This window comes from Micromonospora sp. NPDC049275 (assembly GCF_043197115.1).
Lineage (GTDB): Bacteria > Actinomycetota > Actinomycetes > Mycobacteriales > Micromonosporaceae > Micromonospora.
This window is the reverse complement of sequence record NZ_JBICSN010000001.1, coordinates 868,205-924,945: the sequence shown is the minus strand read 5'-3', so window position 1 is coordinate 924,945 and position 56,741 is coordinate 868,205. Positions and strand designations below refer to the sequence as shown.

Below are 56,741 nucleotides of genomic sequence, written 5' to 3'. Positions count from 1 at the left end.
GAGATGCCGGGCTGGTCGTCCTTCACGCCGATGACGAGCTGCTGCTTGCCCTTGAGGCCGGCGTCCTCCAGCAGTTCGTCGCGGGTCGGCGGGCCCATCGCGAGGACGATCGGGACGAGGGCGGCGGCCAGGACGGCCAGCGCGACGACGAGCCCCACGAGCCGGATCTGACGGGTCCGTGGGTTGCGCGGCGATGTGGGCACCGCCGGGGCCGGCCCGGCGGGGCTCGGCTCGCTTGCCTGACTCAACTGGGCCCTCCCCACAGCGCGGTCCGGTGACCGGCCCCCATTGTGGGGCCTGAATGCGAGCCACGACACTCCGCCGCCAGCCGGATAGCCGACTGATGCCGGGGTGATCCACACGAGTTCACCGGAACCGCGGTGTCCGAGGCGAAGTGATACCGCGCTTTCGGCGATCTCGTGTCGATCAAGTGCGATCCGCCACGTCGGTGGATCGGGGCGCCGTCCGGCGTACCTCCGGTGGAAGACTGGTCGCCGCAGGCAACGGGTGAGGGGGGCGCGGGGTGCGCTGGCGCAGTTTTGTCGCGGTCGGGGACAGCTTCACCGAGGGTATGGACGACGCGTACCCGGACGGCACCTACCGGGGCTGGGCGGATCTGGTGGCGACCCGCCTCGCCGCCGAGGCCGGCCCCGACTTCCGGTACGCGAACCTGGCCATCCGGGGGCGGCTCTTCCCCAGCGTGGTGGCCGAGCAGGTGCCCTTCGCGGTGGCCATGCGGCCCGATCTGATCAGCTTCGCGGCCGGCGGCAACGACGTGCTGCGGCGCAGTTTCGACCCGGACACGTTGGTCTCCCGCTTCGACGAGGTCGTCCGGCAGCTGCGCTCGGGTGGCGCGGACGTGCTGCTGTTCCGATTCGCGGACGTGATGGCACGACTGCCCGGTCAACGTCTCGTGGCTCCCCGGGTGGAACTGCTCAACCAGGCGGTCGGTGAGACCGCCGAGCGGCACGGCGCGATCCTGGTCGACCTGTACGCCGACGACACCTTCCTCAACCCGATGCTCTGGAGCACCGACCGGCTGCACCTCTCCCCGGCCGGGCACCGGCGGGTCGCCGGGCAGGTGCTGAACGCGCTCGGCGTGGGCTGCGACGAGGAGTGGCTGATGGTCCCGCCGCATCCGGCGCCGTCACCGTGGCTCGCCGCCCGCGCGTCCGACCTGCGCTGGGCCGGCCAGCACCTGGCCCCCTGGATCAGGCGGCGGCTCACCGGTCGGTCGTCCGGTGACACGGTGACCGCGAAGCGCCCGCTGCTCGGGCCGATCACCGACTGAGCGTGCTCACCCTGCACAGCGCGCCGCTGCTCCGGCGTACCCCCGACGGCGAACCGGTGCCGGGCCAGGCTGTGCTGGTCGGCGGCGACCGGGTCGAGGCGGTGGGCCCGCTGGCCGAGCTGAGCGAGACGTACGCGGGGGTGCGGGTACGCCGATGGCAGGGCGTGCTGGGTCCGGGCCTGCTGCACGACGGCCCGCTGCCGACGGCGCCCACCCCGCGCGAGCGGGTGCACGCGTTGCTGCGGCACGGGGTGACGGCGGTGCTGGCCGAGCACCTGGCCGACCCGTCGCTGCGGGCCGCCGTCGACCGGAGCGACCTGCTGGTGCTGCCCACCGCCGTGGCGCCGACGCTGCGTCCGGACGGGCGGGCCGACCTCGCGGTGCACGACGTCGAAGGCGCCTGCCTGGTGACCGTGGTAGCCGGGCGGATCGTCCACCGCCGCACCTGAACAGGTCGGGCCAGCTCCACGGTGGACCGTTTCGTCTAATCGGGGTCGCCCGATGTCGGCCGGCCCCGATAGCATCCGCTGCCCCCGCTGATCGGAAGGCGGGGACATCGGGGAAAGGTGGATGGGGGATGACCCTCATGCCCAGCACGACGACATCCGCAAGACCGGTCCGAGCGCTGCTGGCCACAGCGCTGTCCATGACTGTTGCCGGCGGGATGCTCACGCTCACGGCCACGCCGGCAGCGGCCTACGACATGCGGTACGAGAAGAACAACTCGTGGGCCTACACGGACGCGCACCGGCCCACGAAGATCACCATCGACCAGGCCGGCGACGTGCCGGTCGGGTCCTGGAAGGACGACCGGGGGCGCAAGCACACCGCCCGCGCCTACTTCACGTTCGACATCTCCCGCTACCGGGGAGCGGAGATCGAGTCGGCCGTCTTCTCCGTCAAGGAGACCTCGGTCGTCGACTGCACCAAGTGGCCGGGGGTGGAGCTGTGGCGCACCGCGGCCTACAGCGCCACGTCGAGTTGGGCGAAGCCGCCGGCGGAGGTGGCGAAGCTGGACACGGCCACGCTGCCGGCCGGCGCCGGCTGCCCCGCGCCGTACGTGGAGTGGAACGCGGTCGAAGGGCTGCGGCAGGCGGTTGCCGAGGGCGCCTCGACGCTCACCCTGGCGCTCCGGTTGCCGGCCGGGGCGGAGGCCGATCCCACGTTGGGTCGCCGCTACGCCAGTGCGGCGGGCATCTCCATCGACTACAACCACCGGCCGGGCGTGCCGACCGAGCAGCAGACCTCCGGGACGCCGTGCACGACGGCGGAGCCGTACCAGTTCGAGCGGGGCGGTGACCTGGCGCTCTCCGCGATCCTGCACGACCAGGACGAGAACAGCGGTGGTGGCACCGACCTGCTGACGACCACCTTCGCGCTCTGGCCCGTCGACGAGCCGTCGGCCCGGGTCGAGCGGACCGGAAACGGTAGGGACGGCGAGCGGGCCAGCGTCATCTTCAACCGCGACACCCTCACGCACGACCGCGTGTACGCCTGGCAGGTGCGGGCGGCGGACAGCCGGGCCACCGGCGGGTGGAGCGGCCTCTGCTACTTCCGTACCGACTTCCAGGGCCCGGCGACCGCGCCGATCGTCTCCTCCACCGACTTCCCCGCCGACGGGACCTGGCATCCGGCGCTGCCCGGCCAGTTCACCTTCGACGCCGGTGCGGCGGCGGACGCGATCGCCTTCCGGTACCGGCTCGACGGAGGACTCGAGACGACGGTGTCGGCGGACCGGCCCGGCGGCACGGCCACTGTCACCATCACCCCGAACGCCGGGCCCAGGAGCCTCACCGTGGTGAGCGTGGACGCGGCCGGAAACCGGTCACCTGAGGCACGGTACGAATTCCGGGCCAGCGACGTCGCGCCGATCGTCACCGGCAGACTCACCGAGGTCGGCGTACCGACCACGTTCACAGTCGCGCCGCAGATGCCCGGGGTGGTCCGCTACCGCTTCAGCCTGGACGGCGACCCGGAGCAGACGGTGCAGGCCGAGGCCGACGGCACCGCCACGTTCACCGTCACCGCTACCCGGGCCGGCAGCCGCACCCTCTCGGTTACCAGCGTGACCGCCGACGGTGTGACCGCGACGGCGACGCGCAACTTCCAACTGACCACGGCACCGAAGATCTCGGCGACGGTCTACCAGCAGGGTGCCACCAGTGGCGGCCAGGGCGTTCCCGGGGTCTTCACCTTCACTCCGCGCCAGTCCGACGTGGTCAGCTACCGCTACCGCTTCGGCACGGTGACCAGCACCGTGGCTGCGGCGGCCGACGGCACCGCCTCGGTGACGTGGGCGCCGACGAAGGCGGGTTTGACTCCGCTCACCGTCTGGAGTGTCGACCGGGACGGCACCCAGTCGGACTCGGCGAACTTCACCTTCGTCGTCCGTGACCTGCTGCCGAGCGTCCAGGGGCTGCTCTACGGCCCGAGCGAGCCGGTGGGCGGCCCGGGCCAGGCCGGCGACTTCCTGATCAGCTCGAAGGTGCCCGGTACGACGGAGTTCCGGTACCGCTTCGACGACGGCCCGGAGCAGGTGATCGGTGCCGACATCAACGGCGGTGCAGTCGTCACCTGGACCCCGGAGCAGGCCGGCACGCACACCCTGATGGTCCGCACCGTCCTCGCGGACGGGACGGTGTCGCAGGAGCGCGCGTACACCTTCCTCGTCGCCGAAGCCGCCGAGGCCGAGTCGGCGAGGTAACCGAACGACGTCCACGGTCCGGCCCACCATCCCGTGCGGGTGGTGGGCCGGGCCTGTTACAGCGGTCGCGGGCGGCGATCCGGCGTACCTTGGGGATCATGTCTGTGCCGAACGATCCTGATCCCCGCCTCCAGGCGTACGCCGACCCGCAGCGCTTGGTCACCACCGAGTGGTTGGCCCAGCACCTGGGCGACGAGGGCCTCGTCGTGGTCGAGTCCGACGAGGACGTCCTGCTCTACGAATCCGGTCACATCCCCGGCGCCGTCAAGGTCGACTGGCACCTCGATCTGAACGACCAGGTCACCCGGGACTACCTCGACGCGACGAGCTTCGCCGAGATGTGCGCCGCGAAGGGCATCGGTCGGGGCGACACGGTGGTCTTCTACGGCGACAACTTCAACTGGTGGGCCGCGTACGCCCTCTGGGTGTTCTCGCTCTTCGGCCACGCGGACGTGCGGCTGCTCGACGGCGGCCGGCAGAAGTGGATCGCCGAGGGGCGCGAGGTGACCCGCGACAAGCCGGCCCGGCCCCGCGCGGACTACCCGGTGCCGCTGCGCGACGACGCGCCGCTGCGGGCGTTCCGCGAGCAGGTGATGGCGCACATCGCCGTCGGACGGCCGCTCGTCGACGTCCGGTCCCCGGGTGAGTACACGGGGGAGATGCTGCACATGCCCGACTACCCGCAGGAGGGCGCGCTGCGCGGCGGGCACATCCCGGGTGCGGTCAGCAAGCCGTGGAAGTCCGCCGCGAACGAGGACGGCACGTTCAAGTCCGCCGACGAGCTGAAGGCCATCTACGCCGACCAGCTAGGGCTGAGCCCGGACGACGACGTGATCGCGTACTGCCGGATCGGTGAGCGGTCCAGCCACACCTGGTTCGTGCTGCGGCACCTGCTGGGCTACCCGCAGGTGCGCAACTACGACGGCTCGTGGACGGAGTGGGGCAACCTGGTCCGGGCACCCGTGGTCAAGGGTGACCAGCCCGGCGGCATCGCCGCCTGACCGGTCTCCGGAAGCTGGCCGGCTGAGGGTTCGACACCCTCAGCCGGCCAGCACCAGCACGCCGCGCAGATCACGGATGACTCCGGTGATCTCGCCGGTCTCCGGATCCCAGCGGGCCAGGGCTGCCGGCTCCAGGCGGAGCAGCACGTTGCCCTTGTTGTCCCAGCCCAACACCGGGCAGCAGCCCTTGGCGCGGTCTCGGCCCAGGTCGAGCAGGTGGGTCACTGCGCCGGTACGGGAGTCCAGCACGGCCGCCCCCTCGGCGCCGTCGATCTCCTTGTTGGTGATCATGGCGGCCGTCGCCAGTCGGCCGCCGTGCAGCCAGCCCCGGCCGTAGAACTCGTTGACCGCGTAGGGCGGGGGCAGCACGTCGTCGGTGATCCGTTGTTCGGAGCGGACCGCTGCGTCGTTGGCGTCCCGGCTGCGCAGCATCAGGCTGCCCCGTTGGCCGATCATCTCGATCAGCGCCGCCTCGCGGCCGGCCTCCGGATCGGGGGTGACCACGTTGCCGGCCGACACGTCGATGGTGCCCGCCGCCTCGGTGTCGCGCTCCACGGCGTAGGTCCGGTTGCTGCCGCCGACCAGCACCCGGTCGTGCGCCCACACCACCAACTCCAGGTAGCCGGCGAGCGGAACCCGGCGTACGCCCGCCGTGGTGAGGTCGATCATGATCAGCTCGTTGGTCTGCGCGAAGGCCGCCCAGCGGCCATCCGGGGACAACACCCCCGGCTGTACGGCGGTCGCCTCGTTGCCGTCGGCGTCCCGAGTGGGCGCCAGCGTCACCACGTCGAGACTGCGGACGACTCCGTCGTCGCCGAGGATCCGGACCGGCCCGTCCGCGTGGTACTCCTCGTCCACCGGCTGGAACAGCGCCAGCGCCCGCTGGACCGGCTGCTTGGACAGTCGCACGGTCGCCGGGCCGGTCAGCCGATTCAGCGGGTCGGGGGGAAAGGTCAGCTCGGCGGGCGGGCGCTGCACCGGGCCGGCGTGGGTGGGGACTACTGTCGGCGCCACCGTGTGGTTCAGGGGCGGACTGGGCGAAGGCCGGCGGACGGCCACCGTGGCGCCGCCGACCAGCACCACGGCCAGGGCGGCCGCGCCTATCGCGCGCCGGGTCCGACGGGTGCGCCGCGCCCGGTCCCAACCGGCTGTCGCGGGCCTGCTGGGCAGCACGTCCTCCACACTGACGGCGAAGAGGTGGCGTAGGTCCTGCTCGTTCACCGGTTCACCTCCAGGCCGGTGGTCGGGTCGCCGGAGGGGGTCGGTGGGCCGTCGCCGGTGAGATCGGGGGCCACCTCGCGGAGCCGGCGCAGCGCCATGTGGCACTGGCTCTTCACGGTGCCGACGGTCACCCCGAGCGCCTCCGCCGTGGCGACCTCGGTCAGGTCCTCGTAGTAGCGCAGCACCAGGACGGCCCGCTGCCGGGGCGGCAGCAGCCCCAACGCGTCGTGCAGCGTCAGCCGCAGGGCGCCGTCACGGTCGGGGGCCACCTGCTCCGGCGGCGCGGCGCTGAGCCACTCCCGTCGTCGCCGACGCCACCACGACACCGCGTCCCGATAGAGGATGGTCCGTACGTAGGCGGCGGGATCGCCGTCGCGGACGGAGGTCCAGCGCAGCGCCAACTTCAGCAGGGCGTCCTGGAGGAGGTCCTCGGCCTGGTGCCGGTTGCCGCAGATCAGGAAGGCCGCGCGCAGGAGCCGGTGCTGGTTGCTCTCCACGAAGGCGAGGTAGCCGTCGCGGCCTTCGTTCGCCGTCGATCCCATCCGCACCCCTTCCGGCCGTCGCGGTGCGCGTCACCCGACAGACGCACGGGCAGGGGTAAAAGGTTGGGTCAGGTCTGCGGCAGCCCGGTCAGGTAGCGCTGGAGGGTCGGTGCGGTCCAGGAGACCAGCTCCTCCGGGGTCATGTCCACCATCGGTGGGAGCCGGACGATGTAGCGGGTGAGGGCGAGGCCCAGGATCTGGCTGGCCACCAGGCCGGCACGTCGGGCGGTCAGCGCAGGGTCGGTGCCGAACGTGGCCACGGCCGCGGTGAGCTGGTCGGCGAAGATGCCGCGCATGCGCTCGGCGGCGCCCGGGTTGGTGCTGGCGGCCCTTAGCAGCGCCACGAGCGTCTCGTCGCCCTCCCACCGGGCGAGGAAGTGCCGGACCAGCACCTCGCCGAGCTGCTCGGACGGCACGGCGGTCAGGTCGGGCAGGCGGAGGTCGAACTCGGCCGTCGCCGCGAACAGGCCCTCCTTGCTGCCGTAGTACCGCATGACCATCGACGGGTCGATCCGGGCGTCGGCGGCGATGGCCCGGATCGTGGCGCGCTCGTAGCCGTCGGCGGCGAACCGCTCGCGGGCGGCGCGCAGGATCGCCGCGCGGGTGGCGTCCGAGCGGCGGGGGTGGGCCGGGTGGGTGGACGCGGTCATGTCAACGACCGTATGCCAACGACTGTTGACACACAACGACCGCGGTCCTAGCGTTGCCAACGAGCGTTTGCCAACACGTGTTGGCAACAGTCGTTCCGGAGGTGGCCGTGCTGCCCACGAATACCGACGTCCTGGTGGTGGGCGCCGGCCCGACCGGCCTCGCCACCGCACTGACGCTGGCCCGTCGCGGGGTCGACGTGACAGTGCTGGACCAGCAGGCCGAACCGCCGCAGACGTCCCGCGCGGCAGTCGTGCACGCGTACACCCTGGAGGTGCTGGACCGGATCGGCGTCGCGGCGCCGCTGGTGGCCCAGGGGGTGCGTGCGCCGCGTTTCACCGTCCGCGACCGGGACCGGACGCTGCTGTCGGTCCCGTTCCACCGACTGCCGTCCCGGTTCCCCTACGCGCTGCTGGTCTCCCAGGCGGTCACCGAGGCCGTGCTCGTCGCCCGGTTGGCCGACCTCGGCGTCCGGGTGCGGCGGCCGTGCCGGCTTACCGACCTGACCCCGACCGGCGACGGAGTGCTCGCGCGGGTCGACGGTGCGGAGCTGCGCGCCCGGTACGTGGTGGGCGCGGACGGCCTGCACAGCACGGTCCGGCGGGCGGCAGGCATCGGCTTCGCCGGTCCCGGCGACGAGGAGTCCTTCGTGCTCGCCGACGTGCGGGTGGAAAGCGTGCTGCCCCGCGACGAGGCGGCGCTGTTCCTCGCCCGCCCCGGGCCCCTGGTCTGGGCACCACTGCCGGACGGGGTGGTCCGGCTGGTCGCCGCCGTGCCGACTGCGCCGCGCGAGCCGGACGCGGCGTACCTCCAGGCGCTCCTCGACGAGCGCGGCCCGGCGCGGCGACCCGACCGGGTGACCGACGTGCTCTGGGGTTCCCGGTTCCTGGTGCGGCACCGGATCGCCGACACCTTCCGGTCCGGTCCGGTGCTGCTGGCCGGCGACGCCGGGCACGTGCACAGCCCCGCCGGTGGGCAGGGCATGAACCTCGGCATCTGCGATGCAGTGGCCGTCGGTACGGCCCTTGCCGACGTGCTCGGCGGTGGCCCGGAGACGCTGCTCGACGACTACAGCGCCCGGCACCGCCCGATGGCCGAGGACGTGCTGAGCTTCGCCGCCGGGCTGACCCGGATGGCCACCGCCTCCCCGGCCCGCCGCCCGCTCCGCGACGGGCTGCTGCGGCTGGTCGGCGCCGTCCCACCGGCCCGTCGGCGGGTCGCGCTGCGCCTGTCCGGGTTGTCCCACCGGGAACCGAGCTGAGTCGTTCACCGCGACGAGTGCCGGGCCACTGCCCCTTCGCTGGTCGGCACAGCGGCCGTCGGCACCGACGCGACCGGCCGAAGCGTCCGCCAGGCCGCCAGTGTGACAAGCGCGAACGTGCCGGCCGCCGCGATCGTCACCGGCACCGTCCCGTACGCGGCGGCGGCCAGCCCGGCGAGCGCCGCGCCGATCGGGGCGGTGAGCAACCCGACCATCCGCTGTGCGGCACCCACCCGACCGAGCAACCCGCCCGGCACGTGCCGCTGCCCGTACGACGCCGACAGGCTGTTCCACACCACGGTGCCGGCGGCGAAGACGGCCAGCGCGATCCCGCCGGGCACCGGTTGCCGGGCCAGCGCGAACCCGACGAGCGCGACGGTCTGCGCCGCGAGCACCGCCCGCAGCGCGGGCACCGTGCCCAGCCGGGCGGCGAGTCGGCCCGCCCCGAGCGCCCCGCCCACGCCGCCGAGAATGGCGCCCGCCGCGAACAGTCCGTATCCGGCCGGGGGCACCCGCAGCACGTCCAGGGCGTAGAGCACGAGCACCGCCATGAGACCGCTGATCGCCAGGTTGCACGCGGCGGCCAGCAGGGTGACCCGCCACAGTGTCCGGTGCCCGCGCAGCCAGCGCATCCCCTCGACGATCTCGCTCCACACCGACCCGCAGGGGATCGCCGGCCCGGTGCCCACGGCGGCAGGCGGAGTGAGGGCCAGCACGAGCAGGGCCGCTACCGCGAACGTGACGGCGTCCAGAGCGAACGGCAGGGCGGGAGCGGTGGCGAAGAGGACACCGGCGGCCGGCGCACCGAGGAAACCGCCTGCCACCGCGCTTCCCGCCTGGAGCCGCCCGTTCGCCCTCGGCAGCGCGGCCGGCGGCACGACGGTGGGCAGCAGCGCGAACGAGGCCGAGTCGAAGAGTGTGCCCAGCGCGGCGAGGAGGAACGCGGCAGCCAGGAGCGTCACCACGGCGGCCCGGTCGAGGACGACCGTCACGGCCAGCGCCGCGACCACCGCCGCGCGTACCCCGTCGACCACTGCCATCGTCCGCCGCCGGTCCCAGCGGTCCGCGTAAACGCCGCCGAGCAGGCCGAAGAGCAGCGGGGGCAACTGCCCGGCCACGGTGACCGCCGCGATGATCCGGGGATCGCGGGTCACCGTCGCGGCCAGCAGGGCCAGAGCCGGCGTACGCAGCGCATCCCCGAACCGGGACGAGACGGCGGCGGTCCAGAGCAGCCGGAAGTCCCGGCCCAGAGCGGAGGAGGTCATGGCGCCGACCGTGCCGGTTCGACCGGGTCGAGGGTCAAGCCGCCGGGCGAAAGGGGGACGCGGGCAGTCGGTGATCATCGGTACGGTGGGCGCCGGCATCGGGACCGGGGAGAACTCAGGCGTGGACCACACCTTCCAGGTCGACCTGCGTGGCGTGGTCGACCTGCTCAGTCATCACCTCTACGGCAGCCCACGGGTGTACGTCCGTGAGCTGCTCCAGAACGCGGTGGACGCGATCACCGCCCGGCGTGCGACCGAGCCGGACGCGCCGGCGCTGGTTCGCATCGAGCCACCGGAGCTCACCGGCGACGGCACCCTGCGCGTGCACGACACCGGCGTCGGCCTGACCGAGGCGCAGGTGCACGAGCTGTTGGCCACCATCGGGCGCAGCTCCAAGCGCGACGAGCTGGGCTTCTCCCGGCACGAGTTCCTCGGCCAGTTCGGCATCGGCCTGCTCTCCTGCTTCCTGGTGGCCGACGAGATCCAGGTGCTCACCCGCAACGGCGACAACCCCACGGTCCGGTGGACCGGGTACGCCGACGGTCGCTACGCGGTGACAGTGGCACCGCCGGAGGCCGCCCGCTCCGAGCCGGGCACCACTGTCACGCTCGTGCCCCGCCGCGACGCCGATCAGTGGTTCGCCACCCCGACCGTCACCGACCTGGCGCGGCTCTTCGGCTCGCTGCTGCCGGTCACCGTCCGGGTCGGTGACACGGTCACCACCACCGGCGAACCGCCGTGGTCGACCGCGCCGGGGGCACCGCTCGACCGGGCGGCGCTGATCCGGTACGCCCGGGAGACGCTCGGCGTGGAACCGTTCGACGTGCTGCCCCTGGCCGTGCCGGAGGCCGGGCTCACCGGCGTCGCCGTCATCCTGCCCACGCCGGTGAACCCGGCGGCCCGGGCCGGGCACCGCGTCTACCTCAAGCGGATGCTGCTCACCGAGAACGCCGACGGTCTGCTGCCGGACTGGGCGTTCTTCGCGCACTGCGTGGTCGACGCGACCGAGCTGCGCCCGACGGCCAGCCGCGAGGCCCTCTACGAGGACACCCTGCTGACCGCGACCCGGGAGGCGCTCGGCGACCAGGTACGCGGCTGGCTGGTCCGGCTGGCGCGGCACGACCCGCACCGGCTGGCCGAGTTCCTCCAGGTGCACCACCTCGGCGTGAAGGCGTTGGCGCTGCACGACGACGAGATGCTCCGGCTGGTCGACAGGTGGTGGCCGATGGACACGAACGTCGGCACGCTCACCCTCGCCGAGTTCCGGGAACGCCACGGGGTGCTCCGCTACGCGGCCAGCCTCGACGAGTTCCGCCAACTCGCCGCGGTGGCCGCCGCCCAGGACCTGGCGGTGGTGAACGCCGGCTACACGTACGACACCGAGCTGATCGAGCGGCTGCCGGCGGTGGACCGGTCGGTGCTCATCGAGCGGCTGGAGCCGAGCGATCTCACCACCCGGTTCGAGGCCCTCGACCCGCAGGTGGAGCTGGCGCTTCGGCCGTTCCTCACCGCCGCGCAGCGGGCCGTCGAACGCTCCGGCTGCGAGGTGGTCATCCGGGCGTACGACCCGGTCTCGCTGCCCGCGCTCTATCTGGTCAGCCGGTCGGCGGCGTTCAACGACCAGCTCGCCGCCAGCCGCGACCGGGCCGACGAGCTGTGGGGCGGAGTGCTCGACGCGCTCGCCGCCACCGCCCCACCGGACCGCCCGCAACTGGTGCTCAACCATCGCAACCCACTGGTACGGCGGGTCACGTCGCTCGGCGACCCGGAGCTGGTCGGGCTCGCCATCGAGGCGCTGTACGGGCAGGCGCTGCTGCTCGGCCACCATCCGATCCGCGCTGCCGACGCCGCGCTGCTGAACGATTCCTTCCTCGGCCTGCTCGGCCGGGCCGTGCCGGGACGGGAGTGACAATGAGCGACGAGGACCTGTGGCGGGTGCTGCGTGGCATCGCCGACATGCCGTACGGGGCGGGGCAGATCGCGGCGCTGGAGCAACTGCTGCGCCGGGTGGACGCCGCCGACGACAGGCACCTCGCCTTCGTCACCCGGATGCAGGCCACCACCGGGTACGTCTACGGCGGTGAGCCGGCGAAGTCGTTCGTGACCTTCTCCTGGTGCCTGTCCGAGTTCGACCGCGACCCGCAGCCCTACCACCAGCGCCACCTGCACCAGTTGCTGTGGCACTTCAAGTACATGGTGTCGGGCCTGCTGAAGTTCCCCGAGGTGCCACTGGACCGCACGTACGCGGTGCTCGACGACATGGAGCGGCGTTACCGGGCCGGCGGGCACAGCCTGCAGACCGTCCACAAGCACCGCTTCCGGGTCGCCGACCACGTGGGCGACGCCGACGCCGCCGCGCACTGGTACCGGCTGTGGCAGACCACGCCCCGCGACGAGTTGTCCGACTGCGCCGGCTGTGACCCGACGAGCCAGGTGGGCTACCTCGCCGACACCGGGCGGGACGCCGAGGCGGTGGCGCTCGCCGAGCCGGTGCTCGCCGGCAGGCTCACCTGCACCGAGCAGCCGCAGGCGATCCTCACGGCGCTCCTGCTGCCCTATCTGCGTACCGGTCGGGGTTCCTCGGCGCGCGACGCGCATCGGGAGGCGTACCGCAAGCTGCGCGGCAACCTCGCCGACCTGTGGGACATCGGTGACCACGTCGAGTTCTGCACGCTTACCGGCAACGAGGCGCGGGCGGTCGAGCTGGTGGAGCGGCACCTGGACTGGCTGGACCGGCCGCCGTCGCCGGCCGCCGCCATGCACTTCGCGGCGACGGCCGCCGCGGCGCTGCGGCAGGCGGGTGCGGCGACCGTGTACCGCCGGGCCGCCGAGGGCCGACCGGCCGCCGAGGTGCCCGCGCCGACCCTGGCCGACGAGTTGGCAGCCACCGCGACCGCGCTGGCCGCCCGCTTCGACGCCCGCAACGGCACCGCCCACCAGTCCGAGTGGATCGCCCGCCGGCTCGCCGTCCAGCCCAGTGGCGAGCACCTGCCACTCTCCGCGAGCGTCCGCCGCCGTCCGGCCCGGCCGACCGGGGACGAGCCGACAGTTCCGCTGCCCGTGGGCACACCAGCGTCCGCCGACCGGCCGGGCCGGGAGCGGGCCGAGGCGCCCACCGTGACAGTGCCCGCCGACGCGGACGCGGACGAGTTGCTGACCCTCGCCGAGGAGAGCTGGGGCCGACACGACCGGGCCACGTTCCAGGCGATGCTGGCCGCGTGCGACGAACGGTTCGGCACCGCCGACCTGCCGACGCGGACGGTCGCGCACCGGCTGGCGCTGCGGGCCGCCGAGCGCGGCGACGAGGACGACATCGAGGGCGCGGTCGAGCTGAACCGGGCGGCGCTGGACCTGTACCGCTCGACGGGCGAGGAGGTGCCCACCCAGGTGATCGCCGGGCGGCTCGGTGTGCTGCTGACCCGGGCCGACGAGCACGCCGAGGAGGGGCTCACGCTGGTCCGGGAGGCCGCCGAGGTGCTGGAGCGGCTCGGGGACGCCCGCCAGCGGGCCGCGGCGCACGACCGGTTGGCGTTGGCGCTGCTGCACCGGCAACGGTGGTCGGACGCACTCGCGGCGCTGGACCGGACGCCGGCCGACGCGGGCGGCGACAGGCACCTGGCGGCTCGGATCGCCCTGCACCGGGCACACCTTCTCGAGCAGTCCGACCGCGTCGACGAGGCCCGCGCCGCCGCCGAGGAGGCTCGCCGGATCGGCCGCGAGCTGGGCATCGACGAGTTGGTCACCGCGGCCTGCCTGGCCCACGCGCGAACGGTCGACGACCCGGCGGAGGCGGTGGCCGCCTGTGACGAGGCGCTGCGGGTCGCACCGGCGGACGCGGAGCTGCCGGTCCGGGTCGCGCGCGCCCGAGCGCTGCTCTCCGCCGGCCGAGCCGCCGACGCGGTCGACGACTTCGTCGAGGCGGTGACGCTGTGCGTGGAGCGCGGCGCCGAGGGGGACGCTTTCCTGCGCTGGGAGCTGGCGAACGCGTACCGGGTGGTGGGTCGCCTCGCCGAGGCGGCCGAGGTCGCCGAGGAGGCCGTGCTCGGCCTGGACCGGCTGGGCGCCCAGGCGGAGGCCGACCGCTGCCGGCACCTGCTGGCCGGTGTGTACGCCGGACTCGGCGAGATCGATCCGGCGCTGGCCCTGCTGGAGCAGTTGGCCACCAACCTGGACGGCCCGGACAACCTCCCGCACCGGGCCCAGGTGTTGGAGGAGGCCGGCGGGATCCTGTACGACGCCGACCGGGACGCCGTCGCCGCCGAGCGCTTCGCCGCCGCCGCCACGGCGTACCGGCTCGCCGACCTGCCGTTGGACGAACTGCGTGCCCGCCGGCGGGAGGCGTACGCCTGGTTCTGGGCCGACGACCGGCCGGCGGCGGTACGTGCCGTCGAGTTGCTGGACGGGCTGGCGACGACGTTCGCCGGGCAGCCGGAGCCGGAGCCGCCTGTGACGTACGAGCTGGCGATGGCGTCCGAGGCCGGTGCGCGGGTGTTGGTCGGGGAGGAACGGCCGGACGAGGCGCTGGACCGGCTCGCCGGGGTGCCGGACCGGCTGCGGTCGATCGAGGCGTTCGGTGAGGCGGCCCAGGTCGAGATCCTCGTCGGTGAGCTGCTGCTGCGCCTGGATCGGCCGGCCGAGGCGGAGCCGCTGCTGCGCCGCGTACTCGGAGGGCTCCCGGCGGGTTCGCGGCCGGTCCGTCAGACGGCCTGGCTGTTGGCTCGCGCCCTGGACCTGCTGGATCGACACACGGAGTCCGCCGCGCTGCGCGCGGAGCACGACCTCGATCCGGACGAGTGACCTCTCCGCCGTCCGGTCGGCTCCGCCCGGGAGGGTGCCGGCCGGCGGCGTGGTGTGCGCGACCGAGCGGTAACCGCCGCCCCACCGCGGTCTGCTCGCGGTCTACGCTTGCCCGGTGACGGTGGAGCAGCAGGCACGGGGTGCGGCGGGTGCGGGCCGGCGCCGGTCCCGTAAGGACGAGATCCTGGAGATCGCGGTCGGTCTGTTCGCCGCCCGTGGCTACCACGGCGTGTCGATGGACGACATCGGTGCGGCGGCCGGGGTGACCGGCCCGGCGCTCTACCACCACTTCGCCGGCAAGGAGGCGATGCTGGCTGCCGCGCTGATCCCGGTCAGCGAGGGGCTGTTGGCCGGTGGGCGGGAACGTGCCGCTGGGCATCCGGACGACCCGCGCGGCGTGCTGGAGTCGCTGATCGACTTCCACGTCGAGTTCGCGCTGGCCAACCCGGCGGTGATCGCACTGCACCTGCACGAGCTGGACCGCCTGCCGGAGGAGCCACGACGACGGATCCGCCGCCTGCAGCGGATGTACGTCGAGGAGTGGGTGACGGTGCTCACCGCGCTGCACCCGGGCATGCCCGACGGCGAGGCGCGGGTGCTGGCGCACGCCGCGTTCGGCCTGATGAACTCGACACCGTTCCTCGGCGGCGAGGTGGACCGTCGCCGTCGCGCCGAGCTGCTGCGCGGCGCGACCCTGGCCGCGCTGCTCGCCTGAGCCCCGGCCGCGCCGCTCGCCTGAGCCCCGGCCGCGCTGCTCGCCTGAGCCCCGGCTCGTCAGGGGTGGGCCGGTCATGGTTCCCTGGCATCGTCCCAACATCCGGACGCCAGGAGGAAACATGATCGAGTCACTGCTGGTCGCCAATCGCGGCGAGATCGCCCGCCGGGTCATCCGGACCGCCAAGCGGCTCGGCATCCGCGCGATCGCGGTGTACTCGGAGGCCGACGCCGACCTGCCCTTCGTCACCGAGGCGGACGAGGCAGTCCTCATCGGTCCTCCGAACCCGGCGCAGAGTTACCGCAACGTCGAGGCGATCCTCGCCGCCGCGAAGTCGACGGGCGCGCAGGCCATCCACCCCGGCTACGGCTTCCTGTCGGAGAACGCCGATTTCGCCCGTACCGTCGAGGCGAGCGGGCTGATCTGGGTCGGGCCCGGCGCGGACGCGATCACCGCGATGGGCGACAAGATCAATGCCCGGAACCTGATGGCCGCGGCCGGGGTCCCTGTCGCGCCCGGCACGACCGACCCGGCCGCCGACCTGGACGCGGCGGTCGCCGCCGCCGCGGAGATCGGTTACCCGGTGATGGTCAAGGCCGCCGCCGGTGGCGGCGGCATGGGCATGGGCGTGGCCGTCGACGACGCCGCGCTGCGCATCGAGTACGACAAGGTGCGCGCGTTCGCCGAGCGGATGTTCGGCGACGGTTCGGTGTTGATCGAGCGGTACTTCCCCCGGGTACGCCACGTCGAGGTGCAGATCCTCGGCCTGGCCGACGGCCGGGTGGTGGCGCTCGGCGAGCGGGAGTGCTCGGTGCAGCGACGCAACCAGAAGCTGGTCGAGGAGTCGCCGTCCCCGGCGGTCTCGCCGGAGCTGCGCGCTCGCCTCCTGGCGGCGGCCGTGCGGGCCGGCGAGGCGGTCGGCTATCGCAACGCGGGCACTGTGGAGTGCCTGCTCAACCCTGAGACGAACGAGTTCTTCTTCCTGGAGATGAACACGCGGCTTCAGGTGGAGCACCCGGTGACCGAGTACGTCTACGGCATCGACCTGGTGGAGGAGCAGTTGCGGGTGGCCGTCGGCCTGGCCCCGACGTTCGACCCGGACGCGCTCGCGCCGAGCGGGCACGCCATCGAGCTGCGGATCAACGCCGAGGACCCGAAGCGCTTCCTGCCCGGTCCCGGCGTGGTCAGGACCTGGGTGGAGCCGACCGGTGCGGGCGTCCGGGTGGACTCCGGCTACACGGAGGGCAACACCGTCACCCCGTTCTACGACAGCCTGCTGGCCAAGCTGATCCTCAGCGGCGACACCCGCGACGAGGCGATCGGACGCGCGAAGGCCGCTGTCGCCGAGTTCCAGATCGAGGGCCCGAAGAACAACCTGCCCTTCTTCGCCGAGCTGCTGGAGAACGACGAGTTCCTCGACGGCACCTACGACACCGGCATCGTCTCCCGCATGCGCTGACCCGACCCCCCACCCGGTGATCAAGAGGTTTGCGTCGGCGGGATTCTGCTCCCGGATGACGCAAACCTCTCGATCGCCGTTGCCGGCGGCCGGCCTGGTGCCGCTCGTCAGAGGTGGTCGCGCAGGTTGCTCGGTGCGCCGCCATCCGGTTGCCGGCCGTGCCTGCTCGGCCCGACCCAGTAGTGCGACTCGCCCCTGCTCTGCCCGGGCAGCCCGAAGGTGACGGTGTCCAGCCGCGGTGCCCGGTACTGACTCTCCACCGAACCGCCGCCTCGGGCCTGGGCCGTCGGGAAGTGTCTGGTGTTGGAGGTCCGGGCCGGCGAACCGCTCAACGGTTCGCGTTGTCGAGGCAGGTCGTCGGACGTCGGGCCGCGGCCGAGTGACGTCAACGCCTTGTCGGCTCGAAGCTTGCTGACCTCCACCATGCAGTCCGCCAGCTGCTGCTTCAACTCGTGATTCTCCCGACGCAGATCCCGTTCGACGGCCGAGGCGGCAAACGCCCCGGTCGCATCCTCGGCCCGTCCCGGGTGGTCACCGGTCGGCGGCTCCTCGCCCCGGGCCTGCTCGTACAACGCGGCCAACTGGGCCTGTTTCTCCGGCCGGAGCTCTGCCGGCAGCGCGTGCTTCAGCACCAGCACCACCGTTTGCCAGGGCGGACCCTTGCTCTCGGCCGTGAAGTGCCGGGAGAGCTTCTTGCGCAGGAGAGTCTGCTTCCTGATCCGGGCGGGCCGGTCGGGATCGGACTGGGGCGTGTAGATCCGGTCCGCCAGCCTCTGCCAGGTGTCGATCGGCCCGATCTCGGGGCAGGTCTCCACGATGTCGCGGACCGCCAGCGCGTACGCCGCCACGGCGGGGTTGTGATAGCGCCGACGGTATTGCGCTTCGAGCGTCGATCGCGGGACCAGTCGGTGTCGTTGGGTGCGTTCTGCTGAGAGCGGCACAGGAGCCTCGGCGTTCACATCGTTCCTTTCAATCCAGTGGTCATGGCGTCCCCGCAAACCGCGCCACGCGGTCCTTCCAAGCTCACCTGGCGTCGGATCAACATTTGTACCGCCTCAGATCAAGTAACCGCGTATCCGAGGCTGTGTCGCCAGTCAGATTCTGGCCGGGTGGCTGGCCGGGTCGTCACGTTGAACCTGCGTTCAGCCCTTACACCAGACCAATGTGGCCGGGTCGTGATGACTGTGCCGCCATCTCTCGTGTTGGCCGGGTAGTCCTGCGGCAACCCGGTCACAAGATCGTCGTGCTCATCGGGTCGGGTCGTTGTCAGGGAGATGGAAACGTCCGACGCCGATCCGGATTGGTTGTCGATCATGGCAGCGGTCGTGGAACTTCCATCGACGTTAACCGCGCCGCAATTGCGGACCGATTGCCGGAGGAAGAGGGATGAACGGTAATGGTTTGTGGCCGCCGAACACACGACGACGAGGGGTCCGCATTCTGCGGAAGGTGTCTCTCGGCACCGATGGCGCCGTGGTGATGGCTCTGGTCGTGGGTCGGGAGGACGCCGCCGCATGCGCCGGCGCCCTCTCGACCGCACTCCGATGCGCTGCGGAGCTCTTGGAAGGACCGTCGCAGCGCTGACCACCGGAGGCGTCCTGACGGCGGGGTCGAGCCGTTGGCCGGCCCCGTCCGTCACGCCGGCACCAACGTAGCCACCCTGCCGCCCGCAGTTCCATGGCACTGCCGGTGATGACATCCGTCTGGCCTGATTCATCCCCCGAAGGGTGGTCGGGTGTTACCCGGAAGGGCCACCTGAACGGGTGGCCGTCGCACCGCCTGTCCGTGCCGACAGTGGCGCTGGCAGCTACGCGGACCGATGTCGCTACCGTTGCCCCAGCAGAGCAGACAGTGAGGTGACCCATGACGGACCTGCCGAACTCCGTGTCGATCCGCGAGGTCGGGCCGCGGGACGGGCTGCAGAACGAGGAGCCGATTCCCGTCGACGCCAAGGTGCGGCTGCTCGACGCGCTCTCCGGCACCGGTGTACGCCGGATCGAAGCGGTGTCCTTCGTGCACCCCAGGGCGATCCCGCAGATGGCCGACGCCGACGAGGTGTGGCAGCGGGCCAGGAAGGCCGACGGGGTGCGCTACTCGGCGCTGGTGCCGAACACCCGGGGCGCGCAGCGGGCGCTGGCCGCCGGGTTCACCGAGATCGAGGTGGTGGTGTCGGCCAGCGACACGCACAACCGGCGCAACGTCAACCGTTCCACCGACGAGTCGCTGGACGACATCGCGGAGCTGATCGACCTCCTGCACGGTGCCTCGGCGCGGGTCGAGGTGATCGTGGCGACCAGCTTCGGCTGCCCGTACGAGGGGGACATCGACCCGAAGCGGGTCGCCGGCATCGTCGACCGCGTGGTCCGCGACGGCGCGGACCGGGTCGCGTTCGGCGACACGACAGGCATGGCGACGCCGCGTCGGGTCCGTGAGCTGCTGACCGCGGTACGCGACCGCAACGCGCACGTGCCGGTGCTGCTGCACTTCCACAACACCCGGGGTACGGCGCTGGCCAACCTGCTGACCGCGCTGGAGCTCGGGGTGACCGAGTTCGACGCCAGCGTCGGCGGCCTGGGCGGCTGCCCGTACGCCCCGGGGGCCAGCGGCAACCTCGCCACCGAGGAGGCCGTGCACATGCTGCACGACATGGGCATCGACACCGGCATCGACCTGGATGCCCTGATCGAGGTGGCCGAGCTGGCCGAGGAGCTGCTCGGCAAGAAGCTGCCGTCCGGGGTGCTGCGGGCGGGTCCGCGTACCCGCCTCACGCCGCTGCCGAGCTGAGGACGCGGCGAAGGGGCCGGCGAACACGCCGGCCCCTTCCCGGTGTCAGGTCGGTCAGCTCACCGGGGTGAGCATGCTCGGCCAGCTGTCGCGGAAGATGTCCGCGCTGCGGGCGGAGCTGCGCTCGGTGGCGCTGAGCGTGCCGGCGAAGAGGTTGCTCACCCGGTTCGCCTCGGCGGTGCTCGGGTACGGGTTGGTGCAGCTGGTGCCGGCGCTGCCGCCGGACATCAGCAGTGAGCAGTTCCCGTTGTAGTTGTCCGGCAGGCCGAGGATGTGCCCGATCTCGTGGGTCACGATCCGCAGCGGGCTGTACTGCGCCGCCTGCTGGGTGTCGATGTAGACCCGGCCGTTGCCGAGGCTGGTCCGTACGGCGTAGGAGCCGCCGCCGGTGATCTGGTAGATCCGCAGGTTGGAGCCGCAGTTCGCGGAGAGCGTCAGGTTGACTGTGGCGTTGTTCCAGATCGAGGCGGACTGGTTGGCGGTGCCGGCGTAGGCGCCTGCCTGGCTGGTGTTGTAGCAGATGGTCATCGCGGCGGACGCGGGCGCGGGGTTGGCGACCGTGACGCCGAGCGTGGCACCTGCCGTCGCGACAAGCGCGACGGTGAGCCGACCGAGTCGTGAGGTCATCGCTGACTCCTATCCGGGAGGGGGTGCCAGGAGCCTATCCACAGAGATTAATAGATTTCAATGTTTACTTTGCGGAAGCGTCGGTCGGTCGCGGGTCGCCGGGAGGCGCGCGAATGCGATAGCCTAACGATCGTTCAGGTCAGTACGGGCGAGGGAGTCGGCGTGACGCTCGACGGTGAGGCGCTGGAGCAACTGCGCAAGCGGGCCCGGTCCGGCGGCGCGGACAAGTACCACGCGGCCAACGAGGCCAAGGGCAAGCTCTTCGCACGCGAACGCGTCGCGCTGCTTGTCGACGAGGGTTCGTTCGTCGAGGACGGCCTCTACGCCAACGCGCTCGCCGACGGGCTGCCCGCCGACGGCGTGGTCACCGGCACCGCCACGATCGACGGCCGGCAGATCTGCCTGATGGCCAACGACTCCACAGTCAAGGCCGGCAGTTGGGGCGCCCGGACCGTCGAGAAGATCATCCGGATCATCGAGCGGGCGTACGGCGCCGGCGTGCCGATGGTCTACCTGGTCGACTCCGCCGGTGCCCGGATCACCGACCAGGTCGACCTCTTCCCCGGCCGGCGGGGCGCCGGCAAGATCTTCTGGAACCAGGTCCGCGCCTCCGGCTCGATCCCGCAGGTCTGCGCGCTGTTCGGCCCGAGCGCCGCCGGTGGGGCGTACATTCCGGCGTTCTGCGACGTGGTGGCCCTGGTCGACGGCAACGCCAGCATGTACCTCGGCTCCGACCGCATGGTCGAGATGGTCACCGGCGAGAAGACGACCCTGGAGGCGATGGGCGGGGCCAAGGTGCACACCGCCGAGTCCGGTGTCGGGCACTTCCTCTGCAAGACCGAGGCCGACGCGCTCGACGTGGTGAAGACCTACCTGTCGTACCTGCCGGCGAACTGGACCCAGGCGCCGCCGGCCGCGCCGGCGGTCCCCGCGCCCGCGAAGGCCGATCTGGCCGCGCTCGTGCCGGCCAGCGAGCGGCAGGCGTTCGACATGCGGCGGTACGTCAAGGGTCTGCTCGACGAGGGTTCCTTCTTCGAGATCCAGGCGCTGTGGGCCAAGGAGCTGACCATCGGGTTCGGTCGTCTCGACGGCCAGGTCGTCGGCGTGCTCGGCAACAACTCGATGTTCAAGGGCGGTGTGCTCTTCGTCGACTCGGCCGACAAGGCGACCCGGTTCGTGCAGCTCTGCGACGCGTTCAACGTGCCGCTGCTCTTCCTCAGCGACGTACCCGGCTTCATGGTGGGCAGCGCGGTGGAGAAGCAGGGCATCATCCGGCACGGCGCAAAGATGATCACCGCGATCTCGGAGGCGACAGTCCCGAAGATCTGCGTGGTGGTCCGCAAGGCGTACGGCGCCGGCCTCTACGCGATGGCCGGCCCCGGCTTCGAGCCGGACGCCACCATCGCGCTGCCGACCGCGAAGATCGCCGTGATGGGCGCCGAGGCCGCCGTGAACGCCGTCTACGCCAACAAGATCGCCGCCATCGCCGACGCGGACGAGCGGGCCGCCTTCGTCGCCGCCAAGCGCGCCGAGTACGAGCAGGACATCGACGTCGTCCGGCTGGCCAGCGAACTGGTGGTGGACGCCATCGTCGAGCCGCACGACCTGCGCACCGAGTTGGTCCGTCGCTTCGCCGCCGCCCGTACCAAGGATCGGCACTTCTCCCGACGCCGGCACGGCGTCACCCCCGTCTGACCGTCGCCCCACCCCCCACAGCGATCCACCCGCGGCGTCACGAGCGCCCGGGCGGCCGTCCACACAGGAGGATGAGATGGACTTCCGGCTCACCGAGGACCAAACGGCGCTGCGGGAGAGCGTGCGGGACTTCGCCCGCGAGGTGGTCGCCCCGGTCATCGCCGAGCACTACGAGCAGCACACCTTCCCGTACGAGGTGATCCGGCAGATGGGCAAGATGGGCCTGTTCGGCCTGCCCTTCGGCGAGGAGCACGGCGGGATGGGCGGCGACTACTTCGCGCTGTGCCTGGCCCTGGAGGAGCTGGCCCGGGTCGACTCCAGCGTCGCGATCACGCTGGAGGCGGCGGTCTCACTCGGCGCGATGCCGATCTACCGCTTCGGCACCGAGGAGCAGAAGGCCACGTGGCTGCCGAAGCTGCTCAGCGGGGAGGCCCTGGCCGGCTTCGGGCTCACCGAGCCGGGCACCGGCTCGGACGCCGCCGGCACCCAGACTCGCGCCGTGCTGGACGGCGACGAATGGGTGATCAACGGGTCCAAGGCGTTCATCACCAACTCGGGGACCGACATCACCGCCATGGTCACGGTCACCGCCGTGACCGGCACGAACGCGGACGGGTCCAAGGAGCTTTCGACGATCATCGTGCCCACCGGCACGCCCGGGTTCACCGTGGCTCCCGGCTACTCCAAGGTCGGGTGGACCGCCTCGGACACCCACGAGCTGACCTTCGACGACTGTCGGGTGCCCGCCGCCAACCTCCTCGGCGCCCGAGGTCGGGGCTTCGCGCAGTTCCTGCGGATCCTCGACGAGGGCCGGATCGCGATCGCCGCACTGGCCGTCGGCCTCGCCCAGGGCTGCGTCGACGAGTCGATCAAGTACGCGCGGGAGCGGCACGCCTTCGGTCGGCCGATCGGCACCAACCAGGCGATCCAGTTCAAGATCGCCGACATGGAGCTGAAGGCGCACACCGCCCGGCTGGCCTACTACGACGCCGCCGCCCGGATGCTCGCCGGTGAGCCGTTCAAGCGGCAGGCCGCCATCGCGAAGCTGCACGCCAGCACGATCGCCGTGGACAACGCCCGGGAGGCGACCCAGATCCACGGCGGCTACGGCTTCATGAACGAGTACCCGGTCGCCCGCTTCTGGCGGGACTCCAAGATCCTGGAGATCGGCGAGGGCACCAGCGAGGTTCAGCGCATGATCATCGCGCGCGACCTCGGCCTCTGACCCACCCACACCCCCGTCTCGGCATCCACGGAGGTAAGCCCTCGCAATCTTGGACACTTTCCGTTAGCAGATAACGGAAACTGTCCAAGATCTCGTCGAGCGGTCGTGCTGAGGGCTGCGCGGGCCGGTCAGGCGACCAGCCGGCCAGCGGTTCGGCTGTCGGATATCGGCGAGCGGGCGTCGGCAGGACGACGTTCGACTGCCGATGGTCGGAGTCGATCCGTACTCTTCGTGCCCATGACTCCGGATCATGATCGGTCGCGGAGCCCGGCCGGTCGTACCGGGCTGCCGGAGCTGCTCCGCGCCCACCGGCGCGCGGCCGGCCTGACCCAGGCGGAGCTGGCGTCCCGTGCCAGGGTCGGCGTGCGGACGGTGCGGGACCTGGAGCGCGGCCGCTCGGTTCGACCGCAGCGTACGACAGTCGAGTTGCTCGCCACGGCGTTGGAGTTGGACGCCGCCAACCGGGCGGCGTTCCTGGCCGCGGCCCGCGGCGCCGCCGGCGGTGAGCCGCCCCGAACGGACGTCATCTCGGGCACGCCCGGTGTCACGTCGACGCCCGAAGCCGCCCGGGCCGCCGCTCCGGTCGCACTCCCACCACCGGTCGCCCTGATCGGCCGCGACCGCGACGTCAGCGAGCTGGCCGGAATGCTGACCGCGGAGCGCAGCCCCCGACTGGTGAGTCTGGTCGGGCTGGCCGGGGTCGGCAAGACCGCGCTCGCGCTCGCCGTTGCCCACGCGGTGGCCCGCGCACATCCGGGCGGTGTGGCAGGCGTGCTGGTGGGCGAGGGTTCGGACGGGCCGGACGTGCTCGCCGCCACGATGACCGTCCTCGGCGCGGCCCGGCTGCCGGAACTCGTCGCCCGGCTCGCCGGCCGGCCGGCGCTGCTGGTCATGGACGCGGTCGAGCGCGCCCCCGGCCCGGTGGCCGAGACACTGCACCGGCTGGGCACTGTTTTGCCGTCGCTGCGGGTGCTGGTCACCGGACGGCACCCGGTCGGGCTGCGCGGCGAACGCGTCTGGCCGGTCGCCCCGCTCGAGGTGCCGCCGCCGGACGCCGAGCACGCCGGGCCGGCCACGCTCGGCTCGTGGCCGGCGGTCGCGCTGTTCACCGCACGGCTCGCCCAGGTCCGTCGGGATCCGCCGACCCCCGACGAGTTGCCGGCGTTGGCCGCCCTGGTCCGTCGGCTGGGCGGCCTGCCGCTGGCCATCGAGCTGATGGCCGCCCGGGGCCGGCTGCTCGACCTCACCGAACTGCTCGACAGGTACGGCGACCGCGTGCTCGACCTGACCACCTCGGCCGACCCGGCGGCCCATACCCGCTGGGACGGCCCGGAGGCGGCCACCCGCCGCCCGCCTGCCACCGATGCCACCCGGGCAGCGGTGGCGGTGACCCTGCGAGACGCGGTGGCGACCAGCTACCGCCTGCTCGCGCCGGATGAGCGCGACGCGCTGCGGCGGCTCGCCATGTTCGGCAACCGGTGGTCGGTGGAGATGGCCGAGGAGATGCTCGCCGACGAGGCCGACCGCGACGGCACTGTCGCGATCGATCCGGTCCCGCTGCTGGACCGCCTCGTCGAGCTCGGCCTGTTGAGCGTGCGCGGCACCGGGCCGTTCCGGTTCCGCCTGCTCGACGCGGTCCGTGACTTCGCCATCGAGCAGGCCGTTGGTGGTGGCGAGCTGACCTGCGTACGGCGTCGGCATGCGGAGGTGGTCGCCCGCCTCGTGGCGCGGACCGCCTCCGACCTGGCCGGCCCCCGGATGCTCGACGCGGTGCACCGGCTCGACGAGGTGAGCAGCGACATCAGTACGGCCCTGGCCCACGCGGCTACCGACGACCCGCTGACCGCGCTCCGCCTGGCGGCCTGCCTACCCCGCTGGTGGCGTTTCCGGGGGCGCGACGTGGCCGGGCGGCAGTGGCTGCGGCGGTTGTTGGCCGACCCCCGAACCGCCGACGCGGATCCGATCCTGCGCGGCTGGGCCAGCCTCGGAGTGGCCCGGCTCGCCGCCGAGCACGGCGCGGAGGCCGACGAGTTGTCGACGGCGCGGGCCGCGCTGGAGACGTTCCGACAGGCGGGCGACGTGACCGGCGAGCTGGAGGCGCGGAGTGTGCTCGGTGCGCTGCTGACCACCGTCGGCGGGCACGACGAGGCTCGGGAGCAGGCCGAGGCCGTGCTCCGGCTCGCTGCCCGCAACGGACGGACCCGGGATCTGGCGGTGGCGCAGAACAGCCTCGCCTGGCACGAGATCCGGGTCGGTGATCTGGGCGCGGCACGCCGTCGGCTGGCAGCCGTTGACCGGCTCGCCGCCGAGGGTGGTGAGCAGCGGTTGCGGGTGCTGGCCTGGGCCAACCGGGCCGAGGTGTCCCGCCTGGAGGGCCGGTACGCCGACGCGGTCGACCAGGGCCGGCGCGCGGCGGCGGCGCTGTTCGAGCTGGGTGACCCGGGGCATCGACGGCGGGTGCTCGGGACGGTCGGTCTGGCGCTGGCGCAGGACGGGCGTGCCGCGGAGGCGACCGAGGTGCTCAGTGAACTCCGCGCGGGGTCCGCCGAGGCGACAGTTGTCGTACCCGGGCAGCAGTGGGTGGAGCGGGTCGGGCTCCCGCGACCACGCTCGGACGACACGGTGTTGTCCTGGGGCGGGCCGGAGGCGGGAATCTGCGCGCTGATCGAGGGGAACCTGGCACTGCACCGGGGTGACCGGGAGTTGGCGGCGGAGTGGTTCGCCGCTGCCGCCGAGGCCGGTCACGATCGGCGGGACGTGGTGGAGGCGCTGGTGGGCCTCGCCGCGAGCACGTCGGACCCGAGCGTCCTCGATCGCCTCGATCGGGCCTGCGAGGAGAGCGGCATTCTGTTGCTGCCGCAGGAGTCCGGATTGCTCTATGCGCTGATGGCCGCGCGGGGTGGGCCCGCCGAGCGGTAGTCGAGCACCAGTGGGTGGCAGGTCGGACGGGGAGTGGCGCGAGCGAAGAGCCCCCTTGGTGCTACCCCTCGCTGTTCGCCCGCGCCGTCACCCCCCGGTGATTCCCCGGTGGACGAAAGCCTGCCACCGCCGCTCGGGCAGAAGGTGCTCTTCAAGAGGTTTGTCCGGTCTGCAAAGTCAGTTCTGCCGGTCTTTCTGCCGGTGCTCCGGCCCCTACGGTCAGGCCGGGTCGCAGTCGTCGGCGTCAGCCGTCTCCTGATCGGTGCTGCCGGCGGTGGCACCGGGATGGACAGCGTCCCGCACCCGGCGCAGGCCGTCGAGCAGTGCCGCCAGGGCCGCAGGGTCGAGCTGGCCGGTGAACCACTGCTCGATGATCCGCAGGTGGCCGGGCAGCGTCTCGTCGAGCCGCTGCATGCCGGCCTTTGTGACCACCGCGTACGAGCTGCGGCGATCGTTCGGGCAGGCCCGGCGGGTCAGCAGCCCGTCGCGTTCCATCCGGTCCACCACGCGCGTCACCCCGCTTGTGGACAGGGAGGTCTGCGCGGCGAGGTCGGTCATCCGCAGCTGGTTGCCCGGCGAGCGGGCCAGCCGGGTGATCACTTCGAACTCGACCGAGGAGAGGCCGTGCTCCTCGAGTTGGGCGGCGAACCGGGCCGAAAGCCCGGCGTGGACCTCGTAGAGGAGGCCAACCGCGGTGATCCGGGGGTCGTCGAACACGTTTGTCACTCGTTAACCCTACCAGTCCTTGACACGGGGAATGTTGTTGCGGTTATATTTGCTCAAGCAGTCGTTGGGCTACTAAACAATCTTCTGGAGGACACCAGCATGACCAGCAGCATCGATGCGGTTACCCGCGACTGGGACGGTCTCACCATCCCGGCGGCCGGCACCTACATGCTGGACGTGGCGCACAAGCGGGTCGGCTTCGTCGCCCGGCACATGATGGTGAGCAAGGTCCGCGGTGAGTTCAAGGAGGCGACCGCCACCGTCACCGTCGCCGAGGACCCGCTGCAGTCCTCGGTCGTCGCGACCATCCAGGCTGCCAGCATCGACACCACCCAGGGCGACCGGGACGCGCACCTGCGCAGCCCCGAGTTCCTGGACGCCGAGAAGTACCCGACCCTGGAGTTCCGCAGCACCGGCGTCAAGTCCCGCAGCGGCAACGAGTTCGTGCTCACCGGTGAGCTGACCATCAAGGACGTCACCCGTCCGGTGGAGCTGGAGGTCGAGTTCGAGGGCGTGGGTCGCAGCCCGTTCGGCCAGGACATCTTCGGGTTCTCCGCGAGCACCGAGATCGACCGCGAGGAGTTCGGCCTGACCTGGAACGTCACCCTGGAGACCGGTGGCGTGCTGGTCGGCAAGAAGATCAAGATCGAGATCGAGGGCGAGGCCGTCCGCCAGGCCTGATCCCACGGATCACCGGTACGCCGGGCCCGCGCCGCACGTCGGCGCGGGCCCGTCGTCGTCGGTGCCGTACGCGTGGGATTTGTCACGACTTGTTCCCACCCGGACGGGATCCGGCGCGTCAGGTACCGGGTAGAGATGGCGCCACGAGCGCATCCACCCCGGCCGGGGCGGATCACAGTCGTCGGCCTCTGGCCCTGGCCAGGCGAGCGCTCTTACCGTTAATGGTTCACAATGCGCTTTCCGGGACGGCAGGATCCCGACCGCGCCGGCGCTCGGGAGGACACATGGGCAGGGACGTCTCGCAGGGCGCCTTCACCCGGGAGGACCGCGTCCGCTACCGGCAGAAGGTTCGGCGGTGCCTGGACGTCTTCGCCCTGATGCTCGACGACTTCGGGTTCGACGCCGACCGGCCGATGACCGGCCTGGAGATCGAGCTGAACCTGGTCGACTCGGAGGCCGAGCCGGCGATGCGCAACGAGGAGATCCTCGCCGAGATCGCCGATCCGCTGTTCCAGACCGAGCTGGGTCAGTTCAACCTGGAGTTGAACGCGGAGCCTCGACTGATCGAGGGCACCGGTTTCGCCGACTACGAACACGACCTGCGCAGCAGTCTGAGCCGGGCCGACGAGCGCGCGGCCAAGTCGGACGCGAAGATCGTCCTGGTCGGCATCCTGCCCACCCTCACCGAGGGGCACCTGGTCGAGGACAATCTCTCCACCAACGAGCGCTACCGGGTGCTCAACGACCAGATCGTCGGCGCCCGGGGTGAGGCCATCGAACTCGACATCCGTGGCGTCGAGCAGTTGCGCACGCACACCGATTCGATCGCCCCCGAGGCGGCCTGCACCAGCCTCCAGTTCCATCTCCAGGTCGCGCCGGACAGCTTCGCCGACTACTGGAACGCCTCCCAGGCCATCGCCGGGGTGCAGGTGGCGGTCGGGGCGAACTCGCCCTTCCTGTACGGCCGCCAACTCTGGGCCGAGACCCGGATCGCCCTGTTCAAGCAGGCGACCGACACCCGCCCGGAAGAGCTCAAGGCTCAGGGCGTACGCCCCCGGGTCTGGTTCGGTGAGCGGTGGATCACCTCGATCTTCGACCTGTTCGAGGAGAACGTCCGGTACTTCCCGCCGCTGCTGCCGATCTGCGAGGACGAGGACCCGGTGGAGGTGCTGCACGCCGGTGGGGTGCCCCAACTGGGCGAGCTGCGGCTGCACAACGGCACCGTCTACCGCTGGAACCGCCCGGTCTACGACATCATGAACGACCGCCCGCACCTGCGGGTGGAAAATCGCGTACTGCCCGCCGGGCCGACGGTGGTGGACATGCTGGCCAACGCCGCCTTCTACTTCGGGCTGGTCCGTGGCCTGGCCGAGGCGGACCGGCCGATCTGGAGTCAGCTCACGTTCAGCTCGGCCGAGGAGAACTTCCACTCGGCCGCCCGACGTGGATTGGACGCCGTGCTGCACTGGCCCCGGTTCGGTGACGTGCCGGTCACCAAGCTGGTCTTGGAGCACCTGCTGCCCGTCGCCGCGACAGGCCTGGACGGGTTCGGCGTCGACCCGGCACAGCGGGACCGGCTGCTCGGCATCATCGAGCAGCGCTGTCGTACCGGCCGCAACGGTGCCGTCTGGCAGACCGAGGCGGTCTGGGCGGCGGAGCGCCAGCGGGGCATGGACCGCAGCGCCGCGCTGCACCACATGGTGCAGCGGTACGCGGAACTCCAGCGCGCCAACGAGCCGGTCCACACCTGGCCCGTCGACTGATCCCCACCGCACCGCCGAGCCGGACGCGGTCAGTCGGCGGGGCGGGTGCTCCTGCGGGGTGGGCGGGCACGGCGGGGTGCCGGGTCCTCGGTCGCTCCGGTGGTGGCGGGTTCGGCCGGCGCCGTCCCTTCCGGGGACGGTCGGGGCGCCGGCACCCGGGGTACGGCGGTAGTGCCGTCCGACCGGGCCTCCGCCCTGGTCGTCGACGACGCGGTCCTGCCGCGCCGAGGGGCCGTACCGGTCGAGGTGTCCAGCGCAGGCGCAGGGCTGTCCGCCCCGGTGCTGTCCGCCCTGGCGGCGTCCGTCTCAGCGCTGTCCGCCCGGTCCGACGACGGTACGGTCGCGCCGGCCGAGGCGGGATCGATCCGCGCGCTCGGTCGGGTGGTCGGATCGGGCTCGGTCGGGGTCGGGGCGGTCGGGACGGGCTGCGTACCCGCGGCGGCTGACCGTCGGTGGGCAGCGCGTCTGCGGCCGGCTCGCTCGGTGAGGACGGCGGCCAGTATCGAGCCGCCGACACCGGCGATCACCGCGTACGGGGCGATGAGCTGGGTGGAGAACTGCGCGGGCCCCAGCGTGGCCCACCGCGGCACGGTGGTCAGGTAGGCGAGCGCGACGAGCAGCGGCCCGGCCGCGCCGGAAGCCACCGCGCCGGTCCGGTGCCCGTCCGAGCGCGCGGCACCCCGAGCGGCGAGCGCGCCGATCAGGAGCGCGGGTACGAGCGCCAGCAGCGCGCCGGGCCAGTAGAGCTGGCCCCCGATCCAGTACCGCGCGTGGTCCGGGTCGAGCTGCCACGTGCCGAGCTGGGCGCCGGTGAGTCCGCGCCCGACGCGTACCCCGTCGATGACCGAGACCACCGCGAGCAGCCAGAGCCAGGCGGCCGTCGCGGTGACGTTCAGCGCGGCGCTGCGGGACCGCAGCGCCCAGAGCGCGACGGCCACGCCGATCAGGATGCCCAGCGCCGCGTGCAACGCGGCGACCCGTTGCGGCGTGCCGGTGTCGGTGCCCACGGCGACCCGTGCCGGTACGGCGACCAGCAGCACGGTGACCAGTCCACCGAGCCCGGCGCCGAGCGCCAGTGACAGCCTGCGGAGCAGGCCGCCGCGCTCGGCGGGCAGCGTGTCGACCACGGGTGTCACCCGATCGACCGGCGAGGTCGGCTGGTCCTGCGTCGCGTCGGTGCCCGCGGCCCGGATCGACCGCTCGTCGTCGAGCACCGCCGACTGCGGCAGCCGCGCCTCGCTCGCCGGGGCGGACGCCGTCGGCGTGGCGTCAGCCGCCGAGGCCGGCGCCACCGGTTCGGCGTCGACGGCCGGCTGGGCGACCGCCGGGCGCATCGCACGCCTGTCGACCGCCGAGAGCACGGCACGCTGGTGCAGTCGCTGCGCGCAGACCGCGCCCAGCACCGTCGAGCTGGCGGCGAGCCAGGTGGCCCAGGCGAGGCCGTCCGCCCAGGCCGTGTCGTTGGCCCCGGCGTCGGTGGGCGTCCAGGTGATGACGCCGAGCCCGTAGCCGAAGCCGAGCTGTGCGGCGCCCGCGCCGGCAGCGACCCCGATCGCCGTCACGATCGATACTCCCCAGCCCCGTCTGGCCATGCCGGGCAGCGTAACGTCCCGTCGTCGGTGCGGCGAGTCGCAGTGACCCGCCGGTATGGACCGTCGGCACAACGTGATGGGCGGCGAACGGTACGGTCGCCGGTGATGAGGCGGTGGACGGTATGACGGACGCGAACACGGGTCGGCAGGATTCCGCCGGAGGCCGGGCCGGCGGCGGTGGGAGCCGGGCCAGCGTGCTGCTCGGCGGTGGGCTGGTCGCGGTGCTGCTGGCCGTGGTCGGTGCGACAGGCGGCTGGTTGCTGGCCGGCGAGGACGACGAATCTCCGGCGAACCCGCAGGCGGTGGCCACCACGGCCGGTACGCCGACCGGTCGGGCCACCTCGTCCCGGCCGGCTCCCGGCCGGACCACGCCGTCCGCCCCTCGGACGACGGACTCCACGACCAAGGGGACCGGCCTGACCGTGCCGCCGGTGATCGGCGTCGACTTCGTGCAGGCACGCGAGATGCTGCGTGAGCAGCGGCTGGGCTGGCGTCTGGTCTTCGGCGGCGGCACCGGCCGCACGGTGGACAGCGCTTCGCCGGCAGTGGGCACCGAGGTGGCCCGGGGCACCACGGTCCAACTGCAGGTGGCCGGTCCGGCCCCCGCCGCCGAGGTGCCGGACGTGGTCGGCGACCACTGCGCCAAGGCGGCCGACGAGCTGGTCGAGGAGGGGCTCTACCCGCGTTACCGCAGTGGGCGCAGCGGAAAGGTCAGCCGGCAGGAACCGGCCGAGGACGGCCCGGCCCGCTGGAACGACGAGGTCAGCATCTGGTGCGGGGACGCGGCCCCGCCGGGCCAGCCGACCACGAAGCCCACCCTCTGACCCGTCCCGTCGGCGCGTCGGGTTGACCCACTCGGCTTCCTGGAAATCGGGCTGTCCGGAGTACCGGGACACCACGACTTCACCAAGACCGAGTCGATCAATACCGGCTGATGTCGACGTGGGCGGTTATGTTGACGGTCGAGGGCCATGGCGCCTGCCCGGTTCGGGAAAGGACGTGCGATGAGCGACGACCGCCAGGAGCCGCCGGCCGGAGAGCCCGAGGACGACCGGACGCGCCCCCTGCCGCCCCCCGGCGGCAACCGGCCACAGCCGCCCGAACCGACCGCGTCGCCCGACGAGACGATGCCTATCGGCCGGGCCGCCTCGGGGTCGCCGCCCGAACCCACCGCGTCGCCGGACGAGACGATGCCTATCGACCGGGCCGCCTCGGGGTCGCCGCCCGAACCCACCGCGTCGCCGGACGAGACGATGCCTATCGACCGGGCCGCCTCGGGGTCGCCGGGTGACCGGACGGCGCGGATGCCGGCGGAGCGGTCGACGCCGCCGTGGTCCGGGCGGGCCGAGGTGCGGGCGCCCCGACCGGCCGAACCGGCCGCCGACTGGTACGTCGAGGAGCAGGGTGGCCGGCGGTGGTGGTTGCCGATCCTCTGGGGCGTCCTCGCGTTGCTGCTCGCCGGGCTGCTCGGGGCGGCTCTGTGGGTCGTGCTCACCGCGCGGGACGACGACTCCGACGACCCGGCGACGCCGTCTGTCCCGCCGCCCAGTGCCACCGCCGCGCCGAGCAGCAGCGCCCCGACCTCGGCGGCGCCCAGCAGCGCTTCGCCGAGCAGCCCGGCTGCGACCACCGAGGAGGCGCAGATACCGGTGCCGCCGCTGGCCGGGCTGACGCAGGCCACCGCCGAGGGGCTGCTGGACCGCCTCGGCCTGAGCTACCGAGCGGTGTACCGCCCGTCCGAGCTGCCGCCGGGGACGGTGGTGAGCACCGATCCGGAGGCCGGTGCGACGGTGCGGGCCGACGAGGAGGTGCTGCTGGTGATCTCCCAGGCCCGGCCCTCCACCGGGACCGGCCCGACCAGTCCGGACCCGACGGTGACGACCACGCCGTGACCGGTCACCACATCCGGCGGCGGGTGCCGACGAGTCCGAGGCCGGCGAGCGAGATGGTGAGGCCGAAGATCCCGGACCAGAACAGCGAGCGGTGGACGTCCGTGGCGGCGTGCCCGGCCGGCGCGGCCTCGGTGAGTTCCTGCCGTCCGTCGGACTGACCGCCACCGCCGGCGCCAGCGGCCGGGTCGGTCCCAGTGGTCGGGTCGGTGCCAGCGGTCGGGTCCGTCGCTCCGACGCGTCCGTCGGATACATCGGTGCCGAGCCAGCCGAATCCATCGGTCGGCGGGTGGGAGTCGACCACGGTGATCTCCGGGGCCGGCACCGGAACGGCCAGCCGGGTGGACGACAACGCCGGGTCGCGGACCAGGACCACGATGGTGGTCACGGCCCCGAGGAGGGCGAGCAGTCCGAGAGCGTAGGTGATACGGGAGCGGTGGTGCCGCCGCACGGCGGGCTGATTGACCATGACCATCCCAGGCTCAGGGTCCTGGACGTGCGGTGGAACGTGCCGGGGTGGGCGTACCGATTCTATGGCGACGGCACGCCTACCCGCGGCGGTTCGCGCTGGTCAGCCGACTCTGACCGGCGTACGGGTGACCGGTCGTCGGGTCCGTACGGTGTGCGGGCGGGGCTCCGGCGCGGCCTGCACCTGCTGCAGTCCTTCCCGCTGTACGAAGATCGATCGTCGGTTGACGGCGTCGCCGGCGGCGTTGAGCTCGTAGCCGTCGAGCCAGAGCCAACCGTCGTAGGTCGGCCAGTCGAGCACCCGGATCACGCGGAACATGATCGGCCTGAGGAACTGGACACTCGCCGCGCGAGTCACGTGCAGAACGTCACCGGAGCGGGGAAGCACATGGGCTCCTGGGGAGGGAGAGCCGGCGTCGTGCCGGCGGGTGACTGGTCTGGGATGTCTCGGCCCGGTGACGGGATCTCGCCTCGTGGACCGGTTGGTGCGTGGTGGTGGTCGGGCCGTACCCGCTGGTGGCGTGCCGCCACCCGACCATCACCTGACTGCTTCCGGGAACCGCGCCCACCGCCGCAGTCAGCTGGCTTGCAGCGGTGGGGTCATCACCCCGGCGCAGATCTTGATGGCACAGCCTGGGCCCGCGCCCGGTCCGGCCATCCGGGGTCGATGGGGTCACCACACCCGGAGAGCGGACGGAGACGCTGAGTGATCCGTGCCATACGGACAGAGTGCATCAGCGACGTGCTTCATGCAAGTTGCACGTCGACTTTTGCCGATACGTGAGTCCGCCACGCAAAGCGGCGCTTGAAGCCATCCGCGTGTGGACGGCACACTGAGGGCCGGTGTCGCCCGTCGCGGCCGGCCGATGACCGGCACCACCCCTCGTCGCGAACGTTCGCCGGTCGACGGTCGCGCCCCCGGCGAGCGCCAGTCAGTGGCGCGTCGACCGGAGGTAGCCCGAGAGTGGGGTCGAGCAACCAGCGGCGAGGACCAGAAACACCGAGGCCGCGCGATGAGTGAGCGGCGCAGCCCGACGATCCGACGGCGGCGGCTCGGTGCCGAGCTGCGCCGGCAGCGGGAGTCGGCCGGGATCACGATCGAGGTGGTCGCCGAGCAGTTGGAGTGCTCGGCGTCCAAGGTCTCCCGGATCGAGACCGGGCACACCACGGCCACTCCGCGCGACGTGCGGGACATGCTGCGGATCTACGGCGTCGTGGGTGCCGAGAGTGACGAACTTGTCCAGATCGCCCGGGAAGCGCGGCAGAAGGGCTGGTGGCACCCGTACAGCACGGTGCTGGTCGGCGCGTACGTCGGGCTGGAGGCGGCGGCGAGTTCGATCCGGGCGTACGAACAGCAGGTCGTGCCGGGCCTGTTGGAGACCGAGGAGTACGCCGGGGCGATGATCCGCGCCGCCCGTCCGGACTTCACCGCCGATCAGGTACACCAGAGGGTGCGTGTCCGTCTGGGCCGTCAGTCGTTGTTGACCCAGGACGATCCGGTCGATCTGTGGGTGGTGCTCGATGAGGCGGTGGTAAGTCGGCCGGTGGGCGGGGACGAGGTGATGCGCGGCCAACTCAGGAGGTTGGTCGAGGTGGCCGAGTTGCCGAACGTGACGCTCCAGATCCTCCCCTTCGAGGTGGGCGCGCACGCAGGCATGGACGGGACCTTCACGATCCTCAGCTTCCCCGAGCCCGGTGATCCGGATGTCGTGTACGCGGAGAACGCCACGGGTGGGCTCTTCCTCGAGAAGAGCGACGAACTGCAGAAGTACAGCTTCATCTTCGATCACATCCGCGCTGCGGCCATTCGTCCAGAGGAGTCCATCGCACACATCGCAAAACTGGCAGAGGAGCCGAAATGGCGACCAAGGGGTTCCCCGTGGACCTGACGCAGGCGACGTGGTTCAAGAGCTCGAAGAGCGGGCCGAACTGCGACAACTGCGTGGAGGTGGCGTACGTGACCGGGGCGGTCGGAGTGCGGGACTCGAAGGACAAGGCCGGCCCGGCCCTGGTCTTCGCTCCCGGTGACTGGCACGCCTTCGTCGCCGGAACCAGGGATGGTGTGTTGGGCTCGGTCTGACCGAGTGAGCAGTTGAGGTCCCCGTCCGGTCCCGACCGGGCGGGGACCTTCCGTCTTCGGCAGCGTCGACGACCCGCGGCGGGCGTCGGCCCCGGCGAGGTTCCGCCGGGATTCCCGTCGCCACAGCGGGTCCGCCTCGTTGAACCCGTCGGTACGGCGCTGGTCCACGACCCGCCGCACCGACCCGCACCCGAGCGAGGTAGGCGAGACGGATGACGACGATCGGTTCAGAGAACCTCACCAACGGTCCGGGTAAGCCGGAGCGTTTCGGTGGCAAGTACCGCGGGGCGCGTCGGGACACCGTACTGACCGAGGTGGTCTCGACCGACCAGGAGTTGAACGGGCGGGAGATGTCGGCCCCGGAGGGGGGCGAGGCGCCGCTCTCGCTGCCGTCGCTGGACCCGAACCCCCTGGTCGAGCCGTCGTTCCCGGCGACCGGCTGGCCGCTGGAGCCCAGCGGTTCACTTGCCGACCACCCGCTGCTGCGCGGCCTGCTGCTGGAGTTGCCGCCGAAGGGCAGCATCCCGCCGCCGGGCTGGCTGGACCGCTGGTTCGAGGCGACGCGGGCGATCCTGGAGTTGCTATACGTGCAGGGGGCCGGCCGCTCCCGCTGAGCGGGACGTGGCGGGCTGGGCCCGCTCGGTGAGCTGGCTGTGCCGCAGCGCGTGTCGCACGCCGATGGCGGCCACCGCGAGTGCGCCGACGGTGATCGCCGGCCCGGTGACCCCGGGCTCGGCGCCGAGGTCCGCACCGGCCGCCGCGATCACCGCCGGCAGCGTCGCCAGGGCTGTCACCTGCAACGGCAACCCGACGAGCGGGTGTGCGGCGGCGGCGCGCAGCCCGTGCGGGGCGGGCGTCCCGGGCGCTGTGTCGAACGCCCCGGCGCCGGCCCACAGACGGCGGATCCGTCGTACGGAGCAGGCGGCCACCACGATCGCCGGCCCGGTGGCGAGGGCGAGCCCGGCGGCGGCCCGGTCCACCGGCGCGGTGCCGCCGCTGAACAGCCCGCCGATGGACACCGCCGCGACGAGCGCCACGCCGGTCAGCGCGAGCGCCAGCAACCATCCGGTACGCCGACGCAGCGTACGTGCGTCGCGCAGTTGGGGCAGCCGGTCGGCCAGGACCCCGGCGGCCAGCCAGATGGCGGCGACCGGCAACAGGATGGTGAGCTGACTCTCCATGTCGGAGAGTCTTTCCCGAATCGACGTGCGGCAAATCCGGGCCGGACCCTCGTTGACCCCGGAAGCCGAGCCCGTAGGGGGCATCCCATTGGGGTGATGGACGTTTCGGCATGTTTATCTGCCCCGCCTCATCGATCTACCCTCAGCCTGATCGGCATCTGTCGATAGATGTGGTACCGGTGGTCGCGCTTCGCCGCCGGTCGGAGGGAGGTAGGAAGATGGGTCTTCCACGCAGGTCCGTACTGGTCGGGGTGGCCGCCGCGACCGTGTTGGCCGTCGGCACCCCGGCCCTGGCCGCCGAGCCCGTCGGCGTGGTCCGGGAGGCCGGCGGAGCCACCGCCGTGCCGGACAGCTACATCGTCGTCCTCAAGGACACCGCAGTGGCCTCCAGCCGGGTCGGTGACACCGCCCAGCGACTGACCGGCCGGCACGGCGGACGGGTCGCCCGCACCTACGGCACGGCGCTGCGTGGCTTCGAGGTCACCGTCAGCGCCAAGGCGGCGGCACGGATCGCCGCCGACCCGGCCGTCGCGTACGTCGAGCAGAACCACACCGTGTCCATCTCCGGAACGCAGGCCAACCCGCCCTCCTGGGGCCTGGACCGCATCGACCAGCGCAACCTGCCGCTGGACAGCTCCTACACCTACCCGAACACGGCGAGCAACGTGCACGCCTACATCATCGACACCGGCATCCGCTTCGCCCACAACGACTTCGGGGGCCGGGCCACCTCCGGCTACGACTCCGTGGACGGCGGGTCGGCCGACGACTGCAACGGGCACGGCACGCACGTCGCCGGCACCGTCGGTGGATCCTCGTACGGGGTGGCCAAGGGCGTCCAGCTCGTCGCCGTACGAGTGCTGAACTGCTCCGGCAGTGGCACCAACGCCGGCGTGATCGCCGGTGTCGACTGGGTCACCGCGAACGCGATCAAGCCGGCGGTGGCGAACATGAGTCTCGGCGGCGGCGCCAACAGCTCGCTGGACACCGCCGTCCGAAACTCGATCGCCTCCGGCGTGACGTACGGCCTGGCGGCCGGCAACGACAACGGCGCGAACGCCTGCAACACCTCGCCGGCGCGGACCACGGAGGCCATCACGGTCGGGTCGACGACCAGCTCGGACGCCCGTTCGTCGTTCTCCAACATCGGCACCTGCCTGGACATCTTCGCGCCGGGCTCGTCGATCACCTCGGCCTGGTACACGAGCAACACCGCGACAAACACGATCAGCGGCACCTCGATGGCCACCCCGCACGTGGTCGGAGCGGCAGCCCTGGTGGCCAGCGCCAACCCGAGCTGGACCCCGGCGCAGGTGCGCAACCAACTGGTGGCCAACGCGACCCCGAACGTGGTGACCAACGCGGGCTCGGGCTCGCCGAACCTGTTGCTCTACGTGGGCAGCGGCGGCACCACCCCGCCGCCCACCGGCTGCACGGGCACCAACGGCACCGACGTGTCGATCCCGGACGCCGGTGCGGCGGTGACCAGCCCGATCACCATCTCCGGCTGTGGCCGCAACGCCTCGTCGGCCTCCACGGTGGCGGTGAACATCGTGCACACGTACCGCGGTGATCTGGTCATCGACCTGCTCGCCCCGGACGGCAGCGCGTACCGGCTGAAGAACAGCAGCACCTCGGACAGCGCCGACAACGTGAACACCACGTACACGGCAAACGTGTCCGGTGAGGCCGCCGACGGCATCTGGCAACTTCAGGTGCGCGACACCTACTCGGCCGACACCGGCTACCTCAACTCCTGGACCCTCACCGTCTGACCGCCTCCGACGAGCGAGGCCCCGCCCGGACATCCGGGTGGGGCCTCGTGTCGTACCGAAAAGGGGTCAGACCGCGAAGGTGGCCGGCCGCTCGGTGGCCGGGGCCGGCGGGCGGGCCTTCCACATGCCCGTCTTCTGACCGGCGAGGCGGGTCAGGTAGGCGGGGTTGAGGATCACGTAGCGGCGCCAGAGTCGTTTCGGCTCCAGACCGAGCCGCCAGAACCACTCCAGGCCGGCGCGCTGCATCCACGGCGGGGGCTGGCGCAGCAGCCCGGCGTGGTAGTCGAAGGCCGCACCGACAGCCATCAGCGGCATGTCGAGCAGCGGGCGCATGGCGTACGTGAAGACCTCCTGGCGCGGGCAGCCGAGCCCGACCAGGACGAGCCGGGCGCCGCTGGACCGGATCCGGTCGGCGATCTCGGCATCCTCGCCCGGCTGGACCGCGCGGAACTTCGACGGCTCCACCCCGGCGATCTTCAGCGCGGGGAACATCCGCTCCAGCGCCGGGATGAGTTTGGCCAGCGTCTCCTCGGTCGAGCCGTACAGGTAGACCGGCAGGCCCTCGTCGGCGAAGCGGGAGAGCACGTGCAGGGTCAGCGTCGGCCCATAGACACGGTCCGTGAGCCCGGCGTGGTGCAGCAGGTTGAGCGCCCAGCGCACCGGCTGCCCGTCCGGGGTGACCACGTCGAACGAGTTGAGCCGGGCATTGTGCGCCGGATCCAGCACACCTGTCATCACGCCGTGCACGGCCAACGCGGTGAGCGCGAGCGGCCGGCGCTCGTGCGCCGCGGTCACCACCGCGTCCGTCGCCGTGGCGTAGTCGGTGGCGTCGACCAGGACGCCGAGCACGTTGCGCTTGGTCCTGGACGTCATGACTGCGGCACCCACTTGTCCACGTTGGCCTCGTAGATCTCCCGCAGGATCATCGGCACGTCGTACGTGATCTTCCACTCCGGGTACTGCTCCTCGAACCGGGCCATGCTGCTCACGTACCACTGGTGGTCGCCGGTGCGGTTCTGCTCGACGTAGTTGATCTGCGCCTCGCGGCCGGTGATCTCCTGGGCGATCGCGAACGCCTCGATGTGCGAGGTGTTGGAGTGCCGGCCGCCGCCGAGGTTGTAGACCTCGGCGGAGCGGGGCGCCCGGAAGAACGCCTCGAACGCGGTCAGCACGTCGTGCGAGTGGATCGCGTCGCGGACCATCTTGCCCTTGTAGCCGAACAGGTTGTACGTCCGGCCCTCCATCACGCAGCGCATCAGGTAGGCCAGGAACCCGTGCAACTCGGCGGCCGAGTGGGCCGGGCCGGTCAGGGTGCCGCCCCGGAAACAGGCGGTCTTCATGTCGAAGTAGCGGCCGTACTCCTGCACCATCACGTCCGCGGCGACCTTCGAGGCGCCGAAGACCGAGTGCAGCGAGTGGTCGATCGACATCTCCTCGGTGATGCCCTGGTACCAGCGGTGGTCCTCGGGCAGCTCGTACCGGGTCTCCAGCTCGATCAGCGGCAGGCTGTTGGGCCGGTCACCGTAGACCTTGTTTGTCGAGCAGTGGATGAACGGCGCCTCGATCGCGTGGCGACGGGTGTTCTCCAGGATGTTGAGCGTGCCGCCGGCGTTCACGTCGAAGTCCGTGTACGGCTCCTTGGCCGCCCAGTCGTGGCTCGGCTGCGCGGCGCTGTGGATCACCACGGCGATGTCCGAGCCGTACTTCTTGAACACCTGCTCCAGACCGTCCCGGTCCCGGATGTCCACCGGGTAGTGGGTGTAGGAGCTACCCAGGTCACGGCCGAGCTGTTCCAGGCTCCACGAGGTGGAGCCGTCCTCGCCGAAGAAGTACCGCCGCATGTCGTTGTCGATGCCGACGACGTCCAGGCCGAGGCCGGCGAAGTGCCGGACCGCCTCGGAGCCGATCAGACCACCAGACCCGGTCACCAACGCGACACTCACACGCCACTCCTGGTCCATCGGAGGCAGAAACCATCGGAGCATAGCGTGATGCCCGGCACGCCCCGAATATGACGGAAGGGCCCCGCATCTCGCGGAGCCCTCGTCTTTTGGTGGGGATGGGGGGAGTTGAACCCCCACGCCCTTTCGGGCACACGGACCTGAACCGTGCGCGTCTGCCATTCCGCCACATCCCCGTGGCACGACCCGGAACACTCTAGCCGCCCCGAACCCGCTGTCACCAACGGGCCCCGGGAATACTACGCTGTCCCAGTCGCTCGCCACGAGCGGTTACCGTTCGTGGCGGACGAAAGATTAGCACGGCGGTCCCGGTCCCTCCGAGCGGGCCCGGAGCAGCCGGCCGAGCGGCGTGTGAGCTGCGCGCGCGCCGGCCGGATACCATCATGTCCTCGGGACCCGAGGAGGAGCCGGTGAGCGTGCTGCAACGCTTCGAGAAGCGTCTGGAAGGCCTGGTCGAAGGGGCCTTCGCCAAGGTCTTCAAAGGGGTGGTCCACCCCGTGGAGATCCTCAACGCCATGCAGCGGGAGGCCGAGGCGCACAAGGCGATCCTGGCCGGTGGGCGCACGTTGGTGCCCAACCGCTACGTGATCGATCTCTCGCCGTTCGACCACAGTCGTCTGGCGCCGTACGCCGCCGCACTGGCCCAGGAGCTGGCCCAGTCGCAGGCGGAGTTCATCGGCGAGCAGGCCTGGACGGTCTACGGCGACGTGATCGTCGAGATCGAGCGGGGCGAGGGCCTGGACACGGGAATGTTCCGCGTCACCGCCGAGGTCTACACCGGCGGCGAGGTCGCCCCCGTGTCGGCGCCCGGCTACGACGCCGGCCCGCCCGCGTACCCCGCGTACGACCAGGGTGGCGGCTACGGCCCGCCGCCTGGGCACGGTGGCGGCCGCAACGTGCGGCTGGTCTCCGGTGACGGACGCACCTACCCGCTCCAGATGGGGTCGACGGTGATCGGTCGCGGCGACCAGGCGAACCTGCGCCTGCCCGACGTCGGCATCTCCCGGCGACACGCCCGGCTGGATTTCGACGGCGGCCAGGTTGTGCTGACCGATCTGGGCTCCACCAACGGCACCATGGTCAACGGGCAGCGGGTCTCCGCCGTCGCCCTCAACCCGGGTGACATGGTCCAGCTCGGCACCACGACGCTGACCTTCCGCGTGGACGGCTGAGCCGCCTTGCCGGCACTGGTCATCACCGTTGCCCGGTTCGGGTTCCTGATCCTGCTGTGGATCTTCGTGTTCACGGTGGTAGGCGTGATCCGTCGGGATCTCTTCGCGGGGGCCCGGTCCGGTCGCCTGGTGGCGGCACCACGCGCGGTTGGCGCCTCGACGGGGCAGGCGGCCAAACCGGCGAAGGTGAAGCGGGGCAGGGCGGCCCACCAGTTGGTGGTCACCGCAGGTCAGCTGGCCGGCACCCGCATCACCCTCGGTGAAGCGCAGATCACCATCGGTCGGGCCGAGGATTCCACGCTGGTCATCACCGACGACTACGCCTCCGCGCGGCACGCGAGACTCGTGCCGCGCGAGGGCCAGTGGTACGTCGAGGACCTCGGCTCGACTAACGGCACGTACCTAGATCGCGCTAAGGTCACCGGACCAACCCCCGTACCCCTCGGCGTGCCGATCCGGATCGGCCGCACTTCCCTCGAATTACGGCCATGACTCTGACCCTGCGCTATGCGGCCCACAGCGACCGCGGTCTGATCCGTGACGGCAATCAAGACTCCGTCTACGCCGGGCCGCGGCTACTCGCCGTTGCCGACGGCATGGGCGGCATGGCCGCCGGTGACGTCGCCAGCAACATCGTCATCGGTGCCATGGCGCCGCTCGACGAGGACGTCCCAGGGGACGCTCTCGTCGACGCGTTGCGTTCGGCCGTGGGCACCGCCAACCAACAGCTCCGCGACACGGTGGATGCCAACCCGCAGTTGGAGGGGATGGGCACCACGCTGACGGCGACCCTCTTCTCCGGCAGCAAGCTGGGGATGGTCCACATCGGCGACTCGCGGGCCTATCTGCTGCGCAACGGTGAGTTCTCCCAGATCACCAAGGACGACACGTACGTCCAGATGCTCGTCGACGAGGGCCGGATCAGCGCCGAGGAGGCCAGCAGCCACCCGCAACGGTCGCTGCTGACCCGCGCCCTGGACGGCCGGGACATCGACCCGGAGTACTCGGTGCGCCAGGTGCTGCCCGGCGACCGGTACCTGATCTGCAGCGACGGCCTCTCCGGCGTGGTGAGCGCGGAGACCATCGGCGAGAGTCTGCGGGAGTACACCGATCCGCAGCAGTGCGTCGAGCGGCTGGTGCAGCTCGCGCTGCGCGGCGGCGGTCCGGACAACATCACCGTGATCATCGCCGATGCCACCGACCACGACATCGTCGAGGCGACCCCGATCGTCGGCGGCGCCGCCGCCCGGGACCGGGGCATGGCCACCTCCGCCGACGACTCGACCCCGGCCGCCCGGGCCTCGGCGCTCTCCGCGCCGCGCCCCGCCGCGCCCGAGGAGCCGGCGGCCGCCGATGACGAGCCGGAGCGCCGCAAGCACCGTCCGGTACGCACCACCGCCATGGCGCTGGCCCTCCTGGTCATCCTCGGCGGCGGGCTCTTCGGCGGCTGGACGTACACCCAACGCCAGTACTACGTGGGCGCCACCGAGGAGGGGCAGGTCGCCGTCTTCCGTGGCATCCAGGGGCAGATCGCGGGGATGGACCTCTCGACCGTGCACCGCACCAGCGGCACCCGGTTGGACGACCTCACCGTCGCCGCCCAGGACACGGTCAAGGTGGGCATCCGGGCCAAGAACGAGCCGGACGCCGAGCGCCAGCTCGCCGAGCTGACCAGCGACACCCCGAGCAACCCCAACCTGAAGCCGGTCTGCCCGCCCGACTCGGGCGCGCTGGTCGGCACGCCGACGCCCACCCCGAGCGTGACCCCGCCCGGGACGTCCCCGACGCCGAACGTCAGCCCCGGCGCCTCGGTGAACGGGGTCGTCAGCGCGAGCCCGACCAACGCGGCCACCACCGGCGGGCCCGATCCGACCACCACACCCGACGTCACGCCCTCCGACTCGGCACCGCCGGCGCTCGACCCGGCCGGCTGCCGGTCTCCCGAGTGAGCGTCGGCTGAGATCCCAAGGACTCCACCCGTGACCGTAGCGGCCACACCGGCACCCTCGCCCGCCACCACGGGCGGGGAGTCCGGCGTACGCCTGGCCCGGTCCCGACGGAACGCCGAGCTGTCCCTGCTGCTGCTGGCCATGGTGCTGGTGGCGGCGTACATGGCGACCGTCGAGGCGAACCTTCTGGACACGGTCACCCCGGATTTCTGGATGCCCGCCGCTGCCCTCGGCGCGGTCTTCCTCGGCCTGCACCTGGTCATCCGGTTCCTCGCCCCGTTCGCCGACCCGGCTCTGTTGCCGGCGGTGGCCCTGCTCAACGGCCTCGGGGTGGGCTTCCTGCGCCGAATCGACCTGGGCGATGCCGCCCCGGCCGACCGGGAGGACCTGGCGACCTTCGCCGGCATCGGCGGCCGGCAGCTCGCGTGGACGCTCGCCGCGGTGATCCTCGCCGCGGGCCTGCTCGCGATCATGCGTGACCACCGTTCGGTCTCCCGGTACGCGTACACCCTGGGGCTCGCCGGCATCGTGCTGGTCATGCTCCCGGCGGTGCTGCCGCGCAGCATCTCCGAGATCAACGGCGCCAAGCTGTGGATCCGGGTCGGCGGCTTCTCGCTCCAGCCTGGTGAGTTCGCCAAGCTGGCGCTGCTGGTCTTCTTCGCCTACTACCTGGTGCGCAAGCGTGAGGTGCTCTCGCTGGCCAGCCGGCGGTTCCTCGGCATCGACTTCCCGCGTGGGCGCGACCTCGGCCCGGTGGTGGTGGTCTGGCTGATCAGCCTCCTGGTGTTGGTCTTCGAGAAGGACCTGGGCACCTCGCTGCTCTACTTCGGCATGTTCGTGGTGACGCTCTACATCGCCACCGAGCGGGTCAGTTGGCTGCTGATCGGTCTGCTCCTCTTCTTCGGCGGCGCCTATCTCGCGTACGTCCTCGGCTCGACGGTCGGTGGTCCGTTCGCCAACTTCTACCTGCGCGCCGAGATCTGGCTGGACCCGTTCGCCGACCCGACCGACAAGGGCTACCAACTCGTCCAGGGTCTGCTGGCCCTCGGCACGGGCGGGCTCTTCGGCGCCGGGCCGGGCGGCGGTCAGCCGGACATCCTGCCCGAGGTGCAGAACGACTTCATCTTCGCCGGCATCGGTGAGGAGATCGGCCTGTTCGGCCTCTCCGCGCTGCTGGTGGTCTACCTGCTGATCGTGGAGCGGGGCCTGCGCGCCGCGCTCGCGGTCCGTGACTCGTTCGGCAAGCTGCTCGCCGGCGGTCTCGCCTTCACACTGGGCCTGCAGGTCTTCGTGATCGTCGGCGGCATCAGCAAGCTCATCCCGCTTACCGGCCAGACCACACCGTTCCTGTCCGCCGGTGGCTCGTCGCTGATGGCGAACTGGCTGCTCATCGCGGTCCTGTTGCGCGTCTCCGACGGGGCGCGACGACCGGTGACGGGTAGTTCCGGCAAGGCGAGCCGGCCCTCGGGCGGCTCGCCCGAGCAGTTGCATGGTGCTCCCACGGAGGTGATCAAGCCGTGAACGCACCCCTGCGCCGTGTCGGCATCGTCGTCATGGTCCTGTTCGGTCTGCTCTTCGCGAACCTCAACTGGATCCAGGCCTACAAGGCTGATGAATACCGCACCAGCGACTACAACGGCCGGGTCCAGGTCGCCGACTACAAGCGCAAGCGCGGCAACATCGAGGCCGGCGGTACCGCGGTGGCCACCAGCAAGGAGACCACCGGCAAGCTGAAGTTCCAGCGCACCTACCCGGGTGGCGCGAAGTACGCGCACGTGCTCGGCTACAAGCCGGTCAACCTGGCCGACACCGGCATCGAGCAGGTGGAGAACGACTTCCTGGCCGGCACCAGCGACCAGTTGATCGGCGACCGTTTCAAGGACATGTTCACCGGCGACGAGACCGGTGGCGGCAACGTGCTGCTCACGCTCTCGAAGCGAGCGCAGGACGTGGCGTACGACCAGATGCGCAACAACCAGGTGGATGCGAAGCGCGGCGCGGCGATCGCCATCGACCCGCGGACCGGTGCGGTGCAGGCCCTGGTGTCGATGCCCAGCTTCGACCCGAACCCGCTGGTCAGCCACAACACGACCGAGGCCGCCGCCGAGATCAACAAGCTGGAGCAGAACCCGGACGGTCCGCTCAAGAACCGGGCCCTCTCCGAGACGCTGCCGCCGGGCTCCACCTTCAAGATCGTGGTCGCGGCGGCGGCGTTGGAGAACGGCGTCACGAAGACGACCCCGATTCCGGCCGGCTCCAGCTACACCCCGCCCACCTCGGGCACCCCGATCCGCAACGCCGCCGCGTCGATCTGCCCCGAGCCGCAGGTCACCCTGCTGGAGGCGGTCACCGAGTCGTGCAACACCGGCTTCGCGCAGCTCGGCGTGCGGCTCGGCGCCGACAAGGTCAAGGAGAAGGCCCGGCAGTTCGGCTTCGAGCAGGAGGACCTCACGGTCGGCCAGCTCGGCGAGGGCGGTCTGCGGACGGCGGCCAGCCGGACCGGCGACATGCTGAACCCGGACGGCAACACCGACCCGGCCGCGCTGGCCCAGTCCTCGATCGGCCAGAACAACGTCCGGATGACCCCGTTGCAGGGCGCGATGATCGCCGGAGCGGTCGCCAACGGCGGCAGCCAGATGCGGCCGTACCTGGTCCGGCAACTCCTCGCCCCGGACCGGACCACCAGCTACTACACGGCGAAGCCGAAGGACCTGCGTCAACCGGTAAGCGGTCAGACCGCCGCCGACCTGCGCGACATGATGGTCAGCGTGGTCCAGAAGGGCACCGGCCAGAAGGCGGCGATCAGCGGCTACACGGTCGGCGGCAAGACGGGCACCGCGCAGTCCGCCCCGGACCGACCCGACCACGGCTGGTTCATCGGCTTCGCACTGGACAAGAACGGCAACCCCATCTCCGCCGTGTGCGTGGTGCTGGAGCAGGCCGGCAGCGGCGGCAGCGCCGAGGCGGCCCGGATCGGCGGCCAGATCATGCGGGCCGCCATCGCCGACCCCGGGGGCCGCTGACATGCTCAGCCCCGGCGTCCAGCTCGGCAACCGCTACCGCCTCGACGAGCGGATCGCCAGCGGCGGCATGGGCGACGTCTGGCGCGGCACCGACCAGGTGCTCGGCCGGACGGTAGCGGTCAAGAGCCTGCTCCCCGCGCTGCTCGACGACCCCGACTTCGCCGAGCGGTTCCGCGGCGAGGCCCGGACGATGGCGACGATCAACCATCCCGGCGTCGTGGACGTCTACGACTTCGGCAACGACCAGCAGATCGCCTTCCTGGTCATGGAGTACGTCGAGGGCGACGCCCTGTCGTCCACGCTGAGCCGGGTCGGTCGGCTCACCCCGGCCCGGACCATGGCGCTTGTCGCGCAGGCCGCCGACGCGTTGCACGCCGCGCACGAGAAGGGCATCGTGCACCGCGACGTGAAGCCGGGCAACCTCCTGGTCCGGCCGAACGGCACGCTGGTGCTCACCGACTTCGGCATCGCCCGCTCCGACATCGTCGGCCAGCTCACCGCCGCCGGCTCGGTGCTCGGCACCGCCTCGTACATCTCTCCGGAGCAGGCCACCGGCCAGGTGGCCACCCCGGCGTCCGACGTGTACGCGCTCGGCGTGGTCGCCTACCAGTGCCTCGCCGGGCGGCGACCGTTCGAGGGCGACAACCCGCTCGACATCGCCATGCGGCACGTCCGGGAGACGCCCCGGCCGCTGCCGTCCGACATCCCGCCGCAGGTCCGGGCAGTGGTGGAACGGGCGCTGGCCAAGGATCCGGCCGCCCGCTGGCCGACCGCCGCCGCCCTCGCCGGGGTGGCCCGCCAGCTCAAGGCCGCCCTGTCCCAGCAGGCTCGCGCAGGTGGTCACTCCGGCCCGGTCTCCGTCGCGCCGTCCTCACCCGCCGCTCCGGGGCGGGCTCAGGTGCCGCAGGCGCAGCAGCTCCGGCCGCCGGGCTCCCCGCACCGGCAGCCTCCCGTCGGGCAGCGCCCGACCGCTGTCGCGCCGGCCCAGCAGCCCCGCCCCACCGCCGTCGCACCGGCCGTACCGCACGCGCGGCCGCCGGCCGGCCCGGCCAACTACCCGCGCGGTGCCGCCTCGGTGCCGCCGGCGCAGACCCGACAGGAACACCAACCGGCGTACGCCCGGCAGGCCGGCCCGGCGCTGCCGGCGCCCGAGCCGCGCCGGTCCCGCCCCGGGATGGTGCTCCTCGCCGTCCTGCTGGCCTTGCTGGTCCTGCTCTGCTCCGGCGTGATTTCCTACAACCTGCGCAAGCAGAGCCAGAACGGCGCGGCCGGGACGCCGGCTGGACAGACCGTGACGTCCGGCGCGCTGCGGCTCGACGGACGCGACGATGCGACCCGGACGTCGTACCGTCGTGAGGTACGACTCCGGCCGGGTGACGGCGGGACGACGACGAGCGAAGGACGACAGACGCGATGACAGCGCAGGCCCGCCTGCTCGGTGGCAGGTACCAGGTCGGCGAGCTGCTCGGCTATGGCGGCATGGCCGAGGTGCACCGCGGTCGCGACCTCCGACTCGGTCGGGACGTCGCGATCAAGATGCTCCGCACCGACCTCGCCCGGGACGCGACCTTCCAGATGCGGTTCCGCCGGGAGGCGCAGAACGCCGCCTCGCTCAACCACCCGGCGATCGTGGCGGTCTACGACACCGGCGAGGAGACCGCACCGACCGGCGAGACGCTGCCGTTCATCGTCATGGAGTTCGTCAACGGGCGGACGTTGAAGGAGGTCCTCGGCGCCGAGGGCCGCCTGCAGCCCCGCCGTGCGTTGGAGATCTGCGCCGACATGTGCGCGGCGCTGGAGTTCAGTCACCGGCACGGCATCATCCACCGGGACATCAAGCCGGGCAACGTCATGCTCACCCAGACCGGCCAGGTCAAGGTGATGGACTTCGGCATCGCCCGCGCGCTGGCCAGCGGTGCGACCACCATGACGCAGACCAGCGCGGTGATCGGCACGGCCCAGTACCTGTCGCCGGAGCAGGCGCGCGGTGAGGCAGTGGACGCCCGCTCCGACGTGTACGCGGCCGGCTGCGTGCTCTTCGAGCTGGTCTGCGGGCACCCGCCGTTCGTCGGGGACAGCCCGGTCAGCGTCGCCTACCAGCACGTACGGGAGACTCCGCCGACGCCGAGCGACATCAACCCGGACGTCACCCCGGCGGTCGACGCGATCGTCCTCAAGGCGCTGTCGAAGAACCCGCTCAACCGCTACCAGAGCGCCGGTGAGATGCGGGCCGACCTGCTCCGCGCCGCCGCCGGTCGACCGGTGCTGGCCACTCCGGTGCTGCGCGAGGCCGAGACGGTGGCGATGGCCCCGGCCGGCGGCGGTGGCTACGCGCCCGCCGCCACCGGGCCGCAGACCCGGCAGGTTCCGGCCCGGGTCGGCGACCCGCGCCAGCGCAAGGCGTCCTCCTTGCTGATCGCCCTGTTCAGCGGGGTCGGCGTGCTGGCGGTGATCGCCCTGGTGGCCGCCCTGCTGTGGAGTCAGCAGGGGGACAAGGACCTGAAGTCGGTGCCGGACCTCGCCGGACAGACGCGGGACGCCGCGTTCACCGAGATCAGCAGAGCAAACCTCAACCCGGTGCTCGGCGAGCCGCTGCTGAACAGCACCTGCGCCGAGGGCACGGTGGTGGGCCAGAACCCTCAGCCGAACGCTCGCGTGAAGCAGGCCAGCACGGTCACGATCCAGCTCTGCGGCGGCAAGCCCGACGTGGCCGTCCCGCCCGGCCTCGAGGGCAGCAAGGAGGAGAGCGCCGTCGCTCGCCTCAAGGAGGTCAAGCTCGACGCCACGGTCAAGCCGGTTGACAGCCCGGAGAGCGAGGGCATCGTCGTCAAGGTCAACCCGCCGTCGGGCCAGAAGGTGCCCGAGGGCACGAAGGTGACCCTCGAGGTGTCGAAGGGCAACGTTCGTGAGGTGCCGGAGGTCGTCGGGCTGAGCGTGGACGAGGCCACGCGCAACCTGCGCAACGCTGGCTTCGTGGTGAGCATCCAGGCCGGCCCCGAGGTGCCGGCGGACCAGGCCGGAAAGGTCACCGACCAGAGCCCGAACGGCAAGGAGAAGAAGCCGCAGGGCACCAAGGTGATCATCAAGGTGAGCCAGCCGGAGGAGGTCGAGGAGACGCCCAGCCCGCCAGGGACGCCGACGCCGACGCCGAGCGGCACGCCGACGACGCCGGGCACCGGTGGTGGCTCCGGCCAGCCGATCTTCCCGCCGCCGATCCGGCTTCCCGAGGAGTAGTCGTCCGCGCCTGGGCGCGGCGCTCTCGGTCAGTCGGCCGGCCGAGGGCGGCCCGCTGGCGACGGCGCCTCCGGTGGGGAGCTGCGCTGGGCGTGGTCGTGCTTGTCCTGAGCAGCGTTCCGTGGCTGTGGACGACGACAGGCGCGCGCGGGCACACGTACGGCGAGGCGGACGCCCCCGCCGCCGACGTGGTGATCGTCCTGGGTACCGCCGTGGCGGGGGACGGGCGACAGCCGGGTGAACGGCTGGTCGGCCGCCTGGAGACCGCTGCCGAGCTGGTGCGTACCGGGCGGGCGCGGGTGGTGCTGGTCTCCGGCGACGGAGGTGGCACGTCCGGCGACGAGCCGACGGTGATGACCTCGCACCTGACCGACAGGCTCGGCGTGGATCCGCGTCGGGTGGTGGCGGACCCGTTCGGCCTGGACACGTACGACAGTTGCGTCCGCGCGCGCGACGTGTACGGCGTCGAGCGGGCTCTGGTCGTGACGCAGTCCTACCACCTGTCCCGGGCGGTGACGCTCTGTCGACACCTCGGCCTCGACGTCGACGGGGTGGCCGCCCGGTGCGATGGATGTGGGTCTGGCCTGCTCGCTCGGAAGGCCGTCCGCGACTACTTCGCCAGCGGCAAGGCCGCGTGGGACGCGCTCCGGGGTCGCCCGCCCGCGGTCCGGTCGTCGGTGAACACCGCAGTGCAGGACGCGCTGAGAAGCTGACCGGTCGCTGGCTGCCGCTTATGCGGTGGCGAAGGCGGCCCGGCGGCGGGCGTCGACCTCGGCGGCCAGCGCCGGTGCGCGCTCCAGCGCCTCCGGGTGACCGCACGCGGCCAGCCAGTTGGCGAGCATCAGGTGGCCGCCCTCAGTGAGCACCGACTCCGGGTGGAACTGCACGCCCTCGATGGGCAGCGTCCGGTGTCGCATCGCCATCACCACGCCGGAGCCGGTCCAGCCGGTGACCTCCAGCTCGTCGGGCAGCGTCTCGGGAAGCACGGCGAGCGAGTGGTAGCGGGTGGCGGTGAACGGGTCGGGCAGGCCGGCGAGCACGCCGACCGAGCGGTGGCGTACCTCGGAGGTCTTGCCGTGCAGCAACTCGGCGGCCCGGGTGACTGTCGCGCCGAACGCCTCGCCGATGGCCTGGTGGCCGAGGCAGACGCCGAAGATCGGCAGCTCGCCCGCGTACGCCCGGATGACGTCGAGGCAGATGCCGGCGCGGTCGGGGCTGCCCGGCCCGGGTGAGAGCAGGATGCCCGCAGCGCCCACCCGGCCGACCTCGGCGACGTCGATCTCGTCGTTGCGGCGGACGTCGCAGTCCACACCGAGCTGGCCCAGGTACTGCACGAGGTTGAAGACGAACGAGTCGTAGTTGTCGATCACCAGAACGCGCACGGTCACCTGCTCGGGGAGGGCGGCGGGGTGTTGTTCTGGTCGGTGTTGTACGGCAGGTCGTGCTCGTCGCCGGCCGGCGTCTCCCCGGTCACCGCGTCCCCGCCGCCCGGGTCGCCGGGAACGCCGGAGTCCTGGGTGACCTGCACGTCGTCGAACGGCAGCAGCGGCTCGGCCCACGGGAAGGCCACGTACCAGAGCAGGGCCACCGTGGCGGCCGCGAGCAGCACCGAGCCGGCCAGCTTGCCGGCCAGGCCGAATGGGAGCTTGCGCCAGATGAACGCGTACATCGGATCAGTTTCCCAGCTCGATCGGGCGGCCCGCTGATTTGGACTGTGTGTGGTCCAACTCGGCGTGGATGATCAGGCGCTGGTAGTTGTCCCACTTGGGGTTGCAGGTGGTGAGCGTCAGCATCCGCTTCGTGGGCCTCTTGTCCGGTTCGCCGGGCACCGGGGCCACCACCTCGACCTGTGTCGGCTTGACGATCCGGGTCTGCGACACCCGGTAGACGAACCAGTCGGTCTTGCTCTCGACCACGATCACGTCGCCGTCGTTCAGCTCGTCCAGCCGCCAGAAGGTCGCCCGGTTGCGGTGGCCGGCGACGGAGAAGTTGCCGACCTGTCCGGGCAGCACGCTGGTCGGGTAGTGACCCGGGGCGTACCGGATGTCGTTCTGGGTGACGCCCTCGACCACCACCCAGTTCTTGTCGAGCTTGGGGATGTAGAGGCCCGCGATCGGCTTGCCGTGCACCGCCGGTGACGGCTTGGCGCTCGGCGTGGCCGCCGGGGCGACCGTGGGGTCGGTCGCGCCACCCCACTCCTGGGCGAGTTGGCTGTTGAGGTCGTTCTGGTGGGCGTCGACGATGGCCGACTTGCCCCAGACCTCGTAGCCGGCGAAGAGCAGCACCACCAGGCCGAAGGTGATCAGCACCTCGCCGGTGACCCGGACGCCGGCGCGCAGCCGGGAGCCGAATGACGGGCGGGTGAGTTCCGAGTAGACGCTCTTGTAGCCCTCGCCGGTCTGGTGCGGCCGGAGCTGGACCACCCGCTCGCCCCGTCGGGGTCGGGGAGGCTCGGCGGCGCCGTCGTCCGCGCCGCCCGGCTCGTCAGGCATTGCCGTACGGGGAACGGCGCCCATCAGCGCCGTGGAGTCCATGGCCGGAGGTCGGGGTGCCGGCCCGGACGGTACGGCGGGGATGAGCGCGGTGGCATTCGGGTCGTCCGGCCGGCCCGGACCGGCTGGCGAGACCGGGCTGCCCGACGCGCTGGCCGGGCGTGCGGCCCCACCAACCTTCGGTATGAACGCGGTCGGGGCATCGCCGCCGGCCGGGGTCGAGGTGCGGGGGGTGGTCGAGGCGCCGGTCGGGGTCGAGGCGCGGGGGGTGGTCGAGGCGCCGGCCGGGGTCGAGGCGCGGGGGGTGGTCGAGGCGCCGGCCGGGGTCGAGGCGCCAGGAGTAGTCGAGGCGCCGGCCGGGGTCGACGTGCCGGGGATGGTCGAGGCACCGGACGCCGCGGGCCGGGTGGGGCCGCCGGGAGTCGTCGGTCGTGCAGGGGTGCTCGGAGCGCCGCCGGGCCCGGTCGGGACGCCGGGCGGGCCGCTGGCGGTCGCCGGCCGGTTCGGTGCGGCGTCGGGAGCCGGGACACGCCTGGGGTCGTTGCCCGGGGTGGCCGGCCGGACCGGCCCCTGCGAGGGGGGCGTCGTCGGTCGGCCAGGAGCGACGGCGGAGGGCTGGCCGGACCCGCCGTGCGGAGCCGAGCCGGCCGCTGCGGCGCCGGGCCAGGGCGGCGGTGCCGCCAGGCTCGGGTGCTGTGGAGCTGCCGGGCTCGGCTGCTGTGGAGCTGCCGGGCTCGGCTGCTGTGGAGCGCGCTGCGGGTCGGGCCGGCCGGCGCTGGGCGGGGCAGGGTGATCGGTGCGCGGGCCAGGGCCGGGACGGCCCACCTGCGACGGGGCAGAGCGGTCGGCCGGGGGCGGGTCGGCGGCCCTCGGCGGCTCGGGAGCTGCCGCCGGACGCGTCGCCCGTGGCCGACTGGGCAGCACGGGCTCAGGCCAGTTGCCGGTCGGGGGCCGACCCGGAGTCGGCTCGGGCCGCTGCGGGGTCGCCTCGGGCCGCTGCGGGGTCGGTTCGGGCCGCTGCGGGGTCGCCTCGGGCCGCTGCGAGGTCGGCTCGGGTGGCTGCGGGGTCGGCTCGGGTCGGTCGACCTTGGGCAGGAAGGCGGTCGGTTCGTCGGCCTGGTCCCGGTGCCGCCCGTCGCGGCTCTCGTCCGGGCCGCTCACCGGGGCACCGTCGCCGAGCGCAGCGCGGTCGAGTCCTCGAAGGCCGGAACGGTCACGGTGGAGACGGACTCCTTGTAGCCGAGTTGGTAGTCGTCGACTGCGTCCTTGAACAACCGGACTCCCTCAGAGCTGGCGAGGGCCTGCTGAAGGGCAGCGGGATCGCCGATTGCTACGATCTTGAACGGTGGGGAGTACACCCGACCATGGAGCAGCAGGGTGTTACCGACGCAGCGTACCGCGCTGGTTGCGAGCACACGGACGTTCATGATTGACATGGCCTGCGCCCCACCCGCCCACAGTGCGTTGACCACCGCCTGCACGTCGCCCTGGTGTACGACCAGGTCGTCGTTCGTGGCGTCGGAGTGGGCCTCGTCGTCGTGCTGGGGCGCGTCGTTCAGTTCGACGGTCACGGCCGTGCCGGTGACGGCGGTGAACCCGGCTGCCTTGAGGCTGCCCTGGGCGCGGGCCTGCTGGGCCTTGATCGGGGCGTCCGAGTCGGCAAGTGTGTTGGTGCGTCGTTCGACCTCGTCGCGCAGGGTGGCAGCGCGGCCCTCGCTCGTCGCGACCTGCTGCTCGCGCTCCTCGATGAGCTGGTTGAGCTGGGGCCGCCGGTCCTCGCGTAGAGCGGTGCCGCCGGCCGTGGTCGCGGTGGTGGTGAACAGCAACCCCGCTGCGGCGGCGATCAGGGGCACCCCGATCGACCAGCCTGGTCGGCGTTGGCGCGGCCGCCGGGGCAGCAGCCCGGCGACGGCCCGTCGGAGGACCTTCTGCCAGGAGGCGGCGCCGGATGTGTACTCCACCGAGCGTTCCTTCCGCGTGTCGGGGACTGGCGCGTGCCGGCCGGGCCGGTGATGCGAACAGTCCCGCCCTTTTCGGTCACTCCATGTACCTGCCTGACCCCATTCGTGGTCCAGGCGGCCGTTCGGGACTACGCTAGCTGTCGAACATTATTGGCCATGAACCGTCGCCTCCGCGTCCGGTTGTCAGGCCGGACGAGGTCGTCACCCCCTCTGGAGAGCGCCGTGCCCAAGTCTCAGGTCCGCAAGAAGAAGGTGTACACCCCGCCGACGGACGTCCGTCCGACGACGACGGCGGCGTCGCGCAAGCCTAGCCCGGTGTGGTTGCCGATCACCGCGGTTGCCCTGATCGTCGCGGGCATCGGCTGGCTGGTCGTCTACTACCTCTCCGAGCAGGAGTACCCGGTCGCCTCGTGGCAGTACTGGAACCTGGCGGTCGGCTTCGGCGCGATGGTCGCGTCGCTGGTGCTGCTCTCCCGCTGGCGCTGAGCCTGGTCCGGGCGCCGTCACACCTGTGAGCCGGCGCCCCCACACCGAAGGATCCAGGTCACCCACCACGCCCCTGCCCGGCAGGACCGGGCCGGGCACCCTATGGTGTCCGCAGGCAGCGTGGCCTACTGCGAGATGACTCACGTTACTGCTGGGTAACCTTGCGCGTAGGCTGCACTGCATGACCGAGCGGAGCGAGGTCATCGACCGGTCCGGTCGCAGGTGTGGCAGCGGTGCGACGCTGGCTCCGTCCTGCCCCGGTCCCGGTTGCTGAACCGCTCGACAGGCAGCAGACCGGGGAGGCCAACTCGATGGGCAGCGTCCAGATCGTCACCACGATCCTCGCGGCCGGCATCACCGCCGTGGCGGTGTGGCTGGCGGTGCGCGCGGTCGTGAAGATGACGGCCGTCATCCGGCTGGGGCAACCCGCTCCGGAGCGGTTCGCCGACAAGGGCGCCCGCACCAGGAAGATGCTGGTGGAGACCGCCGGCCACACCCGGATGCTCAAGTGGGGCGTGGTGGGCGCCGCCCACTGGTTCGTGATGGTCGGCTTCATCGTGCTGTCGCTGCTGGTGCTCGAGGCGTACTTCGAGGTGGCGACCACCGACGGCGGATTGCCGATCATCGGGCACTGGACGATCTTCGGCCTGGTCACCGAGATCATCGGGGTGTTGGGCCTGGTCGGCATCCTGGTGTTGATGGCGATCCGGCTCCGCAACCGGCCGACCCGGCCCGGCGGCCGGTCCCGGTTCACCGGTTCGACGATGTGGCAGGGCTACTTTGTCGAGTGGATCGTGCTGCTGGTCCTGATCTTCGGGTTCGTGATCCGCGGCTTCAAGGTCGCCACGGACCACTTCGAGTTCCCGTTCTGGGCCACTCCGGTCAGCCACGCCGTCGGCGCGGTACTGCCGGACTGGGCGGACGGGGTGAGCGTCGCCGCCGCCATCAAGATCATTATTTCGATGACCTGGCTGATCGTCATCTCGCTGAACGTCACAATGGGCGTCGCCTGGCACCGCTTCCTGGCGTTTCCCAACATCTTTTTCAAGCGTGACCCGGAGAAGCCGGCCGGCTCCGGTCTGGGCCCCCTGCGGCCGATGACGAGCCAGGGCAAGCCGCTCGACTTCGAGGAGGCCGACCCGGAGAAGGATCAGTTCGGTGTCGCCCAGGTCGAGCAGTTCACCTGGAAGGGCCTGCTGGACTTCAGCACCTGCACCGAGTGCGGTCGCTGCCAGTCGCAGTGCCCCGCCTGGAACACCGGCAAGCCGCTGTCGCCCAAGCTGCTCGTGCTGAGCCTGCGCGACCACGCGTACGCCAAGGCCCCCTACCTGCTGGCCGGCGGCGGCAAGGACCTCACCGGCGAGGAGAAGGCCACCCAGGCGCAGCTCGCGCACCTGGACGTGCTGTCTCTCGCCGAGGGTGACAAGCCGCTGATCGGGACGGCCGAGGAGGGCGGCGTCATCGACCCGGACGTGCTCTGGTCCTGCACCACCTGCGGCGCCTGCGTCGAGCAGTGCCCGGTGGACATCGAGCACGTCGACCACATCGTCGACATGCGGCGCTACCAGGTGCTGATCGAGTCGAGCTTCCCCTCCGAGGCCGGCGTGATGCTGCGCAACCTGGAGAACAAGGGCAACCCGTGGGGCGCCCCGCAGAACACCCGCGAGGACTGGACCAAGGGCCTGGACTTCGAGGTGCCCCGGGTGGGTGAGGTCGACGACTTCGAGTACCTGTTCTGGGTCGGCTGCGCCGGCGCGTTCGAGGATCGGGCCAAGAAGACCACCCGTGCGGTGGCCACCCTGCTCAACGAGGCCGGGGTGAGCTTCGCGATCCTGGGCGAGGGTGAGACCTGCTCCGGTGACCCGGCGCGACGGATCGGCAACGAGTTCGTCTTCCAGATGCTGGCCCAGCAGAACGTGGAGACGCTGAACGAGGCGTTCGAGGGCCGGGAGAAGGCCAAGCGCAAGATCGTGGCAACCTGCCCGCACTGCTTCAACACGCTGGGCAACGAGTACGGCCAGCTTGGCGGCGAGTTCGAGGTCGTCCACCACACCCAGCTGCTGGCCCACCTGGTGTCCACGGGCAAGCTCACGCCGGTGCAGCCCGTCGACGGTGGCGTGACGTACCACGACCCCTGCTACCTGGGCCGGCACA

General features: G+C 71.9%; 49 protein-coding genes and 1 tRNA gene (2 of these 50 running past the window's edge). 31 read left to right on the top strand and 19 right to left on the bottom strand.

Annotated elements, in window-relative coordinates:
- Positions 1-248: the start of a transporter substrate-binding domain-containing protein gene (locus tag ACGFIE_RS04345; protein WP_393290845.1), read on the bottom strand. 892 nt of this gene lie to the left of the window's left edge; the window shows 248 of its 1,140 coding nt (coding positions 1-248); it begins with the start codon at positions 246-248; its stop codon lies off the left edge, out of view.
- A gap of 275 nt (positions 249-523) precedes the next feature.
- On the opposite strand from ACGFIE_RS04345, the gene ACGFIE_RS04340 reads away from it, so the two are divergent.
- From ACGFIE_RS04340 to ACGFIE_RS04325, 4 genes are all read left to right on the top strand, one after another.
- On the top strand, positions 524-1,291 hold the full coding sequence (locus ACGFIE_RS04340) for an SGNH/GDSL hydrolase family protein (RefSeq protein WP_393290842.1): 768 nt from the start codon (positions 524-526) through the stop codon (positions 1,289-1,291).
- A gap of 2 nt (positions 1,292-1,293) precedes the next feature.
- A complete protein-coding gene (locus ACGFIE_RS04335) occupies positions 1,294-1,740 on the top strand; it encodes a hypothetical protein (protein ID WP_393290840.1) in 447 nt (148 codons plus the stop codon).
- Between the two features lie 128 nt (positions 1,741-1,868).
- Positions 1,869-3,995, top strand: coding sequence for a hypothetical protein (locus ACGFIE_RS04330; RefSeq protein WP_393290838.1), 2,127 nt, complete (start codon positions 1,869-1,871; stop codon positions 3,993-3,995).
- Between the two features lie 98 nt (positions 3,996-4,093).
- Entirely contained in the window at positions 4,094-4,996 is a 903-nt protein-coding gene (locus ACGFIE_RS04325) for a sulfurtransferase (protein WP_266247570.1), read from the top strand.
- Between the two features lie 39 nt (positions 4,997-5,035).
- On the opposite strand, the gene ACGFIE_RS04320 is transcribed toward ACGFIE_RS04325, so the two are convergent.
- The 3 genes from ACGFIE_RS04320 to ACGFIE_RS04310 all read right to left on the bottom strand — a co-directional run bounded on the left by ACGFIE_RS04320 (position 5,036) and on the right by ACGFIE_RS04310 (position 7,409).
- Positions 5,036-6,217 carry a hypothetical protein gene (locus ACGFIE_RS04320; RefSeq protein ID WP_393290836.1) on the bottom strand — a complete coding sequence of 394 codons (1,182 nt, stop codon included), beginning with the start codon at positions 6,215-6,217 and terminating at the stop codon, positions 5,036-5,038.
- Positions 6,214-6,759, bottom strand: coding sequence for a SigE family RNA polymerase sigma factor (locus tag ACGFIE_RS04315; protein WP_393290833.1), 546 nt, complete (start codon positions 6,757-6,759; stop codon positions 6,214-6,216). The genes ACGFIE_RS04320 and ACGFIE_RS04315 overlap by 4 nt, the downstream gene beginning before the upstream one ends.
- Positions 6,760-6,827: 68 nt before the next feature.
- On the bottom strand, positions 6,828-7,409 hold the full coding sequence (locus ACGFIE_RS04310) for a TetR family transcriptional regulator (protein WP_393290832.1): 582 nt from the start codon (positions 7,407-7,409) through the stop codon (positions 6,828-6,830).
- Between the two features lie 107 nt (positions 7,410-7,516).
- On the opposite strand from ACGFIE_RS04310, the gene ACGFIE_RS04305 reads away from it, so the two are divergent.
- Complete coding sequence (locus ACGFIE_RS04305) at positions 7,517-8,668, top strand: FAD-dependent oxidoreductase (protein ID WP_393290829.1); 1,152 nt, start codon at positions 7,517-7,519, stop codon at positions 8,666-8,668.
- A 5-nt stretch (positions 8,669-8,673) separates the two neighbouring features.
- Here ACGFIE_RS04305 and ACGFIE_RS04300 read toward each other — a convergent pair whose 3' ends face one another.
- Positions 8,674-9,933 carry an MFS transporter gene (locus ACGFIE_RS04300; RefSeq protein ID WP_393290827.1) on the bottom strand — a complete coding sequence of 420 codons (1,260 nt, stop codon included), beginning with the start codon at positions 9,931-9,933 and terminating at the stop codon, positions 8,674-8,676.
- 121 nt (positions 9,934-10,054) lie between these two features.
- On the opposite strand from ACGFIE_RS04300, the gene ACGFIE_RS04295 reads away from it, so the two are divergent.
- The 4 genes from ACGFIE_RS04295 to ACGFIE_RS04280 all read left to right on the top strand — a co-directional run bounded on the left by ACGFIE_RS04295 (position 10,055) and on the right by ACGFIE_RS04280 (position 16,904).
- Positions 10,055-11,842, top strand: coding sequence for an HSP90 family protein (locus ACGFIE_RS04295; protein WP_393291285.1), 1,788 nt, complete (start codon positions 10,055-10,057; stop codon positions 11,840-11,842).
- 2 nt (positions 11,843-11,844) lie between these two features.
- Positions 11,845-14,730, top strand: a complete 2,886-nt coding sequence (locus tag ACGFIE_RS04290; protein ID WP_393290824.1) for a hypothetical protein — start codon at positions 11,845-11,847, stop codon at positions 14,728-14,730.
- 115 nt (positions 14,731-14,845) lie between these two features.
- Positions 14,846-15,445 (top strand): TetR/AcrR family transcriptional regulator, encoded by a 600-nt coding sequence (locus tag ACGFIE_RS04285; protein ID WP_007454080.1) that lies wholly within the window; start codon positions 14,846-14,848, stop codon positions 15,443-15,445.
- Between the two features lie 121 nt (positions 15,446-15,566).
- Positions 15,567-16,904: an acetyl/propionyl/methylcrotonyl-CoA carboxylase subunit alpha gene (locus tag ACGFIE_RS04280; protein WP_393290821.1), complete on the top strand. Its 1,338-nt coding sequence runs from the start codon at positions 15,567-15,569 to the stop codon at positions 16,902-16,904.
- A gap of 107 nt (positions 16,905-17,011) precedes the next feature.
- Here ACGFIE_RS04280 and ACGFIE_RS04275 read toward each other — a convergent pair whose 3' ends face one another.
- Positions 17,012-17,752 (bottom strand): hypothetical protein, encoded by a 741-nt coding sequence (locus ACGFIE_RS04275; RefSeq protein ID WP_393290818.1) that lies wholly within the window; start codon positions 17,750-17,752, stop codon positions 17,012-17,014.
- A 1,015-nt stretch (positions 17,753-18,767) separates the two neighbouring features.
- Between ACGFIE_RS04275 and ACGFIE_RS04270 the strand changes: the two genes are divergently transcribed.
- Positions 18,768-19,688, top strand: a complete 921-nt coding sequence (locus ACGFIE_RS04270; protein ID WP_363680907.1) for a hydroxymethylglutaryl-CoA lyase — start codon at positions 18,768-18,770, stop codon at positions 19,686-19,688.
- A gap of 54 nt (positions 19,689-19,742) precedes the next feature.
- On the opposite strand, the gene ACGFIE_RS04265 is transcribed toward ACGFIE_RS04270, so the two are convergent.
- Positions 19,743-20,315 carry a snapalysin family zinc-dependent metalloprotease gene (locus ACGFIE_RS04265; RefSeq protein ID WP_363680909.1) on the bottom strand — a complete coding sequence of 191 codons (573 nt, stop codon included), beginning with the start codon at positions 20,313-20,315 and terminating at the stop codon, positions 19,743-19,745.
- Positions 20,316-20,477: 162 nt separating this feature from the next.
- Between ACGFIE_RS04265 and ACGFIE_RS04260 the strand changes: the two genes are divergently transcribed.
- The 3 genes from ACGFIE_RS04260 (at position 20,478) to ACGFIE_RS04250 (ending at position 26,154) form a co-directional block, all read left to right on the top strand.
- Positions 20,478-22,010 carry an acyl-CoA carboxylase subunit beta gene (locus ACGFIE_RS04260; protein ID WP_393290815.1) on the top strand — a complete coding sequence of 511 codons (1,533 nt, stop codon included), beginning with the start codon at positions 20,478-20,480 and terminating at the stop codon, positions 22,008-22,010.
- 76 nt (positions 22,011-22,086) lie between these two features.
- Complete coding sequence (locus tag ACGFIE_RS04255) at positions 22,087-23,235, top strand: acyl-CoA dehydrogenase family protein (protein WP_393290813.1); 1,149 nt, start codon at positions 22,087-22,089, stop codon at positions 23,233-23,235.
- Positions 23,236-23,472: 237 nt separating this feature from the next.
- A complete protein-coding gene (locus ACGFIE_RS04250; protein WP_393290811.1) occupies positions 23,473-26,154 on the top strand; it encodes an ATP-binding protein in 2,682 nt (893 codons plus the stop codon).
- A 219-nt stretch (positions 26,155-26,373) separates the two neighbouring features.
- Here the strand turns inward: ACGFIE_RS04250 and ACGFIE_RS04245 are convergent, their stop codons facing one another.
- Positions 26,374-26,880 carry a MarR family winged helix-turn-helix transcriptional regulator gene (locus ACGFIE_RS04245; protein ID WP_393290809.1) on the bottom strand — a complete coding sequence of 169 codons (507 nt, stop codon included), beginning with the start codon at positions 26,878-26,880 and terminating at the stop codon, positions 26,374-26,376.
- Between the two features lie 99 nt (positions 26,881-26,979).
- Between ACGFIE_RS04245 and ACGFIE_RS04240 the strand changes: the two genes are divergently transcribed.
- Positions 26,980-27,561 carry a YceI family protein gene (locus tag ACGFIE_RS04240; RefSeq protein ID WP_393290806.1) on the top strand — a complete coding sequence of 194 codons (582 nt, stop codon included), beginning with the start codon at positions 26,980-26,982 and terminating at the stop codon, positions 27,559-27,561.
- Positions 27,562-27,845: 284 nt separating this feature from the next.
- Positions 27,846-29,324, top strand: a complete 1,479-nt coding sequence (locus ACGFIE_RS04235) for a glutamate--cysteine ligase (protein WP_393290804.1) — start codon at positions 27,846-27,848, stop codon at positions 29,322-29,324.
- A 29-nt stretch (positions 29,325-29,353) separates the two neighbouring features.
- On the opposite strand, the gene ACGFIE_RS04230 is transcribed toward ACGFIE_RS04235, so the two are convergent.
- Positions 29,354-30,916, bottom strand: a complete 1,563-nt coding sequence (locus tag ACGFIE_RS04230) for a hypothetical protein (protein ID WP_393290802.1) — start codon at positions 30,914-30,916, stop codon at positions 29,354-29,356.
- Between the two features lie 122 nt (positions 30,917-31,038).
- Between ACGFIE_RS04230 and ACGFIE_RS04225 the strand changes: the two genes are divergently transcribed.
- Positions 31,039-31,740 carry a PASTA domain-containing protein gene (locus tag ACGFIE_RS04225; RefSeq protein ID WP_393290800.1) on the top strand — a complete coding sequence of 234 codons (702 nt, stop codon included), beginning with the start codon at positions 31,039-31,041 and terminating at the stop codon, positions 31,738-31,740.
- 180 nt (positions 31,741-31,920) lie between these two features.
- Positions 31,921-32,808: a PASTA domain-containing protein gene (locus ACGFIE_RS04220; RefSeq protein WP_393290797.1), complete on the top strand. Its 888-nt coding sequence runs from the start codon at positions 31,921-31,923 to the stop codon at positions 32,806-32,808.
- 4 nt (positions 32,809-32,812) lie between these two features.
- On the opposite strand, the gene ACGFIE_RS04215 is transcribed toward ACGFIE_RS04220, so the two are convergent.
- Together ACGFIE_RS04215 and ACGFIE_RS04210 are read right to left on the bottom strand one after the other, a co-directional pair.
- Positions 32,813-33,280 (bottom strand): hypothetical protein, encoded by a 468-nt coding sequence (locus ACGFIE_RS04215; RefSeq protein ID WP_393290794.1) that lies wholly within the window; start codon positions 33,278-33,280, stop codon positions 32,813-32,815.
- A gap of 96 nt (positions 33,281-33,376) precedes the next feature.
- Positions 33,377-33,661 carry a hypothetical protein gene (locus ACGFIE_RS04210; protein ID WP_007454109.1) on the bottom strand — a complete coding sequence of 95 codons (285 nt, stop codon included), beginning with the start codon at positions 33,659-33,661 and terminating at the stop codon, positions 33,377-33,379.
- Between the two features lie 625 nt (positions 33,662-34,286).
- Between ACGFIE_RS04210 and ACGFIE_RS04205 the strand changes: the two genes are divergently transcribed.
- From ACGFIE_RS04205 to ACGFIE_RS04195, 3 genes are all read left to right on the top strand, one after another.
- Positions 34,287-35,162, top strand: coding sequence for a helix-turn-helix transcriptional regulator (locus ACGFIE_RS04205; RefSeq protein ID WP_363680927.1), 876 nt, complete (start codon positions 34,287-34,289; stop codon positions 35,160-35,162).
- Positions 35,132-35,353, top strand: coding sequence for a DUF397 domain-containing protein (locus ACGFIE_RS04200; protein ID WP_007454112.1), 222 nt, complete (start codon positions 35,132-35,134; stop codon positions 35,351-35,353). The genes ACGFIE_RS04205 and ACGFIE_RS04200 overlap by 31 nt, the downstream gene beginning before the upstream one ends.
- Positions 35,354-35,565: 212 nt before the next feature.
- Positions 35,566-35,967: a hypothetical protein gene (locus tag ACGFIE_RS04195; protein WP_363680928.1), complete on the top strand. Its 402-nt coding sequence runs from the start codon at positions 35,566-35,568 to the stop codon at positions 35,965-35,967.
- Here the strand turns inward: ACGFIE_RS04195 and ACGFIE_RS04190 are convergent.
- On the bottom strand, positions 35,935-36,534 hold the full coding sequence (locus ACGFIE_RS04190; RefSeq protein ID WP_393290792.1) for a hypothetical protein: 600 nt from the start codon (positions 36,532-36,534) through the stop codon (positions 35,935-35,937). The genes ACGFIE_RS04195 and ACGFIE_RS04190 overlap by 33 nt on opposite strands.
- A gap of 218 nt (positions 36,535-36,752) precedes the next feature.
- Here ACGFIE_RS04190 and ACGFIE_RS04185 point away from each other — a divergent pair, with 218 nt between their 5' ends.
- Positions 36,753-38,309 carry a S8 family serine peptidase gene (locus ACGFIE_RS04185; protein WP_393290790.1) on the top strand — a complete coding sequence of 519 codons (1,557 nt, stop codon included), beginning with the start codon at positions 36,753-36,755 and terminating at the stop codon, positions 38,307-38,309.
- 66 nt (positions 38,310-38,375) lie between these two features.
- Here the strand turns inward: ACGFIE_RS04185 and ACGFIE_RS04180 are convergent, their stop codons facing one another.
- The 3 genes from ACGFIE_RS04180 to ACGFIE_RS04170 all read right to left on the bottom strand — a co-directional run bounded on the left by ACGFIE_RS04180 (position 38,376) and on the right by ACGFIE_RS04170 (position 40,446).
- A complete protein-coding gene (locus tag ACGFIE_RS04180) occupies positions 38,376-39,182 on the bottom strand; it encodes a WecB/TagA/CpsF family glycosyltransferase (protein ID WP_393290788.1) in 807 nt (268 codons plus the stop codon).
- The gene (locus ACGFIE_RS04175; RefSeq protein ID WP_393290786.1) at positions 39,179-40,294 is read right to left on the bottom strand and encodes an NAD-dependent epimerase/dehydratase family protein; all 1,116 of its coding nucleotides are present in this window, start codon (positions 40,292-40,294) and stop codon (positions 39,179-39,181) included. Before ACGFIE_RS04175 ends, ACGFIE_RS04180 begins: the two co-directional genes overlap by 4 nt.
- A gap of 66 nt (positions 40,295-40,360) precedes the next feature.
- A tRNA-Leu gene (locus ACGFIE_RS04170) sits at positions 40,361-40,446 on the bottom strand.
- 207 nt (positions 40,447-40,653) lie between these two features.
- Between ACGFIE_RS04170 and ACGFIE_RS04165 the strand changes: the two genes are divergently transcribed.
- The 8 genes from ACGFIE_RS04165 (at position 40,654) to ACGFIE_RS04130 (ending at position 50,361) form a co-directional block, all read left to right on the top strand.
- Entirely contained in the window at positions 40,654-41,442 is a 789-nt protein-coding gene (locus ACGFIE_RS04165) for a DUF3662 and FHA domain-containing protein (protein WP_007454122.1), read from the top strand.
- A 6-nt stretch (positions 41,443-41,448) separates the two neighbouring features.
- The gene (locus ACGFIE_RS04160) at positions 41,449-41,934 is read left to right on the top strand and encodes an FHA domain-containing protein (protein ID WP_363680935.1); all 486 of its coding nucleotides are present in this window, start codon (positions 41,449-41,451) and stop codon (positions 41,932-41,934) included.
- Complete coding sequence (locus ACGFIE_RS04155; RefSeq protein WP_393290784.1) at positions 41,931-43,391, top strand: PP2C family protein-serine/threonine phosphatase; 1,461 nt, start codon at positions 41,931-41,933, stop codon at positions 43,389-43,391. The genes ACGFIE_RS04160 and ACGFIE_RS04155 overlap by 4 nt, the downstream gene beginning before the upstream one ends.
- Before the next feature lie 30 nt (positions 43,392-43,421).
- Complete coding sequence (locus tag ACGFIE_RS04150; RefSeq protein ID WP_363680938.1) at positions 43,422-44,912, top strand: FtsW/RodA/SpoVE family cell cycle protein; 1,491 nt, start codon at positions 43,422-43,424, stop codon at positions 44,910-44,912.
- Positions 44,909-46,414, top strand: a complete 1,506-nt coding sequence (locus tag ACGFIE_RS04145) for a peptidoglycan D,D-transpeptidase FtsI family protein (RefSeq protein ID WP_393290782.1) — start codon at positions 44,909-44,911, stop codon at positions 46,412-46,414. Before ACGFIE_RS04150 ends, ACGFIE_RS04145 begins: the two co-directional genes overlap by 4 nt.
- Before the next feature lies 1 nt (position 46,415).
- The gene (locus tag ACGFIE_RS04140) at positions 46,416-47,831 is read left to right on the top strand and encodes a protein kinase (protein WP_393290780.1); all 1,416 of its coding nucleotides are present in this window, start codon (positions 46,416-46,418) and stop codon (positions 47,829-47,831) included.
- The gene (pknB, locus tag ACGFIE_RS04135) at positions 47,828-49,648 is read left to right on the top strand and encodes a Stk1 family PASTA domain-containing Ser/Thr kinase (protein WP_393290778.1); all 1,821 of its coding nucleotides are present in this window, start codon (positions 47,828-47,830) and stop codon (positions 49,646-49,648) included. Before ACGFIE_RS04140 ends, pknB begins: the two co-directional genes overlap by 4 nt.
- A gap of 92 nt (positions 49,649-49,740) precedes the next feature.
- Positions 49,741-50,361 (top strand): vancomycin high temperature exclusion protein, encoded by a 621-nt coding sequence (locus tag ACGFIE_RS04130; RefSeq protein WP_393290776.1) that lies wholly within the window; start codon positions 49,741-49,743, stop codon positions 50,359-50,361.
- An 18-nt stretch (positions 50,362-50,379) separates the two neighbouring features.
- Here the strand turns inward: ACGFIE_RS04130 and ACGFIE_RS04125 are convergent, their stop codons facing one another.
- The 4 genes from ACGFIE_RS04125 to ACGFIE_RS04110 all read right to left on the bottom strand — a co-directional run bounded on the left by ACGFIE_RS04125 (position 50,380) and on the right by ACGFIE_RS04110 (position 54,101).
- Entirely contained in the window at positions 50,380-51,030 is a 651-nt protein-coding gene (locus ACGFIE_RS04125) for an aminodeoxychorismate/anthranilate synthase component II (protein WP_363680948.1), read from the bottom strand.
- Positions 51,031-51,032: 2 nt separating this feature from the next.
- On the bottom strand, positions 51,033-51,317 hold the full coding sequence (locus ACGFIE_RS04120) for a hypothetical protein (protein ID WP_363680950.1): 285 nt from the start codon (positions 51,315-51,317) through the stop codon (positions 51,033-51,035).
- 4 nt (positions 51,318-51,321) lie between these two features.
- Positions 51,322-52,140: a class E sortase gene (locus ACGFIE_RS04115; RefSeq protein ID WP_393290774.1), complete on the bottom strand. Its 819-nt coding sequence runs from the start codon at positions 52,138-52,140 to the stop codon at positions 51,322-51,324.
- A 1,157-nt stretch (positions 52,141-53,297) separates the two neighbouring features.
- Entirely contained in the window at positions 53,298-54,101 is an 804-nt protein-coding gene (locus ACGFIE_RS04110; RefSeq protein WP_393290772.1) for a DUF881 domain-containing protein, read from the bottom strand.
- A gap of 222 nt (positions 54,102-54,323) precedes the next feature.
- Here ACGFIE_RS04110 and ACGFIE_RS04105 point away from each other — a divergent pair, with 222 nt between their 5' ends.
- Positions 54,324-54,587 carry a cell division protein CrgA gene (locus tag ACGFIE_RS04105; protein WP_007454145.1) on the top strand — a complete coding sequence of 88 codons (264 nt, stop codon included), beginning with the start codon at positions 54,324-54,326 and terminating at the stop codon, positions 54,585-54,587.
- 311 nt (positions 54,588-54,898) lie between these two features.
- Positions 54,899-56,741, top strand: the 5' portion of a protein-coding gene (locus tag ACGFIE_RS04100) for a (Fe-S)-binding protein (protein ID WP_363680960.1). 356 nt of this gene lie beyond the right edge of the window; 1,843 of the gene's 2,199 nt are visible here — the first part of the coding sequence; it begins with the start codon at positions 54,899-54,901; its stop codon lies off the right edge, out of view.

What these genes read in the sequence shown, in the direction of transcription:
- ACGFIE_RS04270 (WP_363680907.1), top strand. Translation starts at nt 18,768, where the DNA reads ATGACGGACCTGCCGAACTCCGTGTCGATCCGCGAGGTCGGGCCGCGG.
- ACGFIE_RS04190 (WP_393290792.1), bottom strand. Translation starts at nt 36,534, where the DNA reads ATGGAGAGTCAGCTCACCATCCTGTTGCCGGTCGCCGCCATCTGGCTG.
- ACGFIE_RS04220 (WP_393290797.1), top strand. Translation starts at nt 31,921, where the DNA reads ATGAGCGACGACCGCCAGGAGCCGCCGGCCGGAGAGCCCGAGGACGAC.
- ACGFIE_RS04175 (WP_393290786.1), bottom strand. Translation starts at nt 40,294, where the DNA reads ATGCTCCGATGGTTTCTGCCTCCGATGGACCAGGAGTGGCGTGTGAGT.
- ACGFIE_RS04200 (WP_007454112.1), top strand. Translation starts at nt 35,132, where the DNA reads ATGGCGACCAAGGGGTTCCCCGTGGACCTGACGCAGGCGACGTGGTTC.
- ACGFIE_RS04315 (WP_393290833.1), bottom strand. Translation starts at nt 6,759, where the DNA reads ATGGGATCGACGGCGAACGAAGGCCGCGACGGCTACCTCGCCTTCGTG.
- ACGFIE_RS04325 (WP_266247570.1), top strand. Translation starts at nt 4,094, where the DNA reads ATGTCTGTGCCGAACGATCCTGATCCCCGCCTCCAGGCGTACGCCGAC.
- ACGFIE_RS04225 (WP_393290800.1), top strand. Translation starts at nt 31,039, where the DNA reads ATGACGGACGCGAACACGGGTCGGCAGGATTCCGCCGGAGGCCGGGCC.
- ACGFIE_RS04180 (WP_393290788.1), bottom strand. Translation starts at nt 39,182, where the DNA reads ATGACGTCCAGGACCAAGCGCAACGTGCTCGGCGTCCTGGTCGACGCC.
- ACGFIE_RS04330 (WP_393290838.1), top strand. Translation starts at nt 1,869, where the DNA reads ATGACCCTCATGCCCAGCACGACGACATCCGCAAGACCGGTCCGAGCG.
- ACGFIE_RS04185 (WP_393290790.1), top strand. Translation starts at nt 36,753, where the DNA reads ATGGGTCTTCCACGCAGGTCCGTACTGGTCGGGGTGGCCGCCGCGACC.
- ACGFIE_RS04195 (WP_363680928.1), top strand. Translation starts at nt 35,566, where the DNA reads ATGACGACGATCGGTTCAGAGAACCTCACCAACGGTCCGGGTAAGCCG.
- ACGFIE_RS04165 (WP_007454122.1), top strand. Translation starts at nt 40,654, where the DNA reads ATGTCCTCGGGACCCGAGGAGGAGCCGGTGAGCGTGCTGCAACGCTTC.
- ACGFIE_RS04250 (WP_393290811.1), top strand. Translation starts at nt 23,473, where the DNA reads ATGACTCCGGATCATGATCGGTCGCGGAGCCCGGCCGGTCGTACCGGG.
- ACGFIE_RS04215 (WP_393290794.1), bottom strand. Translation starts at nt 33,280, where the DNA reads ATGGTCATGGTCAATCAGCCCGCCGTGCGGCGGCACCACCGCTCCCGT.
- ACGFIE_RS04240 (WP_393290806.1), top strand. Translation starts at nt 26,980, where the DNA reads ATGACCAGCAGCATCGATGCGGTTACCCGCGACTGGGACGGTCTCACC.
- ACGFIE_RS04255 (WP_393290813.1), top strand. Translation starts at nt 22,087, where the DNA reads ATGGACTTCCGGCTCACCGAGGACCAAACGGCGCTGCGGGAGAGCGTG.
- ACGFIE_RS04115 (WP_393290774.1), bottom strand. Translation starts at nt 52,140, where the DNA reads ATGCCTGACGAGCCGGGCGGCGCGGACGACGGCGCCGCCGAGCCTCCC.
- ACGFIE_RS04265 (WP_363680909.1), bottom strand. Translation starts at nt 20,315, where the DNA reads ATGACCTCACGACTCGGTCGGCTCACCGTCGCGCTTGTCGCGACGGCA.
- ACGFIE_RS04230 (WP_393290802.1), bottom strand. Translation starts at nt 30,916, where the DNA reads ATGGCCAGACGGGGCTGGGGAGTATCGATCGTGACGGCGATCGGGGTC.
- ACGFIE_RS04290 (WP_393290824.1), top strand. Translation starts at nt 11,845, where the DNA reads ATGAGCGACGAGGACCTGTGGCGGGTGCTGCGTGGCATCGCCGACATG.
- ACGFIE_RS04205 (WP_363680927.1), top strand. Translation starts at nt 34,287, where the DNA reads ATGAGTGAGCGGCGCAGCCCGACGATCCGACGGCGGCGGCTCGGTGCC.
- ACGFIE_RS04310 (WP_393290832.1), bottom strand. Translation starts at nt 7,409, where the DNA reads ATGACCGCGTCCACCCACCCGGCCCACCCCCGCCGCTCGGACGCCACC.
- ACGFIE_RS04300 (WP_393290827.1), bottom strand. Translation starts at nt 9,933, where the DNA reads ATGACCTCCTCCGCTCTGGGCCGGGACTTCCGGCTGCTCTGGACCGCC.
- ACGFIE_RS04155 (WP_393290784.1), top strand. Translation starts at nt 41,931, where the DNA reads ATGACTCTGACCCTGCGCTATGCGGCCCACAGCGACCGCGGTCTGATC.
- ACGFIE_RS04120 (WP_363680950.1), bottom strand. Translation starts at nt 51,317, where the DNA reads ATGTACGCGTTCATCTGGCGCAAGCTCCCATTCGGCCTGGCCGGCAAG.
- ACGFIE_RS04235 (WP_393290804.1), top strand. Translation starts at nt 27,846, where the DNA reads ATGGGCAGGGACGTCTCGCAGGGCGCCTTCACCCGGGAGGACCGCGTC.
- pknB (WP_393290778.1), top strand. Translation starts at nt 47,828, where the DNA reads ATGACAGCGCAGGCCCGCCTGCTCGGTGGCAGGTACCAGGTCGGCGAG.
- ACGFIE_RS04280 (WP_393290821.1), top strand. Translation starts at nt 15,567, where the DNA reads ATGATCGAGTCACTGCTGGTCGCCAATCGCGGCGAGATCGCCCGCCGG.
- ACGFIE_RS04140 (WP_393290780.1), top strand. Translation starts at nt 46,416, where the DNA reads ATGCTCAGCCCCGGCGTCCAGCTCGGCAACCGCTACCGCCTCGACGAG.